This window comes from Variovorax terrae, from assembly GCF_022809125.1.
GTDB lineage: Bacteria > Pseudomonadota > Gammaproteobacteria > Burkholderiales > Burkholderiaceae_C > Variovorax_A > Variovorax_A terrae.
Genome location: NZ_JALGBI010000001.1, coordinates 1,908,189 through 1,962,033, shown reverse-complemented (window position 1 = coordinate 1,962,033; position 53,845 = coordinate 1,908,189). Strand labels below are relative to the sequence as shown.

The window sequence follows — 53,845 nt, the reverse complement described above, 5'->3', positions numbered from 1 at the left end:
CATGATGCCGGCGTCGCGCATGGACATGCCGCGCACCTTGAGCAGGTAGTCGGGCCTGCGCTGGAACAGGCTGCTTTCGACGTAGTAGGTCTGGTCCACATGCTCCTGCGCGAGAATGGGCGAGCCGGCGGCCACCCGCCCCACCAGGGGCAGGGCCAGCTGGGCCAGGCTGGGCAGCGGCAGGGAGAACTGCTTGATGCGCGACTCGTTGATGGAGCGCAGCGTGTCGCTCTTGAGGCGGATGCCGCGCGAGGTGCCGCTGACCAGCTCGATCACGCCCTTGCGCGCCAGCGCCTGCAGGTGCTCCTCGGCGGCGTTGGCAGACTTGAAGCCGAGCTCGGCGGCGATCTCGGCCCGCGTGGGCGGCGCGCCGGTGCGGGCGATGGCGCTCTGGATCAGGTCCAGAATCTGCTGCTGGCGGGCGGTGAGTTTGACGGGAAACTGCGGCAGGTCGATCATGGCGGCTCCTTGGGGGCACATCACTGTCTTAATATCCAGTAACTGTATTTTTAACCAGTTTTTGAAAGTTTGCAAGCGATGGCGCAAAAGATTGTGGTTCTGGGCACCGGCGGCACGATCGCCGGCACGGCCGCGACGGCGGGAGACAACATCGGCTACACCGCTGCGCAGGTTGGTGTGGAGCAGCTGGTGGCGGCCCTCCCGGCGCTGCGCGGCGTGCCGCTGCTGACCGAACAGGTGGCGCAGGTCGACAGCAAGGACATGGATTTCGGCATCTGGGCCGCGCTGGCCCGGCGCTGCGCCCATTGGCTGGCCCAGCCCGAGGTGCAGGGCATCGTCATCACGCATGGCACCGACACGCTGGAGGAGACCGCGTACTTCCTGCAATCGGTGCTGGCGGCCGCCAAGCCCGTGGTGCTGGCCTGCGCCATGCGCCCGGCCACGGCCCTCTCGCCGGATGGCCCGCAGAACCTGCTGGACGCCGTAGCCGTGGCGCGCACGGCGGGCGCGCATGGCGTGGTGGCCGTGTGCGCGGGCGTGGTGCACGGCGCGCTGGAGGTTCGCAAGGCCCACACCTACCGGCTCGATGCCTTCAGCTCGGGCGAGGGCGGGCCGCTCGGCTATGTCGAGGAAGGCGCTGTGCGTTTGACGCGAAATTGGCCAGAGGTCCAGGCGGGGTGGTCATTAGATGCTATCGAAAAGATAGCGAACGAGGCGACCTGGCCGCGCGTGGAAATCGTCATGAACTATGCCGGCGCCAGCGGCGCCGTGGTGCGGGCGCTGGTGCAGGACGGCGTGCAGGGCCTGGTGGCGGCGGGCACCGGCAACGGCAGCCTGCACCATGAACTCGAAACCGCTTTGCTCGACGCGCAGGCTGCCGGCGTGAAGGTGGTGCGCGCCACGCGCTGCGCCGACGGGCGCGTGCTGCCCAGGCCCGGTGACGCCATCGCCGATTCGCAGGGGCTGTCGCCCGTGAAGGCGCGCGTGGCGCTGCTGCTGGGGTTGCTGCGCTAAGGGGATTCGTTGCTGCCGGGCCGGCCCCGGAAAGAAAAACGCCCCGGCAGGCGGGGCGTGGATTTCATGGTGGGTCGCACGGCTCGCGGCCTAGTCCAGGGCCACCGCGGAACCGGCTCTGCCGGGCCGCTGGTGGCGCCCCCTTGGGGGGAGGCGCCGTAGGCGCTTCGAGGGGGCTCAGCCCGCCAGTGCCTGCAGTGCGCGCGCGGTGATCTCGTCCACCGTGCCCAGGCCGCTGATGGCGCGGTAGCGCGGCGCGGCGGCCGGTTCGGCTGCGGCCCAGGTGCTGTAGTAGTCCACCAGCGGGCGGGTCTGGGCGCTGTAAACCTCCAGGCGCTTCTTGACGGTGTCTTCCTTGTCGTCGTCGCGCTGGATCAGCGGCTCGCCGGTCACGTCGTCCAGGCCCTCGGCCTTGGGCGGGTTGAACTTGACGTGGTAGGTGCGGCCCGACGCCGGGTGCGAGCGGCGCCCGCTCATGCGCTCGATGATGGCGTCGAACGGCACGTCGATCTCCAGCACGTAGTCGAGCTTCACGCCGGCGGCCTTCATCGCGTCGGCCTGCGGGATGGTGCGCGGAAAGCCGTCGAACAGGAAGCCGTTGGCGCAGTCGGGCTGGGCGATGCGTTCCTTCACGAGGCCGATGATGATGTCGTCGCTGACCAGGGCACCGGAATCCATCACGGCCTTGGCCTGCAGGCCCAGCGGCGTGCCGGCCTTGACGGCGGCGCGCAGCATGTCGCCGGTGGAGATTTGGGGAATGCCGTACTTCTGGCAGATGAACGCGGCTTGCGTTCCCTTGCCGGCACCGGGGGCGCCCAACAAAATCAGTCTCATGAAAATCCTCGGATGGTTTGCAATCGGCCTGCGCTGTGGGCCGCCGGGGCTGGATCCCGTCATCAGGCCGTCACGCGTTATTGCCGCCGAGGATAGCATGCGTGAGCTTCACCTCCGCTGACAGCGCAGGCTGCGGCGGGGCCTCTCAAACCCGGGAAAGCGCTAGGCCCGTCCGGTCCTGCGAGCGCTCACAACAGGCGGCGCACGCGCTCCAGGTCTTCGGGCGTGTCCACCCCCGGGCCGGGCGCGTGGGGCGTGACATGCACCGCGATGCGGTGGCCGTGCCAGAGCGCCCGCAGCTGCTCCAGCGCCTCGGTGATTTCGAGGGGCGCTTGCGCCAGCCGCGGAAACTCGCGCAGAAAGCCCACGCGGTAGCCGTACAGGCCGATGTGGCGCAGCGGCGGCGGGCCCGGGGGCAGGGCGCCGAGGCCCTGCGCGAAGCCGTCGCGCCACCAGGGGATCGGGGCGCGGCTGAAGTACAGCGCCAGGCCGGTGGCGTCGAGCACCACCTTGACGACGTTCGGGTTGGCGAACTCGGCGGCGTCGCCGATGGCATGCGCGGCCGTGCTCATGCTGGCCTCGGGGCGCGCTTGCAGCAGGCGGGCCATCTCGCCGATGAGGCTGGGCTCGATCAGCGGCTCGTCGCCCTGCACGTTGACGACGATGGCGTCGTCGGACAAGCCCAGCCGCTCGCAGGCTTCGGCGAGGCGGTCGCTGCCCGAGGGATGGTCGGTGCGGGTCAGCACGGCGTCGATACCGTGCAGCCGGCAGGCTTCGAGGATGGCGGCGTCGTCGGCCGCCACCACCACGCGCAGCGCGCCGGACTGCTGCGCGCGCTGCGCCACGCGCACCACCATGGGCAGGCCGCCGAGGTCGGCCAGCGGCTTGTTCGGCAGGCGGCTGGAGGCCAGCCGGGCCGGGATCAGGACGGTGAAGGCGGCGGGCGCGCCGGCGCCGCTCACAGTCCGAGTTCCTCGTCGCTCAGGGTGCGGGCTTCGTTTTCGAGCAGGATCGGAATGCCGTCGCGCACCGGGTAGGCCAGGCGGGCGCTGCGCGAGACCAGCTCCTGCGCCTCGCGGCGGTATTCGAGCGGGCCCTTGGTCACGGGGCAGACCAGCAGTTCAAGGAGTTTGCTGTCCATTCAGGGGTTCTCGTGAAGATGCATCGGGCGATGATAGCCGCGCCCGTGGCGCCTCGGGCAGCAGTTGGTCGAGCGCCTGCAGGAACGCAGGCTCGGGCTCGAAGTAAAGGGGCACGGCCAGCGCCCCGGGCTCGGTGCGCCACAGCTTCACGGCATCTTTTTCGGTGCAGATCAGCGGAAGGTCCTCGTCGGGCGGTCGTTTCCAGCTATCAAAATCATAGTGATCGGGCAGCGCGAGGGTGCGCGCGAGCTGCAGGCCCTGCGCGCGCAGCATGTCGAAGAAGGCCTCGGGCCGGGCGACGGCGGCCAGCGCCAGCAGCGGCCGGCCGCGCAGCGCGGCCAGCGCCAGCCGGCTGCCGTCGGCGCGCACGGCCTCGGGCGCCAGCGCGCGGCGCGCCGTGAAGCCGGCAAAGGCCGGCCGGGCGCCCGAGTGCAGCACCAGGGCCGGAGCCGGCGCGGCGCGGCGCGGCCAGGGCTCGCGCAGCGGCCCGGCGGGCAGCAGCAAGCCGTTGCCGGTGCCGCGGTCGTCGAACATGCAGATCTCGATGTCGCGGTGCAGGGCCAGGTGCTGCAGGCCGTCGTCGCAGACGATCACATCGGTGGCCGGATGCGCCGCCAGCAGGGCGCGGGCGGCGTCCAGCCGCCGGCGCGCCACGAACACGGGCACGGCGCCGGCGCGCGCGATCAGCAGCGGCTCGTCGCCGGTTTCGGCCACCGGGCTGCTCGGCTGCACCTCGACGCAGTCCTGGCTGCGGCGGCCATAGCCGCGCGAGACCACGCCGGGCTGCCAGCCGCGCTCGTGCAGGTGCCGCACCAGCGCGATCACCAGGGGTGTCTTGCCGGCGCCGCCGGCCACCACGTTGCCGACCACGATCACCGGCACCGGCACCCGCCCGATCCGAAGCAGGCCGGCGCGGTAGAGGCCGCGCCGCAGCGCCGCCAGCGCACCAAACAAAAGGGACACCGGCCACAGCAGCCAGGCCAGCCCGCCGCGCCGCAGCCACGCCGCCTGCAGCGCGTCGCGCATGGGCTAGCGGCCGCCGGCCTGCGCCGACGACTGGCTGGCGAAGGTGATCTGGGTCAGGCCGGCGCGGCGCGCGGCCTCCATGACGGTGATCACCGCCTGGTGCGCGGCGCTGGCGTCGGCGCTGATGATGACGACGGTGTCCTTGCCGGCCCGGGCCGAGCCCGACAGCGCCTGCGACAGCGTCTCGACGCCGCGCCCGTTCACCGGGGCCTTGTTGATCATGTAGCGGCCGTCGCTGCTGACGGAGACGATCACCTCGCGCGCGTAGTCGCGCTGCGCGTCGGTGTCGGCTACCGGCAGCTTGAGCTGCATCTCGGTGAACTTGCTGTAGGTGGTGGACAGCATCAGGAAGATCAGCACCACCAGCAGCACGTCGATGAACGGGATCAGGTTGATCTCGGGTTCTTCCTTCTGGCGCGGGCGGAAGTTCATCGCGCCAGCCTCCGCCGGGCCGCCCCAAGGAGGCTGCGGCCCCCTCGGGGGGCAGCGATCCACACGAAGTGGGAGAGCGTGGGGGTGTTCATTTCCGCAGGCTGTTGAGGTGGCGCACGAAGCGCTCGGAGGCCAGCTCCAGCGCCAGCAGGTAGGCGTCGACGCGGGCGCGGAAGTAGCGCCAGAAGATCAGCGAGGGAATCGCCACGATCAGGCCGAACGCCGTGTTGTACAGCGCCACCGAGATGCCGTGCGCGAGCTGCGCCGGGTTGCCGCCCGTGGCGCCGCCGGCCGGCGACTGCGAGCCGAAGATCTCGATCATGCCGATCACCGTGCCCAGCAGGCCCAGCAGCGGCGCGGCCGAGGCGATGGTGGCCAGTGCCGTGAGGTAGCGCTCGAGCCGGTGCGCCACCGCGCGGCCCGTGCCTTCCATGGTGGCGCGCAGGTCGGCTTCGCTGCAGCGCGGGTTGGAGTTGAGGGCGCGAAAGCCGCTGGCCAGCACCTCGCCCAGCGCCGAGTTCTGTTCGAGCTGGGTCACCACGTCGGGCGTGGGCACGGCGGTGCGCGAGACCGTGAGCGCTTCATCGAGCAGCTTCGGAGGGGCGATCTTGTTGGTTTTCAGGCTCACGAAACGCTCGATGATGAGGGCCAGAGCCAGGATGGAGCAGGCGACGAGAGGCCAGATCGGCCAGCCTGCGGCTTGTATGATCGAAAGCAAGGGGGACTCTCCGCGCAGATGAATTGCGGTGTGATTATGGCCCAGCCACCGGGCCGTTCCGGATGAATCGGCCGCTGCCGCCCGGCACCTTCGGCGCTCCCCGCGCGACCCACAGTTCTTGTGGATAACTTTGTGGGCAAGTGGGGCTTGACAAGCCCGCGAGCCGCGCCGGCGCGTCGATGTGACAGATCGATGACATTTTGAGCAGAGAAAAACTGAATGAAATCAACAGCTTGCACCATGGAATCGGCTTTGGGCCCGGATCGCCCCGGCGCCATGGGCCCCGGACGGGCCTCTGTGGAGTATTACCCCACCAAAACCGACGGGAAAGCGCGGATTTGCTGATGGTGCAGGTGCCAACCCCAGCAATGACGCCACGAATCTGGCAAGTCGGCGCGCTGTGCCGCGCCGTGGCTGATGCGCTCGATGCGAGGTTCAATCCTGTCGCGGTGCGCGGCGAGATTTCGGGCTTCTCGCGCGCGTCCAGCGGGCATTGCTATTTTTCGCTGAAGGACGAAAACGGCCAGATCCGCTGCGCCATGTTCCGCCGCGCGGCCAGCCTGCTGGACTTCGCGCCGCGCGACGGCGAACTGGTGGAGGTGCGCGGCCGGCTCGGCGTGTACGAGCCGCGCGGCGACCTGCAGCTGATTGTGGAAAGCATGAGCCGGGCCGGGCAGGGGGCGCTGTTCGAGCAGTTCCTGCGCCTGAAGGCACGGCTCGAGGCCGAGGGCCTGTTCGACCCGGCCCGCAAGCGCCCGCTGCCGCTGATGCCGCGCGGCATCGGCCTGGTGACCTCGCCCGGCGCCGCGGCGCTGCACGACGTGGTGACCGCGCTGCGGCGGCGCGTGCCGCACATCCCGGTGGTGCTGGCGCCGGCGGCGGTGCAGGGCGCCGGCGCGCCGGCCGAGCTGGTGCGGGCGCTGTCGAGCTTGTACCCGCTCACGCCCGCCGGGCCCGGCCTGGCGCAGCAGGAGGCCCCGGTCATCGACCTGATCCTGCTGGTGCGCGGAGGCGGCTCGATCGAAGACCTGTGGGCCTTCAACGACGAGCAGCTGGCGCGCACCATCGTGCAAAGCCCGGTGCCCGTGATCAGCGGGGTCGGGCACGAGACCGACTTCACCATCGCCGACTTCTGCGCCGACCTGCGCGCGCCCACGCCCACGGCCGCGGCCGAGCTGGCGGCGCAGCCGCGCGAAGTGTGGCTGGGCGCGCTGGAGCTGCTCGGCGAGCGCCTGGGCGACGGCGCGCAGCGCCACCTCGACGGGCAGAGCCAGCGGCTGGACCTGGCCGCCTCGCGCCTGGGCCGGCCCTCGGGGCTGGTGGCGCGCCAGCAGCTTCGCCTGGGGCAGCAGGCGCAGCGCCTGCGCTACAGCGTGCTATCGAATCTGCAGCAGGAAAAGTCCACGCTGCAAGGACTTCAGGCCGATTTTCCTCAAAAAACGGGGCTGGCGCTGGCCCGCACCGGCGAACGGCTGGAGCGCGCCCGGCTGCGCCTCGGGCTGCTCGATCCGCGGCTCGTGCTGCAACGCGGCTACGCCTGGCTGGCCGATGCCCAGGGCGGCGCCATCACCAGCGTGCGCGGCGTGCGGCCGGGCGATGCCGTGCGGGCAACCCTTGCGGATGGCGAGGTTGATCTCACCGTGACACAGCAGCGCCTGATTTAATTCCTACAATCGCGCTTTCAGACAACAAACCACGAACGAGGAAACCATGGAACACACCCTGCCCGCCTTGCCCTACGCGATCGACGCACTGGCCCCGCACTACTCCAAGGAAACCCTGGAGTACCACCACGGCAAGCACCACAACGCCTACGTGGTGAACCTCAACAACCTGCAAAAGGGCACCGAGTTCGAGACCAAGACCCTGGAAGAGATCATCAAGACCTCCAGCGGCGGCATCTACAACAACTCGGCCCAGATCTGGAACCACACCTTCTTCTGGAACTGCATGGCGCCCGCCGGCGGCGGCGAGCCCTCGGGCGCGCTGGCCGCGGCCATCAATGCCAAGTGGGGCAGCTATGCCGCGTTCAAGGAAGCCTTCGTGAAGTCGGCCGTGGGCAACTTCGGCTCCGGCTGGACCTGGCTCGTGAAGAAGCCCGACGGCTCGGTCGACATCGTCAACACCGGCGCCGCCGGCACGCCGCTGACCACCGCCGACAAGGCGCTGCTGACGGTGGACGTATGGGAGCATGCCTACTACATCGACTACCGCAACCTGCGTCCCAAGTTCGTCGAGACCTTCCTGAGCAACCTCGTGAACTGGAAGTTCGCCGAAGCCAATTTCGCCTGATTTCCCCGGTACTGAACTAGGCCCCGCCCGCCGGCACGGCAGGTGGCGCGCCCCAGGGCCCGAAGAGCGATCTTCGGGCCCTTTTTGTTGGGCCGGCGCGCGGCCAGGACGCCAGTCTTGTAGAAGACCTGAAAAAAAGTGCGTTTCTCGGGGCCAAAATTTCGCATAACGGGATTCCATTGCGAAAATGCGGATATCAGGCCATCGCCTCAAGCACAATCCCATACATCACGCCCATGACTGTGCGTCGGGACGCAGGCCGGCGGCATGACCCTCCGTTTTTGTTACCAGAGAGACAAGATGAGCACCCAACAACCCACCATCATCTACACGCTGACCGATGAGGCGCCGCGCCTGGCCACGGCATCGTTCCTGCCCATCATCCGCGCCTTCGCGGCGCCGGCCGGCATCAACGTGGCCGAGAGCGACATCTCGGTGGCCGCCCGCATCCTGGGCGAGTTTCCCGACTTCCTGAGCGACGACCAGAAGGTGCCCAACAACCTGGCGGAGCTGGGCAAGAAGACACTGCAGCCCGACGCCAACATCATCAAGCTGCCCAACATCAGCGCTTCCGTCGCGCAGCTGATGGCCGCCATCAAGGAACTGCAGGCCAAGGGCTACAAGGTTCCCGACTTCCCCGAGGACCCCAAGACCGACGAGGACAAGGTCATCCGCGCGCGCTACGGCAAATGCATCGGCAGCGCCGTGAACCCCGTGCTGCGCGAGGGCAACTCGGACCGCCGCGCGCCTAAGGCCGTGAAGGAATACGCGCGCAAGAACCCGCACAGCATGGCCGAGTGGAGCCAGGCTTCGCGCTCGCATGTGTCGCACATGCATGCCGGCGACTTCTACCATGGCGAAAAGTCCATGACGCTGGACCGCGCGCGCGACGTGAAGATGGAGCTCATCACGAAGAGCGGCAAGACCATCGTGCTCAAGCCCAAGGTCGCGCTGCTGGACCGCGAGGTGGTTGACAGCATGTTCATGAGCAAGAAGGCCCTGGTGGCCTTCTACGAGAAGGAGATCGAGGACGCGCGCAAGACCGGCGTGATGTTCTCGCTGCACGTCAAGGCCACGATGATGAAGGTGTCCCACCCCATCGTGTTCGGCCACTGCGTGCGCATCTTCTACAAGGAAGCGTTCGAGAAACACGGCAAGCTGTTCGACGAGCTCGGCGTGAACGTGAACAACGGCATGGTGAACCTGTACGACAAGATCGCCACGCTGCCCACCGCGCAGCGCGAAGAGGTCATGCGCGACCTGCACGCCTGCCACGAGTACCGCCCCGAGCTGGCGATGGTCGATTCGGCCAAGGGCATCACCAACTTCCACTCGCCCAACGACATCATCGTGGACGCCTCCATGCCCGCGATGATCCGCAACGGCGGCAAGATGTGGGGCGCCGATGGCCGCCTGAAGGACGTGAAGGCCGTGATGCCCGAGTCGACCTTCGCCCGCATCTACCAGGAGATCATCAACTTCTGCAAATGGCACGGCGCGTTCGACCCCAAGACCATGGGCACGGTGCCCAACGTCGGCCTGATGGCCCAGCAGGCCGAGGAATACGGCTCGCACGACAAGACTTTCGAGATCACCGAGGACGGCGTGGCCAACATCACCGACCTGGCGACGGGCGAGGTGCTGATGAGCCAGGACGTGGAAGCCGGCGACATCTGGCGCATGTGCCAGGTCAAGGACGCCGCGATCCGCGACTGGGTCAAGCTGGCCGTCACGCGCGCGCGCAACTCGGGCATGCCCGTGGTGTTCTGGCTCGATGCCTACCGCCCGCACGAAGCGCAGCTCATCACCAAGGTCAAGATGTACCTGCACGAGCACGACACGACGGGCCTGGACATCCAGATCATGAGCCAGGTGCGCGCCATGCGCTATACGCTCGAGCGCGTGATCCGCGGGCAGGACACCATCAGCGCCACCGGCAACATCCTGCGCGACTACCTCACCGACCTGTTCCCCATCATGGAACTGGGCACCTCGGCCAAGATGCTGTCGATCGTGCCGCTGATGGCCGGCGGTGGCATGTACGAAACGGGCGCCGGCGGCTCGGCCCCCAAGCACGTGCAGCAGCTCGTGGAAGAGAACCACCTGCGCTGGGATTCGCTGGGCGAGTTCCTGGCCCTGGCCGTGTCGCTGGAGGATCTGGGCATCAAGAACCACAACGCCCGCGCCAAGCTGCTGGCCAGGACGCTGGATGCCGCCACGGGCAAGCTGCTCGACAACAACAAGAACCCCTCGCCCAAGACCGGCCAGCTCGACAACCGCGGCAGCCAGTTCTACCTGGCCCTGTACTGGGCCCAGGAACTCGCCGCGCAGACCGAGGACGCCGAGCTGGCGGCCAAGTTCGCGCCGCTGGCCAGGCAGCTTGCCGACAACGAGCAGAAGATCGTGGACGAGCTCAACGCCGTGCAAGGCAAGCCCACCGACATCGGCGGCTACTACATGCCCGAGCCGTCCAAGCTGGATGCCGTGATGCGCCCCAGCGCCGCGTTCAACGCCGTGCTCGCCACGATGACGGCCTGAGCCCGTTGCATACTGGCACTGCCTCGGCCACGGCCGAGGCCTGAAAGGCCGATTCGCCCCCGGGTGGATCGGCCTTTTGCCTTGTGGGCCGGATTACCGGCCCGCGAACGGCGTGCCGCCAAGCTTGAAGCCGGCCTTGATGCCTTTCTTGGCGAACCAGCCCTGGTTCATCTCCAGCACATAGCGCACCGGCTTCGTGGAGCAATGCGAATCGGTGGTCTGCGGCTTCATGTCGGCCAGGTTGACGATGGTGCCGTCGTCGGCCACGAAGGCGGCCGTGAGCGGCAGGATCGTGTTCTTCATCCAGAAGCATTGCGTGGACGGCTGCTCGAACGCGAACAGCATGCCTTCGTGCTGCGGCATCTCCTTGCGGAACATCAGGCCGATGGAGCGCTGGTCGGGCGTGAGCGCCACCTGGGCGTCGATCTGGTGCATGCCGGCCGACAGGGTGACGCGCGGCAGGTTCGTCTGGGGGGCGTCCTGGGCCTGGGCGGCGAGGAGGCTGGCGGCCAGCAGCAGGGAGACGGAATGCTTCATGGAAAGGCTCCGGGATGAAATGAAAATGCCCGTACGAGACGGGCATTTTCGCGGAAGTTGCAAACGAGGCGCGCGTTCTGGCAGAGGCGGCATTGAAAAAGGCGCCCGAAAGCGCCTTTTTCGATCTGCCAGGCAGACAGCTTACTGGGGCGTGCCGCCTTGGCCGGCCGGAGCCTTGTTCGGACGCTTGGCCTTGCGCTTGGCCTTCTTGGCGTCGGTTGCCTTCTCGGCCTTGGTTTCCTTGTGCTTGGCAGAGCCGCCAGCATCGGCAGCGCCGGGAGCGGGGGTTTCCTTGGGGGTCACGCCGGGCTTGGCCGCTTCACGGGCATCAACCTTGGCTTCCGCCTTGGCCTGGGGCTTCGTGGGAACCGCGCCGGGGGTGCCGGGGGTGCCGGGGTTGGCAGGGGTGCCAGCGGCTTGCTGGGCGAAAGCGCCCACGGAGAACAGGCCAGCGATCAGGACAGCGAGAAGTTTGTTCATTTGCGTGTTTCCTTGATGACGTTACTTGGAAAATTCCCTCCCTATGAGTGGAAGGCTCTACCGTAACGGGTCCGGTTTACGGGCGGTTGACAGGCTGGCCGCAATTTTTTCTAGCTAGAATCCCGAGAGACTTTGAGCAGGCTCTCAGGGTTTTGCCTAGCCCGCCGCCAGCGTGCCTTTCACCCCCACCGGAGACGTTTTCCCATGTACCAGCACATCAAGGTGCCCGCCGAAGGCCAGAAGATCACGGTCAATGCCGACATGTCGCTCAACGTGCCGGATCAGCCCGTCATCCCCTACATCGAGGGTGACGGCACGGGCCTCGACATCACCCCGGTGATGCTGAAGGTGGTGGATGCGGCCGTGGCCAAGGCCTACGGGGGCAAGAGGAAGATCCACTGGATGGAGGTCTTCGCTGGCGAGAAGTCGACCAAGGTCTATGGCCCGGACGTCTGGCTGCCCGAAGAAACCCTGCACGCCGTGCGCGACTACGTGGTCTCCATCAAGGGCCCGCTGACCACGCCCGTGGGCGGCGGCATCCGCTCCCTGAACGTGGCGCTGCGCCAGGAGCTGGACCTCTACGTCTGCCTGCGGCCGATCCAGTATTTCAAGGGCGTGCCTTCGCCGGTGAGGGAGCCCGAGAAGACCAACATGGTGATCTTCCGCGAGAACTCGGAAGACATCTACGCCGGCATCGAGTTCGAGGCCGAGAGCGACAAGGCCCGGAAGCTGATCAAGTTCCTGCAGGACGAGATGGGCGTCAAGAAGATCCGCTTTCCCAACACCTCGGGCATCGGCGTCAAGCCGGTCTCGCGCGAAGGCACCGAGCGCCTGGTGCGCAAGGCCATCCAGTACGCCATCGACAATGACAAGCCCAGCGTGACCATCGTGCACAAGGGCAACATCATGAAGTTCACCGAAGGCGGCTTCCGCGACTGGGCCTACGCGCTGGCGCAGAAGGAGTTCGGCGCCCAGCCGATCGACGGCGGCCCGTGGTGCAAGCTCAAGAACCCGAAGACCGGCAAGGACATCCTCGTCAAGGACAGCATTGCCGATGCCTTCCTGCAGCAGATCCTGCTGCGCCCGGCCGAATACAGCGTGATCGCCACCCTGAACCTCAACGGCGACTACGTGTCCGACGCGCTGGCCGCGCAGGTCGGCGGCATCGGCATTGCCCCGGGCGCCAACCTGAGCGACTCGGTCGCCATGTTCGAGGCCACGCACGGCACTGCGCCCAAGTACGCCGGCAAGGACTACGTGAACCCGGGCTCCGAGATCCTGTCGGCCGAGATGATGCTGCGCCACATGGGCTGGACCGAAGCGGCCGACCTGATCATCAGCTCGATGGAGCAATCCATCCTGAGCAAGAAGGTGACCTATGACTTCGCCCGCCTGATGGACGGCGCCACGCAGGTGAGCTGCTCGGGTTTCGGCCAGGTCATGATCGACCATATGTGATCGGCCGGCTGGCGGCCACGCCAGACAAGAACCGCCCGAAGGCTTGGCCCGGGCGGTTTTTTCATGGCGGCTTCAGCTTCCGCTGACGCTGGCGTGGAATTGCGGGGCCCGGACCCGCGAGCTGCGGGACTGGCGCGGGGGTGCGGGGGACGGCATGGCCGCAGGAGCGGCTGCGGGGTCGATGGTCTGCTGGATGTTCTGGGCCAGCAGGCCCTTGGGGCCTTCGGTGACGTCGAAGCTGACCTTGGAGCCTTGCTTCAGGGTTTTGAACCCCTCCATGGCAATGGCGGAAAAATGGGCAAAGACATCTGAGCCGCCGCCATCAGGCTCGATGAAACCGAATCCTTTTGCGTCGTTGAACCACTTGACAGTACCGGTCGCCATGGGAGCGGGCCTCCGTATTACCTCGATTTGAGTGTCGGAGAATTGAACGGGGGTGTCAATGCTCCTATGAACTAAAGTTCATGACACCAGGGGGCCTGGCTCGCGAGGTTTCGCCGCAGGCCCCTTGGCCCTTGGGCTGCCGCAGCGCTTGAAATGTGGCGAATGTGCCACCAATTCCCCCTCAGCCCGTGGCCCCGCAGCACGCTCGATAGAATGAAATTCATGGCAACCCAAAAACCTCCCGCCGCACCGGCGCCGCAAGTCCAGTCACCCGATGGGGACGACGGCGGCTCGGTCGTGCTGGAACGGCGCACACAGAAGGTCAAACCGCCGCAGATGTACCAGGTGGTGATGCTCAACGACGACTACACGCCGATGGAGTTCGTCGTGGTCGTGATCCAGGAGTTCTTCAGCAAGGACCGCGAAACCGCCACCCAGATCATGCTCAAGATCCACCTGGACGGCAAAGGCGTCTGCGGCGTCTATTCGAAGGACGTGGCGGCCACCAAGGTGGACCAGGTCCTGGAGGCGGCGAAGAAGGCCGGGCACCCGCTGCAATGTGTCAGCGAACCCGTTGAATAAATCAGGGTCGAACCCATCTAGATAGAGTTAAAGTCACTCAGCAAGGCAAAAGGAATTCACATGATTGCCCAGGAATTGGAAGTCAGTCTGCACATGGCCTTTGTCGAGGCCCGTCAGCAACGCCACGAGTTCATCACCGTGGAACACCTGCTGCTCGCTTTGCTGGACAACCCGAGCGCCGCCGAGGTGCTGCGCGCCTGCTCGGCCAACATCGACGACCTGCGCAAGTCGCTGGCCAACTTCATCAAGGACAACACGCCCCAGGTGGCCGGCACCGACGACGTGGACACCCAGCCCACGCTGGGCTTCCAGCGCGTGATCCAGCGCGCCATCATGCACGTGCAGTCCACCGGCAACGGCAAGAAGGAAGTCACCGGCGCCAACGTGCTCGTGGCGATCTTCGGCGAGAAGGATTCGCATGCCGTGTACTACCTGCACCAGCAGGGCGTGACGCGCCTGGACGTGGTCAACTTCATCGCGCACGGCATCAAGAAGAGCGACCCGCCCGAGCCCGCCAAGGCCGGCGAGAGCAATGCCGAGAGCGAAGAGGGCGGCGAAAAGAACGAGAAGTCCTCTCCGCTCGAGCAGTTCACCCAGAACCTCAACCAGCTCGCCAAGGACGGCAAGATCGACCCGCTGATCGGCCGTGAGTACGAGGTCGAGCGCGTGATCCAGATCCTGTGCCGCCGGCGCAAGAACAACCCGCTGCTGGTGGGCGAGGCCGGTGTCGGCAAGACCGCCATCGCCGAGGGCCTGGCCTGGCGCATCACGCAAAAGGACGTGCCGGAGATCCTGGCCGAATCCAACGTGTACTCGCTGGACATGGGCGCGCTGCTGGCCGGCACCAAGTACCGCGGCGACTTCGAGCAGCGCCTGAAGGGCGTGCTCAAGTCGCTCAAGGACAAGCCCAACGCGATCCTGTTCATCGACGAGATCCACACCTTGATCGGGGCCGGTGCGGCCTCGGGCGGCACCCTGGACGCTTCCAATCTGCTCAAGCCGGCGCTCTCCAGCGGCCAGCTCAAGTGCATCGGCGCGACCACCTTCACCGAGTACCGCGGCATCTTCGAGAAGGACGCGGCGCTGTCGCGGCGCTTCCAGAAGGTCGACGTGGTCGAGCCCACGGTGCAGGAGACCGTGGACATCCTCAAGGGCCTGAAGTCGCGCTTCGAGGAGCACCATGGCGTGAAGTACGCGGTGGCGGCCCTGCAGGCCGCGGCCGAACTGAGCGCCAAGTACATCAACGACCGGCACCTGCCCGACAAGGCGATCGACGTGATCGACGAGGCTGGCGCGGCGCAGCGCATCCTGGCGCCGAGCAAGCGCAAGAAGACCATCAGCAAGGCCGAGGTCGAGGAAATCGTGGCCAAGATCGCGCGCATTCCGCCTGCCAACGTCTCCAATGACGACCGCGGCAAGCTGCAGACGCTGGAGCGCGACCTGAAAAGCGTGGTGTTCGGCCAGGACAAGGCGCTCGAGGTGCTGTCCTCGGCCGTCAAGATGGCGCGCTCGGGCCTGGGCAAGGGCGACAAGCCGATCGGCTCGTTCCTGTTCTCCGGCCCCACGGGCGTCGGCAAGACCGAAGCCGCGAAGCAGCTCGCCTACATCATGGGCATCGAGCTGATCCGCTTCGACATGTCCGAGTACATGGAGCGCCATGCGGTGAGCCGCCTGATCGGCGCGCCTCCGGGCTACGTCGGTTTCGATCAGGGCGGCCTGCTGACCGAGGCCGTCACCAAGAAGCCGCACGCGGTGCTGCTGCTCGACGAGATCGAGAAGGCGCACCCGGACATCTTCAACGTGCTGCTGCAGGTGATGGACCACGGCACGCTGACGGACAACAACGGACGCAAGGCCGACTTCCGCAACGTCATCATCATCATGACGACGAACGCGGGCGCCGAGACCATGAACAAGGCCACGATCGGCTTCACCAACCCGCGCCAGGCGGGCGACGAGATGGCCGACATCAAGCGCCTGTTCACGCCCGAGTTCCGCAACCGCCTCGATGCGACGGTGAGCTTCAAGGCGCTCGATGAGAACATCATCCTGCGCGTGGTGGACAAGTTCCTGCTGCAGCTCGAAACGCAGCTGGCCGAGAAGAAGGTCGACGTCACCTTCACCGACAGGCTGCGCAAGCACCTGGCGAAGAAGGGCTTCGATCCGCTGATGGGCGCACGGCCGATGCAGCGCCTGATCCAGGACACGATCCGCCGCGCCCTGGCCGACGAGCTGCTGTTCGGGCGCCTGCAGGATGGCGGCCGCCTCACGGTGGACCTGGACGACAAGGACGAAGTCCAGCTCGACATCCAGCCGCTGCCCAAGAAGGAAGGCAAGGCCAAGCCCGAGCCCGAGGAAGCCACGACGGACTGAAGCCGGCATGGGCCGGGGCCCGCTCGCCATGGGCGGGCGTCAGTATGATGCACAGGCCGGTCGCGCGAAGCGACCGGCCTTTTTCTTCTTGACACGGATGTCCGATGTGGCCCCACCTGCCGGTTGACCGCCAAGCCCTGCTGGCCGCGCTGTCGATCGCGTGGGGCGCCTACATTGCCGTGTTGGCGGTCTGGATCGTGCTGCAGAAGCGCTCGCCGGCTTCCACCCTGAGCTGGATCGTCTCGATGGCCGCGCTGCCCTATGCCGGCTTCGCCATCTACTATTTCCTGGGGCCGCAGCGGCTGTCCAAGCAGCGGTTGCGCCGCCTGCGCAGCCAGGCCGCGCTGTTCGCGCAGGCCGACATCGACCGGCTGCGCCAGACAGGCATCCAGCCGCCGGTGGCGCTGCTGCAGATCGCCCGGCTGAGTTCGGCGGCGTGCGACATGCCGGTGGCCACGGCCCAGTCGGTCGAGCTGCTGGTGGGCGGTGCGCGTACCTACGACGCCATCTTCGACGCGATCCGCGCCGCGCGCCACCATGTGCACCTGGAGTACTACATCTACGAGCCCGACCACATCGGCACTGCGCTGCAGCAGCTGCTGATCGCCAGGGCGCGCGAGGGCGTCACCGTGCGCCTGCTGGTGGATGCGCTGGGCTCGCAGCGCCTCGGCCGGCGCTTCATGGCGCCGCTGCTGGCCGCGGGCGTGCAGGTGGCGCGCTTTCACGACACGCGCATCGGCCGGCGCCTGCGGCCCGTCATCAACTACCGCACGCACCGCAAGATCGTGGTCTGCGACGGCGCCGTGGGCTTCACCGGCGGCATCAACATCACCGACGAGGAAGACCCGCGCACCCGCGCCGATGCCTACCACGACGTGCACCTGCGCCTCGCGGGCAGCGTCGTGCATTGGCTGCAGATGACCTTCCTGGAGGATTGGGCCTACGCCACGGGCGAGCCGGCCAGCCAACTGGCCGACGACATGCCCGCGCTGCTGCCGGCGCTCGAACCCGGCCCGCACGCGGTGCAGATCGTCACCTCGGGCCCCGACAACGGGCTCGAAGCCATCCACCGCGCGCACCTCGCGGCGATCAACGCGGCCACCCGCCGCGCCTGGCTCACCACGCCGTACTTCGTGCCTGGCGAGGCCGCCCTGATGGCGCTCACCAGCGCCGCGCTGCGTGGCGTGGACGTGCGCGTGCTGGTGCCGCGGCGCAGCGACTCGCGGGTGGTCAGCGCGGCCGCCCGCTCGTACTACGACGAGCTGATGGCCGCCGGCGTGCGCATCTGGGAGTACAGGGCGCGCATGCTGCATTCCAAGACCCTGGTGGTCGATGACGCCTGCGCCTTCGTCGGCACGGCCAATTTCGACAACCGCAGCTTCCGCCTCAACTTCGAGGTCTGCGCCATCGCCTACGGCCCCGCGCTGGCGCAGGACCTGGCCCGGCAATTCGAGGCCGATCTGGCGTCCTCGGCGCCGGTCCAGGCCGACCGGCCCAGGCCCTTCGCGAGGCGCCTGGGCGAGGCGGTGGCGCGCCTGTTCTCGCCGCTGCTCTGAGGGTGCGCGGCGGGCGCGCCGCTGCGAGGCGCCGGGCTCAGCCTTCGTAGCGGCGGCGCATTTCGCGTGCGACCACGCGCTCGGGCCTCAGGCACGAGCCGCCGAGCCAGACCTCCTTGACCTGGCCCGCCGCGTCGCGCACCAGCCTCGCGCCTTCGCCATAGCTGGCGTAGCCGTTGGCCTGCGTCATCACGGCCCGGTCCCGGCCTTGCACCGTGAGTTCGGTGGCGTCGATGAATGGCGTGGTCATCGCTGGCGACACGGCGAACACCTTGTCGCGCATCGGCACCAGGTCGGTGGGTCCGAACAGGGACCACCAGCGGCCCGACCAGTCGCGCGTCGTCGCGCCCGGAGCGCCGTGCTCGGCAAAGGCCTGCAGGATCTGCAGCACGCCGTCCACCCAGGGCCAGGACAGCCCGTCGTTCGAGTTGGTCAGCACCGAGACCGACAGCTCCTGCCCGGGCACGGCGCAACTGCGCGAGACGAAGCCCTGCAGGCCGCCGGTGTGCCCGAACCAGTCCCAGCCCTGGTAGCTGCCCAGCATCAGTCCGAAGCCATACCAGCCCGGCGTGCTGCTGTGCGGCACCGGCCAGTGCCGGCGCTGCATCTCGCGCCGGCTCGGCACGCTCAGGACGCTGCGGGCGGCCGTGGGCATCAGCTGGGCGTAGAAGCGGGCCACGTCGGCCGCCGTGCTCACGAAGCCGCCGGCCGGGGCGATCGCGTTCGTGGCCTGGTCGCCGGGCACCACCACGCGCCGGCCCAGCAGCAACTGGCCCGAGTGCCCGCGGGCCAGCGGAAAGCGCGGGTTCGGCCCGGCATCGGGGTCGGTGTGGGCCAGGCCTGCGGCGTCGAGGATCTCGCGCTGCATCCAGTCGGCATAGCGCATGCCGGTGACCGCTTCGATGACTTGCCCGAGCAGGGCGAAGCCGTGGTTCGAATACTTGTGGCGGGTGTTGGCCTCGATCGCCGGCGGCTCGGCGAGCTGCTGCATCAGCGTGGCAGCGTCCAGGAACGGCCGCCGGTCCTGGAACTGGCCCGCGTCCGGCCCGTCGCGGGTCACGCCGGCGCTGTGCGAGAGCAGTTGCGCCAGCGTGGCGCGGGCCAGCACGGGGTGCAGGCCGCCGACATGCCGGCCCACGGCGTCGTCAAGCTGCAGCCGGCCCTGCTCGCGCAGCTTCAGGAGGCCGGCGGCGGTGAAGCTCTTGGAATGCGAGGCGATGCGAAAGCGGTGCCCCGTGGTCAGCGGCGTGCGGCGCAGCGCGTCCGCGTGCCCCAGCGCCAGGTCGAGCACGACGCGCTGCCGGTGGCAGATCGCCAGCGCGACCCCGGGGCGCTCGAAGGCCCGCAGCTGGAACTCGAGCCAGCGCGGGAGATAGTCGAGGGCGGCCTTCAGCCAGGACTCCATGGGGATTGCCTTTCTTTTGCCGGTTCTTGTTCCGAGGGCACGCGGCAGGGGCCGCGGGCGGGTATTCTCGCAGCTTGTGCGGTTGGCCGCGCTGGTTCTTCCTTTCAAGCAAACGTCCCCCGAATGCCTTCTCACACCTTTCTCTGGCACGACTACGAGACCTTCGGCGCCAACGTGCGCCGCGACCGGCCTGCGCAGTTCGCGGCCATCCGCACCGATGCCGAACTCAACGAGATCGGCGAGCCGATCATGCTGTACTGCCGGCCCGCCAACGATTTCCTGCCCGAGCCCGAGGCCTGCCTGATCACCGGCATCACGCCGCAGTTGTGCCTGGAGCGCGGCGTGCCCGAGCATGCATTCGCCGCGCGCATCGAGCAGGAACTGGCCGCGCCCGGCACCATCGGCGTGGGCTACAACACCATCCGCTTCGACGACGAGATCACGCGCTTCATGTTCTGGCGCAACCTGATCGATCCCTATGCGCGCGAATGGCAGAACGACTGCGGCCGCTGGGACCTGCTGGACGTGGTGCGCACGGCCTACGCACTGCGCCCCGAGGGCATCGAATGGCCGCGCCACCCCGACGGCAAGCCCAGCTTCAAGCTCGAGCACCTGAGCGCGGCCAACGGCCTGCTGCACGAGGCCGCGCACGACGCGCTCTCGGACGTGCGCGCCACCATCGCGCTGGCGCGGCTGATCCGCACGCGGCAGCCGCGCCTGTTCGACTTCTGCCTGGCGCTGCACAAGAAGGACCGCGTGGCGCAGGAGCTTGGCCTGCCGGCCACCGCGCTGACGGCGCGGCCGTTCCTGCACATCTCGGGCATGTTCCCGCCCGAGCGCGGCTGCCTGGCCGTGATGTGGCCGCTGGCCAGCCACCCCACCAACCGCAACGAGCTGATCGCCTGGGACCTGGCGCACGACCCGCGCGAACTGGCGCTGCTCGACACCGCGACCCTGCGCACCCGGCTGTTCAGCCGCGCCGACGAACTGCCCGAGGGCGTGACGCGCCTGCCCGTCAAGACCGTGCACCTCAACAAGTCGCCCATGGTCATCGGCAACCTGCGCACGCTGACGCCGGCCCTGGCCGGGCGCTGGGGCATCGACCTCGATCAGGCGATGGTGCATGCCGAGGCCGCCGCCGCGCTGCCCGACATGAGCGCGATCTGGCCCGAGGTGTTCCGCCGCCCCGAAGCGCCGGGCCGGCCCGATGTGGACGAGGACCTGTACGGCGGCTTCGTCGGCAACGGCGACCGCCGCCGCCTGAACCATCTGCGCAGCCTGGCGCCCGCGGCGCTGGCCGAGGCCCGCAGCAGCTTCGACGACGGCCGGCTGGAAGAGCTGGTATTCCGCTACCGCGCGCGCAACTTTCCCGACACGCTCACGCCCGACGAGCAGGCGCGCTGGGAGGCGCACCGCGCGGCGCGGCTGCTCGAAGGCGAGGGCGGCGCGCTCAGCTTCGATGCGCTGTTCGCCCGGCTGGACGAGCTGGGCGCGCAGGCCGACGAGCGTGGTGAGGCCTTGCTGGGAGCGCTGTACGACTATGCGGAGAGCATCGCCCCGGCGCAGTAAGCTCAAGACCCGATGCGCCGCCCAGGCGGCGGCCCGCGTGCCACGATGAACGACGATCCTTCCCTCGATGCCCTGGTGGGTTTTGCCACCCGCCACCCGCGCCTGTTCGTGCTGACCGGCGCCGGCTGCAGCACGGCCTCGGGTATTCCCGACTACCGGGACCGCAACGGCGACTGGAAGCGGCCGCCGCCCGTGACCTTCCAGGCCTTCATGGGCGACGAGGCCACGCGCCGGCGCTACTGGGCACGCAGCCTGATCGGCTGGCGCGTAATGGGGCAGGCCCGGCCCGGGCCGGCGCACCGCGCGCTGGCCCGGCTGGAGGCCGCTGGCCGCGTCGAGCTGCTGCTGACGCAGAACGTGGACGGCCTGCATGGCGCTGCCGGCAGCCGCCAGGTGGTCGATCTGCATGGCCGCGTGGACACGGTGCGCTGCATGGACTGCGGCGCCCGCCAGCCGCGCGCGCAGCTCCAGCAGGAGCTGCTGCACCGCAACCCGGCCTGGGCGGCGCTGCAGGCGCGCGCAGCGCCCGACGGCGACGCCGATCTCGACGGCCTCGATTTCTCGGCCTTCGAGGTGCCGGCTTGCCCCGATTGCGGCACCGGCCTGCTCAAGCCCGACGTGGTGTTCTTCGGCGAGAACGTGCCGCGCGAGCGGGTGGCGGCCGCGCTGGCGGCCTTGGCGCAGGCCGATGCGCTGCTGGTGGCCGGCTCCTCGCTCATGGTCTATTCGGGCCTGCGCTTCGTCCAGGCCGCGGCGGCGGCGGGCAAGCCCGCGGCCGTGGTCAACCTCGGGCGCACGCGGGCCGACGATCTGTTCGCGCTCAAGGTCGGGCACGACGTGGGCCAGACCCTGGAGGCCCTGGCCGGGCGGCTGCAGGCCTGACGGGTGCTCATCCTAAGTGCTATGAAATGAATAGCATGAAATGTCCTCGGGACAAGGACATGAAGCCGATTTCCCTTGAAAAACGGCGCTGGATGCCCGCGCCGGCCCGGTTGGGCCCACCGCGCCGGGCCTCGCGGCCTCAATCGCGTGCGTTGAACTTGACGGCAGCGTGGGTGCCGTCGCAGAACGGCTTGTTGTTCGACTGCCCGCAGCGGCACAGCGTGACCCGGTTGCGCACCTCGTAGGCAAAGCCGTCGGACGACACCACGGCGATGCCGCCGCGCAGCCACAGCGGCCCGCTGCACTGCTCGGCCGGGTCTTCCACGAGGCCGATGGACAGCGGCAGGACCGGTTCGATGAACTGCCCGGTGGCCTTGTCCCAGGCCGCCAGGCGGCCCGAGTGGCAGTGGCCGACCTGGCGGATGAACATCGTGCGCACCCGGGGATCGTGGGTCTGCGCCACCTGGCTCCAGACCTGCCCGTGCGGGTCGCAAAAGCGCCCGAAGGCGCAGAGCCCTTCGGCATCGGCCAACTGCATGGCGGGGCCGTCGAGCACCTTGGCCTGGCTCAGGAACGGTTCGCGGCTGGCCGTCTCGGTGCCGTCGAAGCCGACCCGGCTGTGGGAGCCGTCGCAATAGGGTTTGTGGCCCGACTGCCCGCAGCGGCACAGCGCGCAGTTCGCCTGCACCGGCAGCGGCTCGCTTTCCTCCCAGCGCTCGGACCCGCCCTGGGCGTCGGTGCCGATCGTCTGCGTGGAAATTGGAACGGCCCCCTTCACGAGGTAGGGCCCGTCCTTGGAAACGACCACCGTGATCTTTGCGCCATGAGTCGCCATGTCGACATCCTCCACTGTTGCATCGGGCCTGTCCGCGGTCGTTTTCAGGGAGCGTTGCGCCGGCCCGGCCTCCTGAAAAGACCCCGAACAGATGCGCGAAAAGAGGAGGGCGCGGCCGTACCGCGCAGTGTAGGCCGGTTCGCGCCGGAGGGGGCTTCTCCAAAGGTAAAGAGCTGTACGGCGGGAACCACCGCCAGGTGGAGGCGGCAGAATACGGCCCCATGAATGATGAAACCCAGTCCCGCCCCTCGCTGCCCGACCGCCTGTCGGTCGATCCGCGCAGCCCCCATCACGTCGCCGCCGTGTTCGAGCATGGCATCGGCATCCGCTTGAACGGCAAGGACCACACCAATGTCGAGGAGTACTGCATCAGCGAAGGCTGGGTCAAGGTGCCCGCCGGCAAGACGGTGGACCGCAAGGGCAATCCGCTGATGATCAAGCTCAAGGGCAAGGTCGAGGCGTTCTACCGCTGAAGGGCACGCCTCCGTGCGCCAATCCAGGCGCTATTGTTTCGATAGCATGAAACGTCCTGTGGACAAGGACCTTCGGGTGTTTTTGCTTGAAATCGGGGCGCCGGAGCCGCCGGACGCCCCATCCCGGTGATGCGGGAAGGGCATTGCCCCGCTGCTCAGTCCACCAGGCCCACGAACACGTTCTGCACGTCGTCGTTCGCGTCGATGGCCGCCAGGAAGGCCTGCACCTCCTCCAGTGCCATGGCATCCAGGCTGGCGGCGCTGACCGGGTTCTTGGGCCGGTAGCCCAGCTTGGCCGACAGCACCGTGAAGCCCTGGGCCGGCAGTGCGCGGCTCACGAGGTCGAGATCGGTCGGGTCGGTCAGGAACAGGGTGGTGCCGTCTTCCTCGCCCGGCTCGAAGTCCTGGGCGCCGGCTTCAATCGCGGCCAGCTCGGGGTCGGCACCGGCCGCCGCGGGTTCGGCCTCGATCAGGCCCACGTGGTCGAAATCCCAGGACACCGAGCCCGAGGTGCCGAGCTGGCCCTTGCGGAACAGCACGCGCATCTCGGGTGCGGTGCGGTTCACGTTGTCGGTCAGGCACTCGACCATCACCGGCACGCGGTGCGGCGCGAAGCCTTCGTACATCACATGCTCGAAATGCACCGCCTCGCCCGTGAGCCCGGCGCCTTTCTTGATGGCCCGCTCCAGCGTGTCCTTGGGCATGGACACCTTGCGTGCCTGCTCCACCACCAGCCGCAGGCGCGAATTCGAGGCCGGGTCGGCGCCGTTGCGCGCCGCCACCATGATGTCCTTGGCCAGCCGCCCGAACAGCCGGCCCCGGGCATCCGCGGCCTGTGCCTTGCCTTTTGCTTTCCACTGCGCGCCCATGTTCGATATTCCTTAAGTTGTCGTTTGACGGATTGAGCCTTGCAGTTTATGCCAGGGGGAGGGCGGCGCCTACAATCCTGCGCTCACTTCAACCCCACCCGCCATGCCCATGACCGATGCCGAAGACGGCGCAGACAGGATCCAGGAACCCCGCCTCTGGCGCGACAGCGGCTGGACGGCGCGCGTCATCAAGAACGAGGACGACGACGGCTGGGCCGTGGCCATGACCCCGGACGGCCAGGCGGAGCCCGCCCTGGTGGGCCCGTGGACCATGGGGCGCGACAAGAAGAACCCCAAGCCGCTGGACGTGCCGGCCTTCAACACCCTGGTCAAGACCGCCGCCGAATTCGTGCGGCGGCACGAGCAGCAGCTGCACGCGCTGCTGCACCAGCAGATCGACATTGCGCACGCGGGCGGCCGCATCGGCGTCTCGCTGGACATCGAGCCCGACGACGAGAATCCCTCGGCCCTGCTGCGCGCCCACGATGCCGCGGGCGAGCTGCTGGCCGAGGTGCGCGTGGCACCGTCCTTCAAGCTCAGCCGGGCCAGCGCCAGCGCCTGGGCCGAGGCCGGCTTCAGCGCAGAGGCCGTGCGCAGGGCGTAGCCGGTGCCGCAGCGGCCCTGAGGCCTTTGCCGCGGCCGGCCGGCAGGCTTTGCGGGGCGCTCCTAGAATTCCCCGTCGATCTCCACCGCAGGCACGCCGCATGACTTCTCCCGCCCCCGCTTCCCGAATGAAAGTCGCCGTCATGGGCGCCGGCGCCGTGGGCTGCTACTACGGCGGCATGCTGGCGCGCGCCGGGCATGAGGTGGTGCTGATCGCGCGGCCCCAGCATGTGGAGGCGATCCGGCGCGACGGCCTGCGCATGGAGACCCGCAGCTTCGACGAGCCGGTGCGCCTGGCCGCCAGCAGCGAGCCCGAGGCCGTGCAGGGCGCCGATCTGGTGCTGTTCTGCGTCAAGTCCACCGACACCGAATCCGCCGGCGCCCAGATCCGGCCGCTGCTATCGGCCGACGCGCTGGTGCTGTGCCTGCAGAACGGCGTGGACAACGCCGACCGCCTGCGCGCGGTGCTGCCCGGCACCGCGGTGGCCGCCGCCGTGGTCTATGTGGCCACCGAGATGGCCGGCCCCGGCCACGTCCGGCACCATGGCCGCGGCGAGCTGGTGATCGAGCCCGCCGGCCATGGCAACAACAGCAGCCAGGCCGTGGCCCAGGCCTTCATTGCCGCCGGCGTGCCCACCGAGCTGTCCGACAACGTGCGCGGCGCGCTGTGGGCCAAGCTGATCCTCAACTGCGCCTACAACGCGGTCTCGGCCATTGCCCAGCTGCCCTACGGCCAGACCGTGCAGGGCGTGGGCATTCAGGACGTGATGCGCGACGTGGTGGCCGAATGCCTGGCCGTGGCGAAGGCTGAGGGCGTGCAGGTGCAGGGCGATGCGCACGCGGCGGTGGAAAAGCTTGCCGCCAGCATGCCCAGCCAGTATTCATCCACTGCGCAGGACCTGGCGCGCGGCAAGCGCAGCGAGATCGACTACCTCAACGGCCTGATCGTGAAGCGCGGCGAGGCGCTGGGCGTGGCCACGCCGGCGAACCGCGTGCTGTGGGCGCTGGTGAAGCTGCTGGAGGGGAAGGCGCGCTAGGCTTTCGCCGCGCCGCTGCGCTGGTCCACCGCGGCGAGCAGGCTGTCGCGGCAGCGCTCCATCAGCCTGGAGAAATACGCCGAGCGGCGCCAGAACAGCCCCAGGTGCGTCGTCCAGGCGCCGGCCGGCGGCGCCAGCACCGCGAGGCCGCTTCCCATGGGCGTGTTGAGGGTGTCGATGCTCATCGCCGTCAACACGTCAGACGTCCGCACCAGGGTGGCCAACGCCGCGGGCGAGGCGTCCGCTTCGACGAACACCTTCGGCGGCGCGAGCCCGGCGGATGTGAACATGGAGTCCACCCAGGTGCGCAGGACGATGTTGGCCGGCGGCAGCAGCCAGGGCTGCTGTGACAGGTCTTCGAGCGTGAAAGGCCGCCGCTGGAGCCAGTGGCCCTTGCGGGAGACGACATGCGTCTGCTGCTGCCACAGCGGCAGAAAGCACAGCTCGTCGGGCACCTGCGCCGGAATGGACGCGATCGCGAAGTCCAGAAGGCCGGCCTGAAGGTCCTGCAGCAGGCGGCTGCTCAGCTGCACGGTGACGAAGAACCGGATGGGGTCGTGGGCCGTCAGCAGGTTCTTCAGCACCGGTGCGACAGCCGTGTCGACGGCGGTCGGAACGGCGCCGAGCCGCAACTGCCCCGAGCGGCCGGACTTCATGTCGCCGATCTCCGTCAGGGTGTCGTCGGCCACCTGCTGCAGCGTTTTGCTGCGCGCGTACAGCACGCGGCCGAACTCGGTGAGCGCCACCCCGCGCGCGGTGCGCTCCAGCAGGCGGACATCGAGCGAGGTTTCCAGCCGGCGGACCAGCTTGGTCAGCGCGGGCTGCGTGACGCCCAGCGCTGCGGCAGCCACGTGCAGGTTGCCGGCCTCTGCAATTTTCATGAACACCTGGAGATCTCTGGAATGCATGCCGCGCGGCCCTCGTGCCTGATTACTTGAAGTTATCACAATCGGCCGAACCGGGCCACGCGCTCCGGGACGCGGCTTCTACACTGCCTTTCACCGAAGACAAGCCACGACCCAGCGCCCATGACCACAGCCCCCCCACGACACAATTCCTCGGCCCATTCCGTGCGGATCGGCGGCGCCTGCGCCTTCGTGGGCGACAGCATTCTCGGGCCGCGCCAGCTCGTGGCGGTTCCCGGGATGCAGTACCTGGTGTTCGATTACCTGGCCGAGATGACACTGTCCGCGTTTGCCCATGCGCGCCAGCAGGATGCGCAGCTCGGCTACGCGACCGAGTTCGTGGAGCTGACCCTGCGGGATATCCTGCCTGCCTGTGCACGCCACGGCATCAGGATCGTGGCGAACGCGGGCGGCCTGAATCCCGCCGGTTGTGCGCAGGCGCTGTCGAAGCTGCAGAAGGAGCTCGGCACGCACCTCAAGGTCGCCTACGTGGAAGGCGACGACTGCAGGCCCCTGATGGACGGGCTGCGCGCCACCGGCACGCCCGATTTCTATACCGGCGCGGCCATGCCGGATGCGCTCGACAGCGCGAACATCTACCTCGGTGCGCTGCCGATTGCGCGGGCCCTGGCCATGGGCGCGGACATCGTGGTGACGGGCCGCGTGGTGGACAGCGCGACCACGCTGGGTGTGCTCATCCACGAGTTCGGCTGGTCTCCCGCCGACCACGATGCCCTGGCGCTGGGCGCGCTGGCCGGCCACATCCTGGAGTGCGGAACGCAGGCCACCGGCGGCGTGCACACCGACTGGCGCGACATTCCCGATTGGGAAAACATCGGCTATCCCTACATCGACTTCCGCGGCTGCGGCGACTTCACGGTGCGCAAGCCCGAGGGCACCGGCGGCCGCATCACCTGGGGCACGGTGTCGGAGCAGATCCTCTACGAGGTCGGCGACCCGGCGCGGTATGTGCTGCCGGACGTGACCTGCGATTTCACGCAGGTCACCGTCGCCGAAACCGGCCCGGATGAAGTGCTGGTGCGCGGCGCGCGCGGCAGTGCGCCGACCGACACCTACAAGCTCACGGCGAGCTATGCCGACGGCTACCGGTGCGTGGCGCAGGTGGCCGTGTTCGGGATCGATGCGCTGGCCAAGGCGCGGCGCAACGGAGAAGCCTTGCTCGGGCGCGCGCGCACGATGGTGGCCGCGCAGGACCTGGGTGATTTCGGGAAGGCCGCAGTCAGCGTGATCGGCGCCGAGGACAGCTACGGGCCCCGTGCCTCCGGTGCCAGCCTGCGCGAGGCGGTGGCGCGCGTGGCCGTGACGCACAAGAAGCGCGAAGCGCTCGAACTGTTCTCGCGCGAAGCCCGCGTGCCGGGCGTCTCGTTCGCCCCGGGCACCACCAGCGGCAGCGCCCTGAACCTCAATAGCCGGCCGGCCGTCGAGCCGCTGTACCGGCTCTACACCTGCCTCGTGCGCAAGTCGCAGGTGCCTTCGCCGCGCGTCGTGCTGGAAGGGTGCAGCGAGGCCGTGGCAGTGCCGGGCGGCGTGGCGGTGGATGCGCCGCCGCAACCCATGCCTTCCACGGACGCTTGCGCGCCGCGGCAGGGCGCGGGCGGGCCCAGGGTGCCGCTCGTGCGGCTGGCCTACGGCCGCTCGGGCGACAAGGGAAACATGTCGAACATCGCGATCATCGCCAGGCACCCGTCCTACCTCCCCCTGCTGGAGGCCGCGCTCACCCCGGCGGCGGTCAAGGCCTGGCTGGGCCATCTGGTCGAAGGCCCCGTCGTGCGCTACGCCGTGCCCGGCATGCATGCGCTCAATTTCCTGCTCGACGGCGCACTCGACGGCGGCGGGCCTTCCTCGCTGCGCATCGATCCGATGGGCAAGGGGATGGCGCAGCAGCTGCTTGAATTTGAAATCGAGGTCCCGCAAGGGCACCCACTACTTTGGAGCCATTGATGCTGGAGCTTTATTACGGCGCAGGAACCTGTTCGTTCGTCATTCATGCGGGGCTCGAGATCATCCGCTCGCTCACGGGCACGCAATACACCAGCCACCGGGTGAAGGTGCACCAGGGCGAGCAGCGCACGCCGCAGTACCTCGCCGTCAACCCGCAGGGGCAGGTGCCGGTCCTGGTGGCCGACGGCCAGCCGCTGACGCAGGTCGTGGCGATCTGCGACTACCTCGACCGCCGATTCCCCGAGGCGCAGATGCTGCCCACCGATCCGTGGGAGCGCGCTCAGGCGATGTCGCAGCTGGCCTTCATGAACAACACGGCGCATCCGACCTTTGCGCACGTGTTCATGTCGCACCATTTCGGCGAGGGCGAGGCCGTGCAGGCGGAGCTCAAGCGTTTCAACCGGCTGCGCTTTCGCGAGCACCTGGAGCGCATCCAGCAATGGGTGCCGGCCGGTGACCCGGATGGCTGGTTCGGCGGGCACCCGGTGTTTCACGATGTCTACGCGCTCACGCTGCTGCGCTGGGGCGGCCTCGCAGGGATCGATCCCGACTCGCTGCCGCGCCTCTGGGCGCATTCCCGGCGTGTTGCCGCCAGCGCACCGGTGGCGGCGACGCTGGTGGACGAGCGGCTGGAACTCAATGTCTACCGCCAACCCGGCTGAGATGGCACAAGACCCTTCACAGGCCGAGGCCGCGCTGCGTGCGCTGCAGGGCCTCACGGTCCCCGCGCTGATCGAACGCCGCGCGCGGGAGATGCCGTTTCGCATCGCCTTGTCGGCGTGCTCGGCGGCCGGCGGGCGCGACCGGCTGAGCTACGCCCAACTGGCCAGGGCGATGCGCCGCGTGGGCGCCGGCCTGACGCTACGCCAGGTGGGCCATGGCGACAGGGTGGCCGTGTACCTGGGCAACAATGCCGGGCGCGAAGCCGTGCTGACGGCGCTCGGCTGCATGGCGATCGGCGCCGTGGTCGTTCCCCTCAATACCCGCAGCGCGCCCGACGAACTGCGGCATGCGCTGGAACTGGTGCGGCCCGTCGCCGTGGTGACGACGGCGGAATCCGCCGAGCGCCTTCGCAGCGTCTGCGCCGTCCCGCTGATGCTGGTGGACGCGCACGCCGCCGGTGCCGCCGCATCGATGGCGTGGCCCGAGCCAACCATCAGGAGCGGGCCTGCCGAACACCGTGGCACGGTGGCGGCGCAAGATGCGGCCTGCCTGCTCTTCACATCGGGAACCACATCGCGCCCGAAAGCGGTGGTCCACACCCATCGCAGCATGCTGCATGCCGGGCTGGCCATGGGGTCCGCTCTGGGCCTGCATCAGGACGACCTGTACCAGGGCGCTTTTCCGTTCTTCACCAGTTCCTGCCTCAACTTGGCCTGCATGTCCACCTGGGTGCATGGCAGCGGGTTCGTCATGGAGGGAGAGCTTGGCAATGCGGACCGCCTGCGCCTGATCGAGAGCGAGTGCACCACCGTGTACCACGGCGTTCCGTCCGTGCTCCAGTTCATGCTGGACGAGGCAGAGCGCGGCGCCTACGACCTCGCGCGGGTGCGAAGAGTCGCCTATGGCGGCGCGGCGATGCCGGCGTCCGCCATCGAACGGATGGCGCGGCAATGGCCCGGGATGGAGCAGATCCATGTCTGGGGCATGACGGAAAGCGGCCCGGCGGGTGCGTGGCTGCCACCGCAATGGCTACCCGCCAAGGCGGGGCTGATGGGGCAGGCGATGCCGTATTGCGAATTGCAGGTCTGCGACGCCGCCGGACAGCCGGTGCCGCGCGGCGAGATCGGTGAGCTGTGTTTTCGCGGGCCGAGCCTGGCCGCGGGCTACTTCGAGGATGAGCCCGCCACGGCTCAGGCGTTTCGCGATGGCTGGCTGTGCAGCGGCGACCTCGTCGCCGAGGACGAGGACGGGCTGCTGCTGTTCATCGACCGCAAGAAGGACGTGATCAACCGGGGCGGCTTGAAGATCTCGTCTGCGGCCGTGGAGTCGGTGCTGCTGCGGCTGCCGGGCGTTGCCGAGGCGGCCGTGGTCGCGGTGCCACATCCCGTGCTGGGGGACGACGTCGCCGCCTGCCTGGTGCTGGCGCCCGGTGCCGTGCTCGACCCGCAGCAGCTCGCGGCCCACTGCGCGCAGCATCTCGCCGACTATGCAGTGCCGCGCCACTGGATCAGCCTCGCGGCGCTGCCGAAGAACCCGATGGGCAAGATCCTCAAGCGTGAATTGCGAGAGGCGGTGCTTGCCGGCACCGCCGCGACAACCCTTTTGGCTACAGCGCCCCAGGCAAATGACAAGGTGAACCCCCAGGAGACAACATGAATATCTACCGCAGACAACTGATCTCGATGCTGCCCGGCGCCGCCGCGGCGGCGTGCCTCGGCCCCGCGCTTTCCACCCTGGCGTGCGCGGACGAGCCCGTCCGGCTGGTCATTCCTTTCCCGGCGGGCGGCGTGACGGACGCGGTCGGGCGCAAGGTGGCCGACGGGTTGCGCGAGCTCTGGGGCACGATGGTCCTGGTCGAGAATCGCGGCGGCGGCTCCGGCATCGTGGCCGCCAACGCGGTCAAGGGTGTGCCCGCGGACGGGCGCACGCTCTTCTTCGGGTATGCCGGCACGCACGCGGCCAACGCCAGCCTGTTCAAGAACCTGCCGTACAACCCGGTCGCGGATTTCACGCCGATCGGCATGATCGCGGACACGGCGCTGCTGATCCTGGCGAGCGCTTCCGCCCCCTACAAGGACCTGGCCGGCCTCATCGCCTATGCAAAGGCGAACCCGGGAAAACTGAGCTTTGCCACGACGGGCATTGGCAGCCCCTCGCACCTGGCGCTGGAGTGGCTGAAGGCGCGCGAGGGCCTCTCGATCACGAGCGTGCCCTACACCAGCAGCCTGGCCCAGCTGGTGCCGGACCTGATCTCCGGAAGAACCGATGGCTACTTCGCCGCCCCGCTCGGCGTGACGCAGCACATGAAGACCGGCAAGCTGCGTGCACTCGCGCTCACGGCGGATGCCCGCCTGCCGGGGCTGGAGGAGGTTCCCACCACGGCGGAGGCGGGGCTGCCCGGTTTTCTCTATTCGTCCTGGTTCGGCCTGCTGGCGGCTGGCAAGATCCCCGCGGCGAAGGCGAAGGCGGAGGCGATGAGCAAGGACCTGCAGACGGTGATCCGGTCCGCGGCGTTCCGGCAATGGTGCCAGGAGCGGTTCATGCGGCCTCTGCCCACGACCGGAGCCGAGTTCGCCAGCTTCATGGCCAAGGAGACCGAATTCCTGCGCCAGATCATCGTGACCGCGAAGGTCACGCTCGACTGATTTCCCTTCACAGCCTTTCTTTCTCATGAACCACTCTTCCTACGAGACCCTGGCCTTCAGCCAGGATGGCGCCGTCCTGACGGTCAAGCTGAATCGCCCGCAAACGCTCAATGCCGTCAGCAGCCAGCTGCACACGGAGCTGTCGCGCGTGTTCGCGGATATCGCCGCTGACAGCACCGTCGATGCGGTGGTGCTGACGGGCGAAGGCCGCGCCTTCTCCGCCGGCGGCGACCTGGAGTGGTTCCGCACCATCACCGGGCCGCAGCTCGACACGCTGTTCGTCGAGGCCCGCAAGATCATCGTGGACCTGGTCGATCTGCCGCAGCCCATCATCGCGGCCGTGAACGGCGCCGCTGCCGGCCTGGGGGCCACGCTGGCGCTGTTCTGCGACGTGGTCTACGTGGCCGAGGGCGCCAAGATCGCCGACCCGCACGTGCGCGTCGGCATCACCGCCGGTGACGGCGGCGCGGCCATCTGGCCGCTGCTGGTGGGGCCGGCTCGCGCCAAGGAGTACCTCATGACGGGCGACAGCCTCACGGCCACCGAGGCCGAGCGCATCGGCCTGGTCAACAAGGTGCTGCCCGCCAGCGAGGTGCTGCCCGCGGCCCAGGCGCTGGCGAAACGGCTGGCACAGGGCTCCCGCCCCGCCGTCCGATCGACCAAGCTGTCGGTGAACAAGCTGGTGCGCGATGCCGTGAGCCTGGTGCTGGATACCTCGCTGGCGTTGGAGAAAGAGTGCTTCGGCACGCCGTTCCACAAGCAGGCCATCGAGGCCTTCAGCAAGAAGCCGTAGCCCGGCGTTGGCGGCGGACGGCATCGGCTTCCGACTGGCCTCGGCCTCTGGGTGGGGCGGCCGGGCTTACCCGGCGCACACGGCTGTCCAGAATTCCTCACCCGCCTGGCCCAGCGGCGCGCGGTCGCGGAACAGGCGCAGTTCCACGGCGATGCGTCCGTCCGGCGCCGCCTCGACCAGGCGGCCGCTGGCCAAGTCGTCGGCAATCAATGTCTGCGGCAGCCAGGCGATGCCGCGCCCGTCCAGCGCCATGGTTCGCAGCACCGAAGCCAGATGCGCGGTGAAGACGTTGTGCGTTGCGGAGTGCGCCAGTGCCGGGCCCCGCACCTCGCGCAGGATCTGCCCGATGCCCGACTCCGGGCTGTAGCTCAGGATCGGCACCGGCGCCGACGCGCTGGCCGGTGACAGCGAATGGCGGGCGGCGCCATCAGCGCCCGGTGCCGACACCGGCACGAGGACGTCGTTGCCGACGCAGACGGAAGGGTAGTCCTGGGCCTGCAGTTCGCCGGGGGCCTGGGGGTGCGCGTGGCACAGCACGAACTGGACCTGGCTGTGCAGCAGCATCGCCTCGCAGCGCTGCAGCACGTCGGACACCAGGCTGACCGGCCCCACGCGGGTGCGCTGCTCGAGCGCCCGCAGCCAGCCCGGCATGAAGGTGAAGGACAGCGCGTGCGTGGCGGCAAAGCGCAGGGTCGTCGAGTGTGCCTCGGCCACGGCGCGCGCCTCGCCCGGTACCCGCGCCACGCGCGCCAGCAGGTCGTGCGCGCTGGTGCGAAACCATTCACCGGCGGGCGTCAAGGTGGCGGGTTGGCTGGTGCGGTCGAACAGCTCGGTGCCCACCCATTCCTCCAGCGCGCGCACGCGCCGGCTGAAGGCCGGCTGCGTCATGTGCCGTTCCTCCGCGGCGCGCGAGAAGTTTCCGCTCGCCGCCAGCGCCAGAAAGTCCTCAAGCCAGGAGAAATTCATCGGGGTCATACGGCGGTGCTTTCAGGGCATGGAAAACAAGAAAAAGAGCATTGGCGCTGGAGAGCGCCTTTGAAGATCATACGAACTCACCGCTCCAAGCTCCCAAGGAAACCCCTCCATGAAGATCGTCGACATCCGCGAGAAAACCATCCCCATCAGCTCCCCCATCCGCAATGCCTACATCGACTTCAGCAAGATGACGCTGAGCCTGGTGGCCGTCATCACCGACGTCGTGCGCGATGGCAAGCCGGTGGTCGGCTACGGCTTCAATTCCAACGGCCGCTATGGCCAGGGCAAGCTGATGCGCGAGCGCTTCATTCCCCGCGTGATGGAGGCGAAGCCCGAGTCGCTGCTGGACGATAGCGGCAACAACCTCGATCCGCACAGGATCTGGGCCGCGATGTTCACCAACGAGAAGCCCGGCGGCCACGGCGAGCGCTCCGTGGCCATCGGCACCATCGACATGGCGGTGTGGGATGCCGTGGCCAAGATCGAGGGCAAGCCCTTGTTCCAGCTGCTGGCGGACCGCTACGGCAACGGCCAGCCCGACCGCAGGATTTTTGTCTATGCCGCTGGCGGCTACTACTACCCGGGCCAGGACCACGGCAAGCTCAAGGACGAGATGCGCAGCTACATCGACCGCGGCTACACCGTGGTCAAGAAGAAGATCGGCGGCGCCTCGCTGGACGAAGACCTGCGCCGCATCGATTCGATCCTGAGCGTACTGCAGGACGGGCAGAAGCTGTGCGTGGACGCCAACGGCCGCTTCGACCTGGACACGGCCATCGCCTATGCCAAGGCGCTCTCGCAGTACGACCTGTTCTGGTACGAGGAGGCGGGCGACCCGCTGGACTTCGAGCTGCAGGCCACGCTGCGCAACTACTACAAGAACCCCATGGCAACGGGCGAGAACCTGTTCTCCATGCAGGACGCGCGCAACCTGATCCGCTACGGCGGCATGCGTGCGGACCGGGACTGGTTGCAGTTCGACTGCGCTTTGAGCTACGGCCTGGTGGAATACCTGCGCACGCTGGACATGCTCAAGGAACACGGCTGGTCGGCCAGCCGCTGCATTCCCCACGGCGGCCACCAGATGTCGCTCAACATCGCGGCGGGCCTGGGCCTGGGCGGCAACGAAAGCTACCCCGACCTGTTCCAGCCGTTCGGCGGCTTCCCCGACGGCGTGAAGGTGGAGAACGGCCACGTCACCTTGCCGGATCTGCCGGGCATCGGCTTCGAAGACAAGGCCGACCTGTACCGGGAGATGCAGGCGCTTTCAGCTTGAAGTGATCCCCCCGAAGCGCCTGCGGCGCCTCCCCCCAGGGGGCGCCACCAGCGGCCCGGCAAAGCCGGTTCCGCGGTGGCCCTTGCCTGGGCGGTGTCTGTTTTCATGCGTTGCGGGTGGTGACCACACCTCTAACGGCGTTCCGGACTGAAGAAGGAAACTGCGGCGGGCCGTCCAGGCACCCGCAACTGTGCGGCCGTCTCCGGCGTCTCCGCCACGAGTTTTCCCTTCTTCCAAACCTTCAAGCGGTTCGCCCGGAGCCGGATCGCCTCGACGGTGTCGCGCGCCTGCAGCAGCACGAAGCTGGCTTCGCAGCCCGGCGCCAGCCCGTAGCCCTGCAGGTGCATCACCTTCGCGGCCTGGGTGGTCACCGCGTCAAAGCAGGCGCGCATGCCGGCCTGGCTGGTCATCTGCGCCACGTGCAAGCCCATGTGGGCCACGTCGAGCATGTCGGCGCTGCCCAGGCTGTACCAGGGGTCCATCACGCAGTCGTGGCCGAAGGCCACCGTCACGCCGGCGGCCATGAGTTCGGGCACGCGGGTCATGCCGCGGCGTTTAGGGTAGCTGTCGTGCCGGCCCTGCAGGGTGATGTTGATGAGCGGGTTGGCGATGACGCTGACGCGGCTCTCGGCGATCAACGGAATCAACTTGCTCACGTAGTAGTTGTCCATGCTGTGCATGGAGGTGCAGTGGCTGCCCGTCACGCGGCCCTGCAGGCCCAGGCGCTGGGCCTCAGAGGCCAGGGTCTCGATGTGGCGCGAGAGCGGGTCGTCGCTCTCGTCGCAGTGCATGTCGACCAGCAGGCCGTGCTCGGCGGCCAGCTCGCAGAGTAGCCTGACGCTGGCGGCGCCGTCGGCCATGGTGCGTTCAAAGTGCGGGATGCCGCCGACCACGTCCAGGCCCTTGGCTAGCGCGCGCTTGAGGTTGTCCATGCCGCCTTGGGTTCTCAGCACGCCGTCCTGCGGGAAGGCCACCAGTTGCAGGTCGATGTAGGGCGCGACCTGCCTCTTCACTTCCAGCAAGGCGTCCACCGCCAGCAGGCTGGCGTCACTCGTGTCCACATGGCTGCGAATGGCCAGCAGGCCCTGGGCCACGGCCCAGTCGCAGTAGGCGAGGGCGCGTTCGATGAGGGCGTCGGCCGTGAGCAGTGGTTTCAGCTCACCCCACAGCGCAATGCCTTCGAGCAGCGTGCCGCTTTCGTTGACGCGCGGCAGGCCGTAGCTGAGGGTGGCGTCCATGTGGAAATGCGGGTCGACAAAGGGCGGCGCCAGCAGCCGGCCCTGCGCGTCCAGCGTGTCGTGGGCCGGGGCCTGCAGGCCTTCGCGCAGCTCGGCGATGCGGCCGTCCTGCACGGCCACGGACATGTTGCGGCGCCCATCGGGCAGGCTGGCGTTGGTGATGAGCAGGTCGAGCATGGTCGGAGCCTCGGGTGGGATTGTGCGGGGGCAGCGTGGTCCATCCAGTGTAGGGGGCGAGGCATGAGCCTGGCCAGTGCCGCTGTCGGCTTTGTTCAAGACCGGGCGGGCCGTCCGGCTTATGCTTCGGGCCGGTCATCATCTTTTTCCAGCGGAGTTTTTTTCATGCAATTCGGCTACACCATCATCTACGTCGAGGACGTGGCGCAGACCATCACTTTTTATGAGGCCGCTTTTGGCCTGCAACGCCGCTTCCTGCATGAGGGAGGCGACTATGGCGAACTGGAAACCGGTAGCACCGCGCTGGCCTTTTCCTCGCTGAAGCTGATGGCGCAGCTGGGCAAGAACCCGCAGCGCGCCAGCGCCGGTGCGCCGTGCTTCGAGATCGCCTTCACCACTCCCGACGTGGCTGCCGCGGTGGCCCGCGCGGTGTCTGCCGGCGCGCGGCTGGTGCAGGCACCGGAACAGATGTCCTGGGGCCAGACCGTGGCCTATGTGGCCGATCGCAACGAAGTGCTGGTGGAGCTGTGCACGCCGATGGTGCCACCGGCTCAGGCGTAGCCGCTGGCGGCCACAGTGGCACTGGCCTCCCGGCTGTGGTGCTGCCAGCGGGCCAGCACCGGGGCGGGCAGGGCGCCGGGCGAGGGCATGGTGGCGCTCGTGCTGCCGGGTTTACTTCCAGGCGGCCAGGAAGGCCAGCAGCACCTTGGCCGAGTTGTCGGCCGCCACCTTGAGGAAGGTGCCCATCTCGTTCTCGCCGGGGCCGCCGCCGGCCAGGTCGCTGAGTGAGCGGAAGGCGATAAAGGGCACGCCATTGCTGTAGGCCACCATGGCGGTGGCGGCGGTTTCCATGTCGAGCACGTTGGCCTCGAAGGTCTGGAAGGCGTAGTCGCGCAGGGCTGCGTTGTCCACGAAGGCCTGGCCCGAGACGCCGTTGCCGCCCACCACCACGCGCGGCTTGTTCGCCAGGCATTTCTGCGCGGCGTCGCAGTCGGCCAGCGCCGTGTCCTGGATGCTGCGGGCCAGGGCCAGCAACTGCGGGTCGGCGTCGAACCAGAATTTCTTTTCTTCTCCCGTGCGGCCGGCCGAGCGCACGCCCACCGGGCGCGGGAACATCATGCCGAAGTGGGGCCGTGTCAGCTCGCCGGCCATCCAGGGTGGCGGCGCATAGCGGCCGGGTGCGGTTTCGCGTGCCATCAGCACTTCGAGGTACTGGCCCCAGCGCTGGGCCACGGTCACGTCGCCGATGTGCAGCGCGGGGTTCACGCCGCCGGCGATGCCGCTGAACACCAGGTGCGTGACCTTGAAGCGGTCCAGCGCGAGCTGCGTGTTCATCGCGGCATTGGTCATGCTGATGCCGCTCAGGAACAGCACCACGGGCTTGCCCTGCAGCGTGCCGGTGGTGAAGTCCACGCCGTTGACGCTCTGGGTGCGCGGCTGCTCGAGCCGGGACAGCAGCAGCGCCAGCTCGGGCTGGAAGGCCGAGATCACCGCGACGCGCGGCGTTTCGTCGAGCCAGGGCGCGGCCTGGGCGGGCAGCAGGGCGGTGGCGGCCAGGCAGCACGCGGCCAGCAGTCGGGCGAACGGTTTCATGCGGCCTCCTTCAGGCGCGGGGGAGTGGTGGTTGCTATCGAAAATGTAGCTACAAATGACCAGCCGACAAGGACATCGGGCCTATTTCGTTCCAAAAATGCGGTCGCCGGCATCGCCGAGGCCCGGCAGGATGTAGCCGTGGTCGTTGAGCTGGCGGTCGATCGCCGCGGTGTAGATCGGCACGTCGGGATGGGCTTTCTGCAGGGCGGCAACGCCTTCGGGGCAGGTCAGCAGGCAGACGAACTTGATCGACTTGGGGTTGAGTTCCTTGAGCCGCTCCACGGCGGCGATGGCCGAGTTGCCGGTGGCCAGCATCGGGTCGACCACGATGATGTCGCGCTCGTGCATGTCCTGCGGCATCTTGAAGTAGTACTCCACGGCCACCAGCGTTTTCGGGTCGCGGTACAGGCCGATGTGGCCCACGCGGGCGCCGGGCACCACGTTGAGCATGCCTTCCAGGATGCCGTTGCCGGCGCGCAGGATGGAGACGAACACCAGCTTCTTGCCGTCGATGACCTTGGCGGTCATGGTTTCCATCGGGGTCTCGATCACCAGGTCCTGCATCGGCATGTCGCGCGTGACCTCGTAGGCCATCAGGCTGCTGAGTTCGTTGAGCAGGCGGCGAAAGCTGTTGGTGCTGGCTTCCTTCTTGCGCATCAGCGTCAGCTTGTGCTGCACCAGCGGGTGGTCGATCACGTGAATATTGCTCATGGCGGTTCTTGTGCCTTTTCTTCTCTTGACTTTAAAAAACGGTTCCGTCGCTGTCGATCTGCAGGGGCGGCAGCCCGCCCCGCAGGCGCTGTGCCAGCACCCGGCCGGCGGCCCAGGTGCCGCCTTCGAGCACGCAGGCCAGCGGCATCTGCGAAGCGGCCAATCCTAACTGCTGGCGCACCCGGGGGGCGAGCTCGTCGAGCAGGGCCACCGTGAGGGCCCGCCATTCGACGATGAATTCGTCGCCGGCCGCGTGCGGGCGGGCGGCCTGGGCCGCGTCGCGCAGGCGCAGCACGCCGGCATCGAGCATCAGCCCGCCGTTGCGGTACTCGGGCAGGCCGGTCAGCGCGTCCAGCCCGCGCACCTGGACGCCGCCCCACTGGAACGGCTCGATCAGCGAATAGGTGAGCCATTGCGACAGCTTGTGAAAGGGCATCCAGCCGTCGGTCAGGCCGTCGCCGCGCACGGCCGCATGCCGCCAGCAGTCGCCCAGCGGCAACCCGCCGATGGCGTTGTGCGCGGGCCAGATCGGCGACAGCGACATCAGCAGCTGCGACAGGATGTCATGCGCGGCCACGTCGGCCGTGGGCGGCGTGTCGGGGCCGTAGGGCTTGATCAGCATGTCGAACAGGCCGCCCGGCCGCGCCGCGTCGGCGCCGAACACCTCGGGCTGCTCGTGCAGCACCTCGCCGAGCCGGCGCAGCAGCAGCACGCGGCCCTCCAGCCCGACCAGCGGGTTGGCCGCGCCGGCCTGGAATGCCTCGGCGAGCCGGTCGGCCGTCAGCGCGCGCAGCCCGACCGAGTCGGCGCGCAGCGGATGGTTCATGTCGCTGGAGAACATGCCGGCCATGAAGGCGTGGAAGCTCGCCACGCCCAGGCCTTCGGAGCGCGTGAAGCTCTGGCCGCTGGCCGGCTCGGCGTAGCGCCACTGCGGCCCGGCGCCGGCGTCGAGCAGCACGCTGACCACGGCGAGGTCGATGTAGGCTCGGGCGCGCTCGGACGGATGCGCGTCGCCCAGCTGGCGGTCGAGCTCGGCCCGGCGGTCGATGCCGCCGGCCTCGAAGTGGCGCCAGCGGCTGTGGTACGGAATCCGCAGGTGCGGGTAGCGGGCCCGCGTGACCGCCGCCACCTGCGCCGCGGCGCCGTCGAGGGCGGCATCGTCCACGGCGAACCAGGCCGACTGGCCGGCGCGCGCGCGGGCCAGCAGCGCCTGGGCGCGTTCGCGGATCGTCTGCGTGGTGCGCAGCAGGGCGGCCGCGCCTTCGGGGCGCTGCGGGTCGCTGGTGGCTTCGGTGCCCCTCATGGGTCGAGCTCCCGGCCCTTGGCTTTGCGCAGTTCTTCGGCATCGGGCACCGGGCCCGGGGTGAAGTAGCCGGCGGCCATCTTGGCGTCCATCTCCACGCGCGCGTCGGCCGGGATCAATGCGTCGGGGATATTGACGCGCTCGCCGACCTCGATGCCCGAGCCGGTGATGGCGTCGTATTTCATGTTGCTCATCGAGACCAGGCGGTGGATCTTGCGCACGCCCAGCCAGTGCAGCACGTCGGGCATCAGCTCCTGGAAGCGCATGTCCTGCACGCCGGCCACGCATTCGGTGCGGGCGAAGTACTGGTCGGCCGTGTCGCCGCCGACCTGGCGCTTGCGCGCGTTGTAGACCAGGAACTTGGTGACCTCGCCCAGCGCCCGGCCTTCCTTGCGCGAGTAGGCGATCAGCCCGACGCCGCCGCGCTGCGCGCCCTGGATGCATTCCTCGATGGCGTGCGTGAGGTAGGGCCGGCAGGTGCAGATGTCGGAGCCGAACACGTCCGAGCCATTGCATTCGTCGTGCACGCGCGCCGTCAGCTCCACGGCCGGGTTGGCCAGGTCGCGCGGGTTGCCGAAGATGTAGACGGTCTGCCCGCCGATCGGTGGCAGGAACACCTCGAGGTCGGAGCGCGTGACGAGCTCGGGGTACATGCCACCGGTTTCCTCGAACAGCACGCGCCGCAGGTCGGCCTCGGTGCAGCCGAAGCGCCGGGCCACGCCGGGCAGGTACCAGACCGGCTCGATCGCCGCCTTGGTCACCAGGGCCGCGCCGCCGGGGGTCAGGAACTTGCCGTCGGCCTGCAGGCGGCCGGTCTGCAGCGCCTCGATCACCTCGGGCAGGATCACGTGGGCCTTGGTCACCGCGATGGTGGGGCGGATGTCGTAGCCGGCGGCCAGCTCGCCGGCAAAGACGTCCGCCACCGTGGCGCCCCAGGGGTCGAGCGAGACGATCTTGCCGGGCTCGCTCCACTGCGGGTAGGGGCCGAGCGCGTCGGTCGGCGCGGTGTTGGTGAGGTCGGCCTTGTGCTTGGGATTGAGCGCGCCCGCCGCCACGGCCAGCGCGCGGTACACGCTGTAGGAGCCGCTGTGGGTGCCGATCACGTTGCGGTGGGCGCGCCGCGTGGTGGTGCCGACCACCGGGCCGCGCTCGGCGGCGGTGGCCGTGCCCCAATGGATCGGCAGCGCGCCGAAGCCGCCGGAATGGGAGGTCAGCCGGATATGGCTGGCGGGGGAGGCAGGGCCCGTGGCCTTGGAGGCAGCTTCAGCAGACATGGCATATCCTCAAAAAATGCAATGTACCGATCTGCCCGGGGGCTGACAAGCCCCGCGCCCAAAGCCCCGCGGTCAATGGGCCAGAAGCTCGCCGTAGCGCGGCAAGTCCACGTTGCCGCCGCTGATGATCACGCCGACGCGGGCGCCGCGCAGGTCCACGCCGCCATGCCGGGCGCCGGCCAGCGACAGGCAGCCCGTGGGCTCGACCACCATCTTCATGCGCTCGGCATAGAACTGCAGGCTCTCCACCAGCTGCGCGTCGCTCACGGTGAGGATGTCGTCCACGTCGCGGCGGATGATGCCGAAGGTGTACTCGCCCAGGTGCTGGGTCTGCGCGCCGTCGGCGAGGGTGCGGGGCGTGGGGATGTGCACGATCCTGCCGGCGCGCAGCGACTGCTGGCCGTCGTTGCCGGCCTCGGGCTCGACGCCATAGACCTTGCAGTGCGGCGACAGTGCCCGCGCGGCCAGCGCGCAGCCCGACAGCAGGCCGCCGCCGCCCAGGCACACGAACAGGTGATCGAGTTCGCCGGCCTCGTCGAACAGCTCCTGGGCCGCCGTGCCCTGGCCCGCCAGCACATGGGGGTGGTCGAACGGCGGGATCAGCGTCATGCCGCGCTCGGCGGCCAGCCGCTCGCTGAGCGCCTGGCGGTCTTCGGTGAAGCGGTCGTAGGTCACGACCTCGGCGCCGTAGCCGCGGGTGGCCGCGAGCTTGGCCGCGGGCGCGTCCTGCGGCATCACGATGACGGCCGGCATGCCCAGCAGGCGGGCCGACAGCGCAATGGCCTGGGCATGGTTGCCCGAGGAGAACGCCAGCACGCCGCCGCGGCGCTGCCCGGGCGTGAACTGGGCCAGCGCGTTGAAGGCGCCGCGGAACTTGAAGGCGCCCATGCGCTGGAAATTCTCGCACTTGAAGAACAGCCGGGCGCCGAGCAGGGCATCGGCCGTGCTGGAGCGCAGCACCGGCGTGCGATGCGCGTGGCCTTCGAGCCGCCGGGCCGCGGCGGCCACGTCGTCGTAGGTGGGCAGTTGCAGGGCCATCAGCGCTTCTTTCCAAAAATGCTACCGAGCACGCCGCGGATGATTTCGCGGCCCACGGTGGTGCCCATGGTGCGCACGGCCGATTTGGCCATGGCCTGCGCCAGGCCGTCGCGCTTGCCGCCGCGCGGCCCAGTGGAGCCGAACAACACGTCGCCCAGGCCGCCCAGCAGGCCGCCGCCGTCCTGCGCTGCCTGTCCGCCGGCGCCCGCCGGGCCCGGGGCTGGCGCGTTCTCGGCCCGGCCCTTGAGTTTTTCGTAGGCCGATTCGCGGTCCACCATCGTTTCGTAGACGCCGGCCACCAGGGAGCCCTGCATCAGCGCCTGGCGCTGCTCTGGGGTGACCGGGCCGATCTGGCTGCCCGGCGGCAGCACGAACACGCGCTCGGTGACGCCGGGCCGGCCCTTGGCATCGAGCAGGCTCACCAGCGCCTCGCCCACGGCGAGTTCGGTGATGGCGGTCTCGATGTCCAGGCCCGGGTTCTGGCGCATGGTCTGGGCCGTGGCCTTGACGGCCTTCTGGTCGCGCGGGGTGAAGGCGCGCAGGGCATGCTGCACCCGGTTGCCGAGCTGGGCCAGCACGGTGTCGGGCACGTCTAGCGGGTTCTGCGTCACGAAATACACGCCCACGCCCTTGGAGCGCACCAGGCGCACCACCAGCTCGATGCGCTCGAGCAGCGCCTTGGGCGCGTCGTTGAACAGCAGGTGCGCCTCGTCGAAGAAGAACACCAGCTTCGGCGCCTCCGGGTCGCCGATCTCGGGCAGGTGCTCGAACAGCTCCGACAGCAGCCACAGCAGGAAGGTGGCGTACAGGCGCGGCGCGTTCATCAGCTTGTCGGCCGCCAGGATGTTGATGACGCCCTTGCCGTCGACCGTCTGCATCAGGTCGCCGATGTTGAGCATGGGCTCGCCGAAGAACTTGTCGCCGCCCTGGGTTTCAATTTGCAGCAGCCCGCGCTGGATCGCGCCGATGCTGGCCGGGCTGATGTTGCCGTACTCGGTGGTGAACTGGCTGGCGTGGTCGCCCACGTGCTGCAGCATGGCGCGCAGGTCCTTCAGGTCGAGCAGCAGCAGGCCGTTGTCGTCGGCGATCTTGAACACCAGGTTCAGCACGCCGGCCTGGGTGTCGTTGAGGTTGAGCATGCGGCCCAGCAGCAGCGGGCCCATGTCGGAAATGGTGGCGCGCACCGGGTGGCCCTGCTCGCCGAACACGTCCCACAGCGTGGCGGGGCAGGCCTGCGGCTGCGGCGGCTCGATGCCGCGCTCCTTGAGCGTAGCGGCCAGCTTGTCGCCGATGCGGCCGGCCTGGCTGATGCCGGCCAGGTCGCCCTTGACGTCGGCCATGAACACCGGCACGCCGATGTTCGAGAAGTTCTCGGCCAGCGTCTGCAGGGTGACGGTCTTGCCGGTGCCGGTGGCGCCGGTGATCAGGCCGTGGCGGTTGGCGAGGCCCGGCAGCAGCAGGCACTCGGTGGTGGCGTTCTTGGCAATCAGCAGCGGCTCGGCCATATCGGGGTTCCTCGGGCTTCCTGGAGGTGGAAAAGTAAAATCGGAGTCTGTAGATTAAATCAATACCAGAGGATTCCTATGGCTGGCCACAGCAAATGGGCGAATATTCAGCACCGCAAGGGGCGCCAGGATGAGAAGCGGGGGAAGGTCTGGACGCGCGTGATCCGCGAAATCATGGTGGCGGCGCGCCAGGGCGGCGGCGACCTGTCCGCCAACCCGCGCCTGCGGCTGGCCGTTGAGAAGGCCAAGGCCGCCAACATGCCGGCCGACACCGTCAAGCGCAACATCGACAAGGCCACCGGCAACCTCGAAGGCGTGCACTATGAGGAAATCCGCTACGAGGGCTATGGCATCGGCGGCGCCGCGATCATCGTGGACACCATGACGGACAACAAGGTCCGCACCGTGGCCGAGGTGCGCCATGCGTTCAGCAAGCATGGCGGCAACATGGGCACCGAGGGCTCGGTGGCGTTCCAGTTCAAGCACTGCGGGCAACTGGTGTTCGCGCCCGGCACCAGCGAAGACAAGGTGATGGACGCGGCTCTGGAGGCCGGTGCCGAGGACGTGGTGGCGGACGAGGACGGCGCCATCGAGGTGCTGACCAGCCCCGGCGACTTCGAAGCCGTGAAGAACGCGCTGGAGGCCGCCGGCTTCACCCCCGAGGTGGCCGAAGTCACGATGCGCCCCGAAAACACCATCGAACTGGCCGGCGAGGACGCCGCCCGGATGCAGAAGCTGCTCGACATTCTGGAAGACCTGGACGACGTCCAGAACGTCTTCCACAACGCAAATATTTGAACCACCCCCGAGGCACCTGCGGCGCCTTCCCCTCCAGGGGGCGCCGCCAGCGGCCCGGCAAAGCCGGTTCCGCGGTGGCCTGAGAAAGAAGAGCGATGAAAGTATTGGTTATTGGCGGCGGCGGCCGCGAACATGCGCTGGCCTGGAAGCTCAGCGCCTCTCCCAAAGTGCAGGCGGTCTACGTGGCGCCGGGCAACGGCGGCACCGCGCTCAATTCCCGGCTTGAGAACATCAATATCACGGATGTCCAGGCCCTGCGGTCATGGGCTGCTACAGAAAAGATAGCGCTGACGGTGGTGGGCCCGGAAGCGCCGCTGGCCGCCGGCGTGGTGGACGAGTTCCGCCGCCACGGCCTGCGGATCTTCGGCCCGACGCAGGCCGCGGCCCAGCTCGAAAGCTCCAAGGCCTTCTCCAAGGCCTTCATGAAGCGCCACGGCATTCCGACGGCGGCCTACGAAACCTTTTCCGACGCCCAGGCCGCGCATGCCTACGTGGACGCGCAGGGCGCGCCCATCGTGGTCAAGGCCGACGGGCTGGCCGCCGGCAAGGGCGTGGTGGTGGCGATGACCGCCGCCGAGGCCCATGAGGCGATCGACTTCATGCTGCTGGACAACACGCTGGGCGTGACGCACAACGAGGGCGGGGCGCGCGTCGTCATCGAGGAGTTCCTTACCGGCGAGGAAGCCAGCTTCATCGTGCTGTGCGACGGCAGGAACGTCACGCCGCTCGCCACCAGCCAGGACCACAAGCGCCTGCTCGACGCCGACCAGGGCCCCAACACCGGCGGCATGGGGGCCTACTCGCCGGCGCCCGTCGTCACGCCCGACATCCATGCGCGCGCCATGCGCGAAGTCATCCTGCCGACGCTCAAGGGCATGGAAAAAGACGGCATTCCGTACACCGGTTTCCTCTACGCCGGGCTCATGATCAGCCCGTCGGGTCAGGTCAAGACGCTGGAGTTCAACTGCCGCCTGGGCGACCCGGAGACCCAGCCCATCATGATGCGGCTCAAGTCCGACCTGTTCGACGTGCTGATGGCGGCCACCGCGCAGGGGCTCGACCAGCTCGAGCTGCAATGGGACCGCCGCCCCGCCTTGGGCGTGGTGATGGCCGCGCACGGCTATCCGCTGGCGCCGCGCAAGGGCGACGTCATCGGCGGCCTGCCGGGCGACGAGGACGATGCGGTGGTGTTCCACGCCGGCACCGCGGCCCGCGATGGCGCCACGGTCACGTCCGGCGGCCGCGTGCTGTGCGTCACGGCGCTGGGCGACTCGGTCAAGGCGGCCCAGCAGCGCGCCTACGAGGTGGTGCAGCGCATCCACTTCGACGGCGCGCAATACCGCCGCGACATCGGTTTTCGCGCCGTCAAGCCGCAGGCCGGATCCTGAGCGCCGTTCCGCTGCCCGGCGAGCTGGCGCCGCCGTTCGCCCTCCAGTTCCGCGGCAGCCGGATGGCACGCGCGCTGCTGCGCCTGCTCGGCTGGCGTGTGGACTTCAGGGGCCTGCCCGCGCCGCGCGGCGTGCTGCTGGTCTACCCGCACACCTCGAACTGGGATTTCTGCATCGGCATCCTGGCGAAATGGGCGATCGGCCTGCCGGTGCGCTTCTGGGGCAAGGACAGCCTGTTTCGCGTGCCGCTGTTCGGGCGCTGGCTGCGCTGGGTCGGCGGCGTGCCGGTGGACCGCACCAGTTCCCGGGGTGCGGTGGCCGGCATGGCGCAGCAGATGCTGGCGCACCAGCATTTCTGGCTGGCGCTGTCGCCCGAGGGCACGCGCCGCCTGCTGCCGGGCTGGCGCAGCGGCTTCTACCGGCTGGCCCTGCAGGCCGGCGTGCCGCTGGGCATGGCCTACCTCGACTACGCGCACAAGCGGGTCGGGGTGACCGAATTCTTTCTGCCCGGTGGCGACGAAAGCGCCGACCTGCAGCGCATCGCGCGGGCCTATGCCGGGCGCGAGGGCCTCAGGCCGGCGCTGGCGGCCCCGATCCGGCTGCTGGACGCGGCCGTTCCCCGAACCGATACCATAGTGAAATGAGCGTCATCACCGTTCGCGACTACCTGCTCGACCTGCAGGACCGCATCACCTCCACCATTGCCGCCGTGGACCACGGCACGGCGGGCTTCACCTCCGACCCCTGGAAGAAGAGCCGGAGCGAGCCGCTGCAGGGCAGCGGCATCACCCGGATCCTGGAAGGCGGCCAGGTGTTCGAGCGCGCCGGCTGCGGCTTTTCGCACGTGCGCGGCGCGCAGCTCCCGCCGTCGGCGACGCAGCACCGGCCGGAGCTGGCCGGCGCGCCGTTCGAGGCCATGGGCGTTTCGCTGGTGTTCCATCCGCGCAACCCCTATGTGCCCACCGTGCACATGAACGTGCGCATGCTGGCGGCCACCCCGCCGGGCGGCGAGCCGGTGTGCTGGTTCGGCGGCGGCATGGACCTCACGCCGTTCTACGGCTTCGACGAGGACGCCATCCACTTCCACAGCGTGTGCCGCAACGCGCTGCTGCCGTTCGGCGCCGACAAGTACCCGCGCTTCAAGAAATGGTGCGACGAGTATTTCTACCTCAAGCACCGCGACGAGCAGCGCGGCATCGGCGGCGTGTTCTTCGATGACTTCTCCGAACTCGGCTTCGACCTGAGCTTCGCCATGATGAGCTCGGTGGGGGATTCGTTCCTCGACGCCTACCTGCCGATCGTGGACCGCCGCAAGGACATGCCTTACGGCGAGCGCGAACGCAGCTTCCAGCTCTACCGGCGCGGCCGCTATGTCGAGTTCAACTTGGTGTGGGACCGCGGCACGCATTTCGGGCTGCAGTCGGGCGGGCGCACCGAGTCGATCCTGATGTCCATGCCGCCGCTGGCAAGCTGGGCCTACAACCGCAAGACCCGCAAGGGCTCGCCCGAGGATGCGCTGTACAGCCGCTTCCTGGTGCGCCGGGAATGGGTGTGACCGTGCCCGCCAGGCGGCTGGGCGTCTTCGGCGGCGCCTTCGATCCGCCGCACAACGCCCATGTGGCGCTGGTGCGCGCCGCCGTGGAGCAACTGGCGCTGGACGAACTGCGCGTGTTTCCCACCGGCCAGGCCTGGCACAAACCGCACCGGCTCAGCCCGCCGCAACACCGGCTGGCCATGGCGCGGCTCGCTTTCGAGGGCCTGCCGCGGGTGGTGGTGGACGACCGGGAAATCCAGCGGGCCGGGCCGACCTACACCTTCGACACATTGCAGGAGCTGCAGGCCGCAGAGCCGCAGGCCCAGCTCTTCCTCATCATGGGAGCCGACCAGGCGGCCGCGCTGCCGAACTGGCACCGGTTTCAGGAGATTTTGCAGCTTGCTATAATTTCCATAGCTGGACGCGTCCATGTAGCGGGGACCTCAGGCCAGTTTGACCCTCAAAACCTGGCCGGCGCACGCTGGCAGGCGCTGCAGCTCCCGGCCTTGTCCGTGAGCGCCACCGAAGTCCGCCACCGCGCCGCCGCCGCTCAAGGGATAGCCCATCTGGTTCCGGAATCCGTTGCGCGCTATATTGAACAACATCACCTCTACCAAACCGCTTGATGACAACAGAAACCGCCGCCAAAAAAGACATCCAGAAACTCCAGCGCGCCATCGTCGATGGCATGGAGGACGTGAAGGCGCAGGACATCCAGGTGTTCAACACCGAGCATCTGTCCCCCCTGTTCGAGCGGGTCATCGTGGCCTCGGGCACCTCCAACCGCCAGACCAAGGCGCTGGCGGCCAGCGTGCGCGACGCGGTGCGCGAGGCGGGCTTTCCCAAGCCGCGCATCGAGGGTGAGGAAAACGGCGAATGGATCATCGTGGACTGCGGGGCCGCCGTGGCCCACATCATGCAGCCCGCTATCCGCACCTACTACCATCTCGAGGAAATCTGGGGCGACAAGCCGGTGCGCCTGAAGTTCGGCGCGGTCAAGCCCGTGCTGACCTCGCCCTCCAAGGAGCCTGCCGCCAAGCAGCCCGCGGCCAAGACCTCGATCCGCCGCAGCAGCGCCGCCAAGACCGCGATCAAGGCGGCCGAGCAGGCTGCCAAGAAGACGGCGCCGCCCAAGCGCAAGCCGGCGGCCAAGAAGGCGGCCGCCCCCGGCAAGACGCCCGCCCGGAAAACAGCGGCCGCGAAGGCGCCGGCCCGCAAAACCCCCGCCAGCAAGACCGCCGCCCGCAAGGCATGAAGCTGCTGGTGGTGGCCGTCGGCCAGCGCGTGCCCGACTGGGCGCAGACGGCCTGGGACGACTACGCCAAGCGCTTTCCGCCCGAGCTGCGGGTGGAGCTCAAGGCCGTCAAGACCGAGCCGCGCGGCTCCAAGACCCTCGAAACCCTCTATGCGGCCGAGCGCGAGCGCATCGAGGCGGCCATTCCGAAGGGTTGCCGCGTGGTGGCGCTGGACGAGCGCGGCACCTCGCTCAGCACCGTGGCGCTGGCGGCCAAGCTCAAGACCTGGCAACTGGAAGCCGATGACGTGGCGCTGGTGATCGGCGGGCCCGACGGGCTGGACCCCGCCTTCCGGCAGGCCGCGCATGAGCGCATCCGCCTGTCGGACCTGACCTTGCCTCATGCCATGGTGCGGGTGCTGCTGGTCGAGCAGCTCTACCGCGCCTGGTCGATCAACGCCAACCATCCCTACCACCGGGAATAGACACCTCGTCCGGCGCGCCCGCCATCGGGCGTGCCGGGCCTCCACCATGGCCGACTTCATCTACCTCGCCTCGCAGAGCCCGCGCCGCCGCCAGTTGCTGGAGCAGATGGGCATTCGCCACGAATTGCTGCTCCCGGGCGCCGACGAGGACGCCGAAGCCATCGAGGCCGTGCTGCCGAACGAAGCCCCGGCCACTTACGTGAAGCGCGTCACGCGGCTCAAGCTGGACGCGGCCCTGCAGCGGCTGCGTCGGCGCGGCCTGCCGCCGGCACCCGTTCTGTGCTCGGACACCACGGTGGCCCTGGGCCGCACGATCTACGGCAAGCCGGCCGATGCGCGCGACGCCGCTCGCATGCTGCGCGAACTGTCGGGCTCCACCCACCGCGTGCTCACGGCCGTGGCCGTGCAGCACGGGCGCCAGCGGCTGGAGGCGCTGAGCGACTCGCGCGTGACCTTCGCGGCGCTGACGCCCGCGCAGGTGCGGGCCTATGTCGCCAGCGGCGAGCCCCTGGGCAAGGCCGGTGCCTATGCGGTGCAGGGCAGGGCGGCAGCCTTCATTGCGCACATCAGCGGCAGCTACTCTGGCATCATGGGCCTGCCGATGTTCGAGACGGCACAATTGCTCCAGGCTCTCGGCTTCAGGCGCTGACCCATGCAACAAGACATTCTGATCAACTGGTCGCCCCAGGAAACGCGCGTGGCCGTGGTGGAGAACGGCGCCGTGCAGGAATTGCACGTGGAACGCGCGCTCGAGCGCGGCCTCGTGGGCAACGTGTACCTGGGCAAGGTGGCGCGCGTGCTGCCTGGCATGCAGTCGGCCTTCATCGACATCGGGCTGGAGCGCGCCGCCTTCCTGCACGTGGCCGACGTCTGGCACCGCCAGCCCGATGGCGAGCCCCCCAGCATGGCGCGCAACACCCAGCCGCAGGTGCCCATCGAGAAGCAGGTGTTCGAGGGCCAGTCGCTGATGGTGCAGGTCATCAAGGACCCCATCGGCACCAAAGGGGCGCGGCTGTCCACCCAGATCAGCATTGCGGGCCGGCTGCTGGTGTTCCTGCCGCAGGACGACCATGTGGGCGTGTCCCAGAAGATTCCACCGGCCCAGCGCGACGAGTTGCGCCGGCGGCTGCAGACCCTGGTGGGCGGGGACGGCGGCGGCTTCATCCTGCGCACCAATGGCGAAGACGCCTCCGATGCCGAGCTGGCGGAAGACATCGCCTACCTGCGCAAGACCTGGGCGCGCATCAAGGAGGCCTCGCTGCGCCTGCCTTCCACCTCGCTGCTGCACCAGGACCTGAACCTGCTGCAGCGCGTGCTGCGCGACTTGGTGGGCGATGAAACCCAGACCATCCGGCTCGATTCGCGCGAGCAGTTCGACATGCTGCAGGCCTTCGGCCGCGAGTTCATGCCGGCCGCCGCCACCAAGCTGCAGCTCTACAAGGGCGAGCGGCCGATCTTCGACCTGTTTTCGATCGACGAAGAGATCGCCAAGGCGCTGGGCCGCCGGGTCGAACTCAAGTCTGGCGGCTACCTGATCGTGGACCAGACCGAGGCGCTGACCACAGTGGACGTGAACACCGGCGGCTTCGTCGGCGCGCGCAACTTCGACGACACCATCTTCAAGACCAACCTGGAAGCCGCCGGCGCCATCGCGCGCCAGCTGCGGCTGCGCAACCTGGGCGGCATCGTCATCGTGGATTTCATCGACATGATGCGCGAGGACCACCGCGAAGCCGTGCTGGCTGAGTTCCGCAAACAGCTCGCGCGCGACCGCGTCAAGACCATGTCGGGCGGCTTCTCGCAGCTCGGCCTGGTGGAAATGACACGCAAGCGCACCCGCGAGTCGCTGGCCCACATGCTGTGCGAGCCCTGCGAAGCCTGCCAGGGCAAGGGCATCGTCAAGACCGCGCGCAGCGTCTGCTACGACATCCTGCGCGAGATCCTGCGCGAGGCGCGCCAGTTCAACCCGCGCGAATTCCGCGTGGTGGCCTCGCCGCGCGTGGTCGAGCTGTTTTTGGACGAGGAAAGCCAGCACCTGGCGGGCCTGTCGGACTTCATCGGCAAGCCGATCTCGCTGCAGAGCGAGAGCGCGATGGGGCAGGAGCAGTACGACATCGTTTTAATGTGAGGTTTCAGGGCACCCCAAGTAGTCCCAAACGCCACGCGTAAGTGGTTGTCGTAGCAGGGAATTTCGTCAGGAGAGCATCGCCGCGTGTCTTGAAGTCCCATCCGTGTGCTGCAGGATTGGGTAGCTACCTGGGTAGCTAGCTCAACAAGGAGAAACACATGGCGATCAAGAACGGTTTGCTCTCAGACCTGCAACTGAGGCATTGGACGAAGGAGGCGCAGCCTCTGGCAAAGAGCGATGGCGGCGGCCTGACTTTTACCGTCTCGGCCAATGGATACGCGACTTGGATCCTTCGATACCGCCACGGTGGGCGCCGCTACGAACTGACGCTGGGACGCTATCCTGACATCGGCCTGTCGGAGGCGCGGACGACTGCCGCGATCAAGCGAGCCGATGTGCTCAAGGGGGCCAACCCCGCGGCGGAAAAGGTCAAGGCAAAGGCCACGGCCGTCAAGGACATGACCGTCCGTACCTTGATCCAAGACTACAAGCAGAAGAAGCTCGTGACGCTCGCCAAGAGCACGCAGGTCTGCTACACGCGGCATCTCAAGCGGGTCGAGCACAGGCTGGGTTCGCTCGGAGTGCGCGAGGTCGAGCCGGGGGACGTCGTTTCCTTGATTGAAGACGCTGCGCTGACATGGGGAGAGTCAAACCTGCTGCTCGTCACGACCAAGTGCCTGTTTACGCATGCTTGTGGCAAGCGGCTGATCAACGTGAACCCCTGCGTCGGGATCATGCTTTCGGCCCTGTTGGGACCGAGGCCGCCGATCCGCAAGCGTTTGATGCTCACCCGTGGGGAACTGCATCTGTTGTTGAACGCCGAGATGCGCCGTCCCAACGCGCTGGCCATTCGGGTCCTGTTGGGCACCGGCGTGCGAGGGGGCGAACTGTACATGGCCAAGTGGCAGGACGTGCACCTTGACGACGCCCGTTGGCACATTCCGGCGAGCAAGACCGGCGCCGCCATGGACATCCCACTGGCACCGATCGTCGTTCGGTGGTTCAAAGAGCTGCGTGCCTATGCTTATCGATCCGCCTATGTCTTGCCCGCGAGGATACGCAGCCGTGCTCAGCGAAACGGGGGAGACATGCACGTCGGCGAGGACACCATCCACGAATCGATCGACTACTGGATCAACCAGTACCACCCGCCAACTCGCCGCTTCACGCCCCACGACCTGCGCAGCACGATGAAGTCCCACATGCGCACGCTGGGTGTGCCAAGGGATACTTCCGAGATGTGCTTGAACCACAAGCTGACGGGCGTTGAAGGCATCTACGACCAGCACAACTACTTTGCGGAACGTCGGCAGGCGTTGCTGACCTGGGCGACCTTCCTGGAGGCGTGTGAAGCTGGAGCCAAGAGCGCCCCGAGCGTGGAGCCTGAGGTGGTTTCATAGACAAGGGGCACAACGACTGCCAGTGGCGACCGCGCTGAGAAAATCTCCGGATGTCTCAACTCCCTTCTCTCAATTCCATCGATGCCACTGGCATCGTGGCCCCTGACGGATCTTTGACCGGCTTTTTTGCGCATGCCGCAAGTCCTGGCCTTGGTTCCCGTCTCGAAGTCGACACTGTGGCGTCATGTCGCGTCCGGGGCCTTCCCTGCGCCGGTCAAACTGTTTTTTGGCGTGACCGCTTGGCGGGTCGATGATGTTCGCCACTGGATTGAGGCCCAGGGTGGTGCGAGCTCGGCGTCGCAGAGCGGCGGGTCGTACAAGCGTGTGCGTGCGACGCCGCGCACACAGGCTGCCAGTGATACGAGAAATGCTGATGAGCTCCAGCGCAATCACGCGCGTAGACCTGCACGTGCGCGTGTGGCCCACTCTGCGCAGCCGCCTGGCGTCTCTGCCCGGCCTGCCAGGCAACGGCCTTCGTAAACTCTATCGGGGCCGCGATGTCTCGGTCTCAGCTTGCGACCCACGAGGGGGCTTATTTGCGTTGTTTCGGAATGACGGAATAATTGGCATTCCTCCATGGATTCTCTAATAGTTCCGTGATTTCGGAATAATCTCGACAAATCCCTGGTTATTAACTATAGTTTCGTCATTCCGGAATTATGGTTGAACATGGCACGGCGTCTTCCCTCTACACATCACGCCAGCGATCCCCGGGTTGAAAGCCTTGAAGGGCTGGGTGCGGCCGTACGCAACGCGCGGGCGCAGGCCCGCATGCGCATCGACGATGCAGCCGCGTTCTGCGGCGTCTCGGCCGATGTGCTGTCGCGCTTGGAAAACGGGAAGTCGATCACCACCGATCGCCTGTTCAAGGTCCTGGACGGACTTGGGCTGGAGGTGTTGGTCGTTTCCAGGGAACAGGCCCTGAAGCTCAAGGACTTGGCGCAGCAGCAGGAGTCCGAATGAGCAGTGCGTTCCCTGCCCAGGGCCTGGATCTCGCACTGGACGTGTTCTTCGGCACCGACTTGGTCGGGCGGCTCGCGTTCGATCCAGAACTGGATCAATTCAGCTTCGTGTACAGCGCACCTTGGCGCCAGCGTGCACACCGATTCCAACTGTCGCCACATATTCCTCTCGACGGCGAAGTATCTGCGGTGGCCGTGCGGCGCTTCATCGACAACCTGTTGCCCGAAGGGCGGGCGCTGGACGTGGTCTCCAGTTTCACCCACGTTCAGAAAAGCAACCTCTTCGGCCTGATCCGGGTGCTGGGCCGCGAGACGGCGGGCGCCCTGAGTTTGTTGCCCGCAGGGCAGCAGCCCCGGGCG

55 protein-coding genes (2 of these 55 only partly in view) are annotated in these 53,845 nt (G+C 68.2%); 33 read left to right on the top strand and 22 right to left on the bottom strand.

Going from position 1 to position 53,845, the window contains the following annotated elements:
* A protein-coding gene (gene lexA / locus MMF98_RS09260; RefSeq protein WP_243305989.1) for a transcriptional repressor LexA crosses the window boundary here: on the bottom strand, positions 1-459 show its 5' portion. Its footprint begins 228 nt before the window's first position; 459 of the gene's 687 nt are visible here — the first part of the coding sequence; the start codon lies at positions 457-459; its stop codon lies off the left edge, out of view.
* Positions 460-537: 78 nt separating this feature from the next.
* On the opposite strand from lexA, the gene MMF98_RS09255 reads away from it, so the two are divergent.
* Entirely contained in the window at positions 538-1,473 is a 936-nt protein-coding gene (locus tag MMF98_RS09255) for an asparaginase (protein ID WP_243305988.1), read from the top strand.
* A 177-nt stretch (positions 1,474-1,650) separates the two neighbouring features.
* Here MMF98_RS09255 and adk read toward each other — a convergent pair whose 3' ends face one another.
* The 6 genes from adk to MMF98_RS09225 form a co-directional block, all read right to left on the bottom strand.
* Positions 1,651-2,307, bottom strand: coding sequence for an adenylate kinase (adk, locus tag MMF98_RS09250; protein WP_243305987.1), 657 nt, complete (start codon positions 2,305-2,307; stop codon positions 1,651-1,653).
* Between the two features lie 188 nt (positions 2,308-2,495).
* On the bottom strand, positions 2,496-3,269 hold the full coding sequence (kdsB, locus tag MMF98_RS09245) for a 3-deoxy-manno-octulosonate cytidylyltransferase (RefSeq protein WP_243305986.1): 774 nt from the start codon (positions 3,267-3,269) through the stop codon (positions 2,496-2,498).
* Positions 3,266-3,448: a Trm112 family protein gene (locus MMF98_RS09240; RefSeq protein WP_243305985.1), complete on the bottom strand. Its 183-nt coding sequence runs from the start codon at positions 3,446-3,448 to the stop codon at positions 3,266-3,268. The genes kdsB and MMF98_RS09240 overlap by 4 nt, the downstream gene beginning before the upstream one ends.
* Entirely contained in the window at positions 3,429-4,475 is a 1,047-nt protein-coding gene (gene lpxK / locus MMF98_RS09235) for a tetraacyldisaccharide 4'-kinase (RefSeq protein ID WP_243305984.1), read from the bottom strand. The genes MMF98_RS09240 and lpxK overlap by 20 nt, the downstream gene beginning before the upstream one ends.
* Before the next feature lie 3 nt (positions 4,476-4,478).
* Positions 4,479-4,907: an ExbD/TolR family protein gene (locus MMF98_RS09230; protein WP_243305983.1), complete on the bottom strand. Its 429-nt coding sequence runs from the start codon at positions 4,905-4,907 to the stop codon at positions 4,479-4,481.
* A gap of 88 nt (positions 4,908-4,995) precedes the next feature.
* Positions 4,996-5,625, bottom strand: coding sequence for a MotA/TolQ/ExbB proton channel family protein (locus MMF98_RS09225; protein WP_243305982.1), 630 nt, complete (start codon positions 5,623-5,625; stop codon positions 4,996-4,998).
* A gap of 344 nt (positions 5,626-5,969) precedes the next feature.
* Here MMF98_RS09225 and xseA point away from each other — a divergent pair, with 344 nt between their 5' ends.
* From xseA to MMF98_RS09210, 3 genes are all read left to right on the top strand, one after another.
* Positions 5,970-7,289 (top strand): exodeoxyribonuclease VII large subunit, encoded by a 1,320-nt coding sequence (xseA, locus tag MMF98_RS09220; RefSeq protein ID WP_243305981.1) that lies wholly within the window; start codon positions 5,970-5,972, stop codon positions 7,287-7,289.
* A 46-nt stretch (positions 7,290-7,335) separates the two neighbouring features.
* Positions 7,336-7,917 carry a Fe-Mn family superoxide dismutase gene (locus tag MMF98_RS09215; RefSeq protein ID WP_243305980.1) on the top strand — a complete coding sequence of 194 codons (582 nt, stop codon included), beginning with the start codon at positions 7,336-7,338 and terminating at the stop codon, positions 7,915-7,917.
* 300 nt (positions 7,918-8,217) lie between these two features.
* On the top strand, positions 8,218-10,455 hold the full coding sequence (locus MMF98_RS09210) for an NADP-dependent isocitrate dehydrogenase (RefSeq protein ID WP_243305979.1): 2,238 nt from the start codon (positions 8,218-8,220) through the stop codon (positions 10,453-10,455).
* A gap of 93 nt (positions 10,456-10,548) precedes the next feature.
* On the opposite strand, the gene MMF98_RS09205 is transcribed toward MMF98_RS09210, so the two are convergent.
* Both MMF98_RS09205 and MMF98_RS09200 read right to left on the bottom strand, forming a co-directional pair.
* Positions 10,549-10,992 carry a DUF192 domain-containing protein gene (locus MMF98_RS09205; RefSeq protein ID WP_243305978.1) on the bottom strand — a complete coding sequence of 148 codons (444 nt, stop codon included), beginning with the start codon at positions 10,990-10,992 and terminating at the stop codon, positions 10,549-10,551.
* Positions 10,993-11,133: 141 nt separating this feature from the next.
* On the bottom strand, positions 11,134-11,472 hold the full coding sequence (locus MMF98_RS09200; RefSeq protein WP_243305977.1) for a cell envelope biogenesis protein TolA: 339 nt from the start codon (positions 11,470-11,472) through the stop codon (positions 11,134-11,136).
* A gap of 204 nt (positions 11,473-11,676) precedes the next feature.
* Between MMF98_RS09200 and icd the strand changes: the two genes are divergently transcribed.
* On the top strand, positions 11,677-12,930 hold the full coding sequence (icd, locus tag MMF98_RS09195; protein ID WP_243305976.1) for an NADP-dependent isocitrate dehydrogenase: 1,254 nt from the start codon (positions 11,677-11,679) through the stop codon (positions 12,928-12,930).
* A 72-nt stretch (positions 12,931-13,002) separates the two neighbouring features.
* Here the strand turns inward: icd and MMF98_RS23800 are convergent, their stop codons facing one another.
* Positions 13,003-13,314, bottom strand: coding sequence for a cold-shock protein (locus tag MMF98_RS23800; RefSeq protein WP_279343550.1), 312 nt, complete (start codon positions 13,312-13,314; stop codon positions 13,003-13,005).
* Positions 13,315-13,527: 213 nt separating this feature from the next.
* Between MMF98_RS23800 and clpS the strand changes: the two genes are divergently transcribed.
* From clpS to cls, 3 genes are all read left to right on the top strand, one after another.
* On the top strand, positions 13,528-13,896 hold the full coding sequence (clpS, locus tag MMF98_RS09185; RefSeq protein ID WP_243305975.1) for an ATP-dependent Clp protease adapter ClpS: 369 nt from the start codon (positions 13,528-13,530) through the stop codon (positions 13,894-13,896).
* A gap of 60 nt (positions 13,897-13,956) precedes the next feature.
* On the top strand, positions 13,957-16,269 hold the full coding sequence (clpA, locus tag MMF98_RS09180) for an ATP-dependent Clp protease ATP-binding subunit ClpA (RefSeq protein WP_243305974.1): 2,313 nt from the start codon (positions 13,957-13,959) through the stop codon (positions 16,267-16,269).
* 104 nt (positions 16,270-16,373) lie between these two features.
* Entirely contained in the window at positions 16,374-17,825 is a 1,452-nt protein-coding gene (gene cls, locus MMF98_RS09175; RefSeq protein WP_243305973.1) for a cardiolipin synthase, read from the top strand.
* Between the two features lie 37 nt (positions 17,826-17,862).
* Here cls and MMF98_RS09170 read toward each other — a convergent pair whose 3' ends face one another.
* Entirely contained in the window at positions 17,863-19,230 is a 1,368-nt protein-coding gene (locus MMF98_RS09170) for a serine hydrolase domain-containing protein (RefSeq protein WP_243305972.1), read from the bottom strand.
* Between the two features lie 123 nt (positions 19,231-19,353).
* Between MMF98_RS09170 and sbcB the strand changes: the two genes are divergently transcribed.
* Both sbcB and MMF98_RS09160 read left to right on the top strand, forming a co-directional pair.
* Complete coding sequence (sbcB, locus tag MMF98_RS09165; RefSeq protein ID WP_243305971.1) at positions 19,354-20,799, top strand: exodeoxyribonuclease I; 1,446 nt, start codon at positions 19,354-19,356, stop codon at positions 20,797-20,799.
* A gap of 45 nt (positions 20,800-20,844) precedes the next feature.
* Positions 20,845-21,681 (top strand): NAD-dependent protein deacetylase, encoded by an 837-nt coding sequence (locus tag MMF98_RS09160; RefSeq protein ID WP_243305970.1) that lies wholly within the window; start codon positions 20,845-20,847, stop codon positions 21,679-21,681.
* A gap of 139 nt (positions 21,682-21,820) precedes the next feature.
* Here the strand turns inward: MMF98_RS09160 and MMF98_RS09155 are convergent, their stop codons facing one another.
* Entirely contained in the window at positions 21,821-22,516 is a 696-nt protein-coding gene (locus MMF98_RS09155; protein WP_243305969.1) for a CDGSH iron-sulfur domain-containing protein, read from the bottom strand.
* Between the two features lie 221 nt (positions 22,517-22,737).
* On the opposite strand from MMF98_RS09155, the gene MMF98_RS09150 reads away from it, so the two are divergent.
* A complete protein-coding gene (locus MMF98_RS09150; protein ID WP_243305968.1) occupies positions 22,738-22,989 on the top strand; it encodes a DUF3297 family protein in 252 nt (83 codons plus the stop codon).
* Positions 22,990-23,144: 155 nt separating this feature from the next.
* Here the strand turns inward: MMF98_RS09150 and MMF98_RS09145 are convergent, their stop codons facing one another.
* The gene (locus tag MMF98_RS09145) at positions 23,145-23,858 is read right to left on the bottom strand and encodes a YebC/PmpR family DNA-binding transcriptional regulator (RefSeq protein WP_243305967.1); all 714 of its coding nucleotides are present in this window, start codon (positions 23,856-23,858) and stop codon (positions 23,145-23,147) included.
* 109 nt (positions 23,859-23,967) lie between these two features.
* Between MMF98_RS09145 and MMF98_RS09140 the strand changes: the two genes are divergently transcribed.
* Positions 23,968-24,462, top strand: a complete 495-nt coding sequence (locus MMF98_RS09140; protein WP_243305966.1) for a hypothetical protein — start codon at positions 23,968-23,970, stop codon at positions 24,460-24,462.
* A gap of 127 nt (positions 24,463-24,589) precedes the next feature.
* Positions 24,590-25,498, top strand: a complete 909-nt coding sequence (locus MMF98_RS09135) for a ketopantoate reductase family protein (RefSeq protein ID WP_243305965.1) — start codon at positions 24,590-24,592, stop codon at positions 25,496-25,498.
* Here the strand turns inward: MMF98_RS09135 and MMF98_RS09130 are convergent.
* Positions 25,495-26,406 carry a LysR family transcriptional regulator gene (locus tag MMF98_RS09130; RefSeq protein ID WP_279343549.1) on the bottom strand — a complete coding sequence of 304 codons (912 nt, stop codon included), beginning with the start codon at positions 26,404-26,406 and terminating at the stop codon, positions 25,495-25,497. The genes MMF98_RS09135 and MMF98_RS09130 overlap by 4 nt on opposite strands.
* Before the next feature lie 120 nt (positions 26,407-26,526).
* Between MMF98_RS09130 and MMF98_RS09125 the strand changes: the two genes are divergently transcribed.
* From MMF98_RS09125 to MMF98_RS09105, 5 genes are read left to right on the top strand one after another with little or no spacing between them, the layout of a single operon-like run.
* Positions 26,527-28,365, top strand: coding sequence for an acyclic terpene utilization AtuA family protein (locus MMF98_RS09125; protein ID WP_243305963.1), 1,839 nt, complete (start codon positions 26,527-26,529; stop codon positions 28,363-28,365).
* A complete protein-coding gene (locus MMF98_RS09120) occupies positions 28,365-29,027 on the top strand; it encodes a glutathione S-transferase family protein (protein WP_243305962.1) in 663 nt (220 codons plus the stop codon). Before MMF98_RS09125 ends, MMF98_RS09120 begins: the two co-directional genes overlap by 1 nt.
* Complete coding sequence (locus MMF98_RS09115) at positions 29,005-30,684, top strand: class I adenylate-forming enzyme family protein (RefSeq protein WP_243305961.1); 1,680 nt, start codon at positions 29,005-29,007, stop codon at positions 30,682-30,684. The genes MMF98_RS09120 and MMF98_RS09115 overlap by 23 nt, the downstream gene beginning before the upstream one ends.
* Complete coding sequence (locus MMF98_RS09110; RefSeq protein WP_243305960.1) at positions 30,681-31,673, top strand: Bug family tripartite tricarboxylate transporter substrate binding protein; 993 nt, start codon at positions 30,681-30,683, stop codon at positions 31,671-31,673. Before MMF98_RS09115 ends, MMF98_RS09110 begins: the two co-directional genes overlap by 4 nt.
* 25 nt (positions 31,674-31,698) lie before the next feature.
* Positions 31,699-32,466, top strand: coding sequence for an enoyl-CoA hydratase-related protein (locus MMF98_RS09105; protein ID WP_243305959.1), 768 nt, complete (start codon positions 31,699-31,701; stop codon positions 32,464-32,466).
* 66 nt (positions 32,467-32,532) lie between these two features.
* Here the strand turns inward: MMF98_RS09105 and MMF98_RS09100 are convergent, their stop codons facing one another.
* Positions 32,533-33,441, bottom strand: coding sequence for a LysR family transcriptional regulator (locus MMF98_RS09100; protein WP_341481292.1), 909 nt, complete (start codon positions 33,439-33,441; stop codon positions 32,533-32,535).
* A gap of 109 nt (positions 33,442-33,550) precedes the next feature.
* On the opposite strand from MMF98_RS09100, the gene MMF98_RS09095 reads away from it, so the two are divergent.
* Positions 33,551-34,717, top strand: coding sequence for a mandelate racemase/muconate lactonizing enzyme family protein (locus MMF98_RS09095; RefSeq protein WP_243305958.1), 1,167 nt, complete (start codon positions 33,551-33,553; stop codon positions 34,715-34,717).
* A gap of 131 nt (positions 34,718-34,848) precedes the next feature.
* Here the strand turns inward: MMF98_RS09095 and MMF98_RS09090 are convergent, their stop codons facing one another.
* Positions 34,849-36,132 (bottom strand): amidohydrolase family protein, encoded by a 1,284-nt coding sequence (locus MMF98_RS09090; protein ID WP_243305957.1) that lies wholly within the window; start codon positions 36,130-36,132, stop codon positions 34,849-34,851.
* A 165-nt stretch (positions 36,133-36,297) separates the two neighbouring features.
* Between MMF98_RS09090 and MMF98_RS09085 the strand changes: the two genes are divergently transcribed.
* Positions 36,298-36,693 (top strand): VOC family protein, encoded by a 396-nt coding sequence (locus MMF98_RS09085; RefSeq protein ID WP_243305956.1) that lies wholly within the window; start codon positions 36,298-36,300, stop codon positions 36,691-36,693.
* Between the two features lie 111 nt (positions 36,694-36,804).
* Here MMF98_RS09085 and MMF98_RS09080 read toward each other — a convergent pair whose 3' ends face one another.
* The 6 genes from MMF98_RS09080 to MMF98_RS09055 form a co-directional block, all read right to left on the bottom strand.
* Positions 36,805-37,725 (bottom strand): 5'-methylthioadenosine/S-adenosylhomocysteine nucleosidase, encoded by a 921-nt coding sequence (locus MMF98_RS09080; protein WP_243305955.1) that lies wholly within the window; start codon positions 37,723-37,725, stop codon positions 36,805-36,807.
* A gap of 81 nt (positions 37,726-37,806) precedes the next feature.
* Positions 37,807-38,436: a uracil phosphoribosyltransferase gene (gene upp, locus MMF98_RS09075; protein ID WP_243305954.1), complete on the bottom strand. Its 630-nt coding sequence runs from the start codon at positions 38,434-38,436 to the stop codon at positions 37,807-37,809.
* 31 nt (positions 38,437-38,467) lie between these two features.
* Positions 38,468-39,739: a URC4/urg3 family protein gene (locus tag MMF98_RS09070; RefSeq protein ID WP_243305953.1), complete on the bottom strand. Its 1,272-nt coding sequence runs from the start codon at positions 39,737-39,739 to the stop codon at positions 38,468-38,470.
* Positions 39,736-41,013 carry a GTP cyclohydrolase II gene (locus MMF98_RS09065; RefSeq protein WP_243305952.1) on the bottom strand — a complete coding sequence of 426 codons (1,278 nt, stop codon included), beginning with the start codon at positions 41,011-41,013 and terminating at the stop codon, positions 39,736-39,738. The genes MMF98_RS09070 and MMF98_RS09065 overlap by 4 nt, the downstream gene beginning before the upstream one ends.
* A gap of 72 nt (positions 41,014-41,085) precedes the next feature.
* The gene (locus MMF98_RS09060; RefSeq protein WP_243305951.1) at positions 41,086-42,051 is read right to left on the bottom strand and encodes a threo-3-hydroxy-L-aspartate ammonia-lyase; all 966 of its coding nucleotides are present in this window, start codon (positions 42,049-42,051) and stop codon (positions 41,086-41,088) included.
* Positions 42,051-43,556, bottom strand: coding sequence for a helicase HerA-like domain-containing protein (locus MMF98_RS09055; protein WP_243305950.1), 1,506 nt, complete (start codon positions 43,554-43,556; stop codon positions 42,051-42,053). The genes MMF98_RS09060 and MMF98_RS09055 overlap by 1 nt, the downstream gene beginning before the upstream one ends.
* Positions 43,557-43,634: 78 nt before the next feature.
* Between MMF98_RS09055 and MMF98_RS09050 the strand changes: the two genes are divergently transcribed.
* The 13 genes from MMF98_RS09050 to MMF98_RS08990 all read left to right on the top strand — a co-directional run.
* The gene (locus MMF98_RS09050; RefSeq protein ID WP_243305949.1) at positions 43,635-44,354 is read left to right on the top strand and encodes a YebC/PmpR family DNA-binding transcriptional regulator; all 720 of its coding nucleotides are present in this window, start codon (positions 43,635-43,637) and stop codon (positions 44,352-44,354) included.
* A gap of 95 nt (positions 44,355-44,449) precedes the next feature.
* Complete coding sequence (purD, locus tag MMF98_RS09045; RefSeq protein ID WP_243305948.1) at positions 44,450-45,742, top strand: phosphoribosylamine--glycine ligase; 1,293 nt, start codon at positions 44,450-44,452, stop codon at positions 45,740-45,742.
* A 62-nt stretch (positions 45,743-45,804) separates the two neighbouring features.
* Positions 45,805-46,386, top strand: coding sequence for a 1-acyl-sn-glycerol-3-phosphate acyltransferase (locus MMF98_RS09040; RefSeq protein ID WP_243305947.1), 582 nt, complete (start codon positions 45,805-45,807; stop codon positions 46,384-46,386).
* Positions 46,383-47,297, top strand: a complete 915-nt coding sequence (gene hemF, locus MMF98_RS09035; protein ID WP_243305946.1) for an oxygen-dependent coproporphyrinogen oxidase — start codon at positions 46,383-46,385, stop codon at positions 47,295-47,297. The genes MMF98_RS09040 and hemF overlap by 4 nt, the downstream gene beginning before the upstream one ends.
* On the top strand, positions 47,288-47,902 hold the full coding sequence (gene nadD, locus MMF98_RS09030; protein ID WP_243305945.1) for a nicotinate (nicotinamide) nucleotide adenylyltransferase: 615 nt from the start codon (positions 47,288-47,290) through the stop codon (positions 47,900-47,902). Before hemF ends, nadD begins: the two co-directional genes overlap by 10 nt.
* Positions 47,902-48,531 (top strand): ribosome silencing factor, encoded by a 630-nt coding sequence (rsfS, locus tag MMF98_RS09025; protein ID WP_243305944.1) that lies wholly within the window; start codon positions 47,902-47,904, stop codon positions 48,529-48,531. Before nadD ends, rsfS begins: the two co-directional genes overlap by 1 nt.
* Complete coding sequence (gene rlmH / locus MMF98_RS09020) at positions 48,528-48,995, top strand: 23S rRNA (pseudouridine(1915)-N(3))-methyltransferase RlmH (RefSeq protein WP_243305943.1); 468 nt, start codon at positions 48,528-48,530, stop codon at positions 48,993-48,995. The genes rsfS and rlmH overlap by 4 nt, the downstream gene beginning before the upstream one ends.
* Positions 48,996-49,041: 46 nt before the next feature.
* Positions 49,042-49,644 (top strand): Maf family protein, encoded by a 603-nt coding sequence (locus MMF98_RS09015; RefSeq protein ID WP_243305942.1) that lies wholly within the window; start codon positions 49,042-49,044, stop codon positions 49,642-49,644.
* Between the two features lie 3 nt (positions 49,645-49,647).
* A complete protein-coding gene (gene rng / locus MMF98_RS09010) occupies positions 49,648-51,123 on the top strand; it encodes a ribonuclease G (RefSeq protein WP_243305941.1) in 1,476 nt (491 codons plus the stop codon).
* 158 nt (positions 51,124-51,281) lie between these two features.
* Positions 51,282-52,523 (top strand): tyrosine-type recombinase/integrase, encoded by a 1,242-nt coding sequence (locus MMF98_RS09005; protein WP_243305940.1) that lies wholly within the window; start codon positions 51,282-51,284, stop codon positions 52,521-52,523.
* Between the two features lie 132 nt (positions 52,524-52,655).
* On the top strand, positions 52,656-53,003 hold the full coding sequence (locus MMF98_RS09000; protein WP_243305939.1) for a helix-turn-helix transcriptional regulator: 348 nt from the start codon (positions 52,656-52,658) through the stop codon (positions 53,001-53,003).
* Between the two features lie 189 nt (positions 53,004-53,192).
* Entirely contained in the window at positions 53,193-53,486 is a 294-nt protein-coding gene (locus MMF98_RS08995; protein ID WP_243305938.1) for a helix-turn-helix domain-containing protein, read from the top strand.
* Positions 53,483-53,845: the start of a HipA domain-containing protein gene (locus tag MMF98_RS08990; protein ID WP_243305937.1), read on the top strand. It continues 999 nt past the right edge of the window; the window shows 363 of its 1,362 coding nt (coding positions 1-363); the start codon lies at positions 53,483-53,485; its stop codon lies off the right edge, out of view. The genes MMF98_RS08995 and MMF98_RS08990 overlap by 4 nt, the downstream gene beginning before the upstream one ends.

What these genes read in the sequence shown, in the direction of transcription:
- MMF98_RS09205 (WP_243305978.1), bottom strand. Translation starts at nt 10,992, where the DNA reads ATGAAGCATTCCGTCTCCCTGCTGCTGGCCGCCAGCCTCCTCGCCGCC.
- MMF98_RS09100 (WP_341481292.1), bottom strand. Translation starts at nt 33,441, where the DNA reads ATGACCCCGATGAATTTCTCCTGGCTTGAGGACTTTCTGGCGCTGGCG.
- hemF (WP_243305946.1), top strand. Translation starts at nt 46,383, where the DNA reads ATGAGCGTCATCACCGTTCGCGACTACCTGCTCGACCTGCAGGACCGC.
- icd (WP_243305976.1), top strand. Translation starts at nt 11,677, where the DNA reads ATGTACCAGCACATCAAGGTGCCCGCCGAAGGCCAGAAGATCACGGTC.
- MMF98_RS09120 (WP_243305962.1), top strand. Translation starts at nt 28,365, where the DNA reads ATGCTGGAGCTTTATTACGGCGCAGGAACCTGTTCGTTCGTCATTCAT.
- MMF98_RS09090 (WP_243305957.1), bottom strand. Translation starts at nt 36,132, where the DNA reads ATGCTCGACCTGCTCATCACCAACGCCAGCCTGCCCGATGGGCGCCGC.
- MMF98_RS09085 (WP_243305956.1), top strand. Translation starts at nt 36,298, where the DNA reads ATGCAATTCGGCTACACCATCATCTACGTCGAGGACGTGGCGCAGACC.
- MMF98_RS09200 (WP_243305977.1), bottom strand. Translation starts at nt 11,472, where the DNA reads ATGAACAAACTTCTCGCTGTCCTGATCGCTGGCCTGTTCTCCGTGGGC.
- MMF98_RS09000 (WP_243305939.1), top strand. Translation starts at nt 52,656, where the DNA reads ATGCCGCAAGTCCTGGCCTTGGTTCCCGTCTCGAAGTCGACACTGTGG.
- xseA (WP_243305981.1), top strand. Translation starts at nt 5,970, where the DNA reads ATGGTGCAGGTGCCAACCCCAGCAATGACGCCACGAATCTGGCAAGTC.
- MMF98_RS09255 (WP_243305988.1), top strand. Translation starts at nt 538, where the DNA reads ATGGCGCAAAAGATTGTGGTTCTGGGCACCGGCGGCACGATCGCCGGC.
- cls (WP_243305973.1), top strand. Translation starts at nt 16,374, where the DNA reads ATGTGGCCCCACCTGCCGGTTGACCGCCAAGCCCTGCTGGCCGCGCTG.
- MMF98_RS09105 (WP_243305959.1), top strand. Translation starts at nt 31,699, where the DNA reads ATGAACCACTCTTCCTACGAGACCCTGGCCTTCAGCCAGGATGGCGCC.
- MMF98_RS09135 (WP_243305965.1), top strand. Translation starts at nt 24,590, where the DNA reads ATGAAAGTCGCCGTCATGGGCGCCGGCGCCGTGGGCTGCTACTACGGC.
- MMF98_RS09005 (WP_243305940.1), top strand. Translation starts at nt 51,282, where the DNA reads ATGGCGATCAAGAACGGTTTGCTCTCAGACCTGCAACTGAGGCATTGG.
- rng (WP_243305941.1), top strand. Translation starts at nt 49,648, where the DNA reads ATGCAACAAGACATTCTGATCAACTGGTCGCCCCAGGAAACGCGCGTG.
- MMF98_RS09115 (WP_243305961.1), top strand. Translation starts at nt 29,005, where the DNA reads ATGTCTACCGCCAACCCGGCTGAGATGGCACAAGACCCTTCACAGGCC.
- MMF98_RS09170 (WP_243305972.1), bottom strand. Translation starts at nt 19,230, where the DNA reads ATGGAGTCCTGGCTGAAGGCCGCCCTCGACTATCTCCCGCGCTGGCTC.
- MMF98_RS09080 (WP_243305955.1), bottom strand. Translation starts at nt 37,725, where the DNA reads ATGAAACCGTTCGCCCGACTGCTGGCCGCGTGCTGCCTGGCCGCCACC.
- MMF98_RS09050 (WP_243305949.1), top strand. Translation starts at nt 43,635, where the DNA reads ATGGCTGGCCACAGCAAATGGGCGAATATTCAGCACCGCAAGGGGCGC.
- MMF98_RS09160 (WP_243305970.1), top strand. Translation starts at nt 20,845, where the DNA reads ATGAACGACGATCCTTCCCTCGATGCCCTGGTGGGTTTTGCCACCCGC.
- MMF98_RS09055 (WP_243305950.1), bottom strand. Translation starts at nt 43,556, where the DNA reads ATGGCCGAGCCGCTGCTGATTGCCAAGAACGCCACCACCGAGTGCCTG.
- MMF98_RS09145 (WP_243305967.1), bottom strand. Translation starts at nt 23,858, where the DNA reads ATGGGCGCGCAGTGGAAAGCAAAAGGCAAGGCACAGGCCGCGGATGCC.
- MMF98_RS09130 (WP_279343549.1), bottom strand. Translation starts at nt 26,406, where the DNA reads ATGCATTCCAGAGATCTCCAGGTGTTCATGAAAATTGCAGAGGCCGGC.
- MMF98_RS09065 (WP_243305952.1), bottom strand. Translation starts at nt 41,013, where the DNA reads ATGTCTGCTGAAGCTGCCTCCAAGGCCACGGGCCCTGCCTCCCCCGCC.
- MMF98_RS09125 (WP_243305963.1), top strand. Translation starts at nt 26,527, where the DNA reads ATGACCACAGCCCCCCCACGACACAATTCCTCGGCCCATTCCGTGCGG.
- MMF98_RS09240 (WP_243305985.1), bottom strand. Translation starts at nt 3,448, where the DNA reads ATGGACAGCAAACTCCTTGAACTGCTGGTCTGCCCCGTGACCAAGGGC.
- clpA (WP_243305974.1), top strand. Translation starts at nt 13,957, where the DNA reads ATGATTGCCCAGGAATTGGAAGTCAGTCTGCACATGGCCTTTGTCGAG.
- MMF98_RS09210 (WP_243305979.1), top strand. Translation starts at nt 8,218, where the DNA reads ATGAGCACCCAACAACCCACCATCATCTACACGCTGACCGATGAGGCG.
- MMF98_RS09215 (WP_243305980.1), top strand. Translation starts at nt 7,336, where the DNA reads ATGGAACACACCCTGCCCGCCTTGCCCTACGCGATCGACGCACTGGCC.
- MMF98_RS09040 (WP_243305947.1), top strand. Translation starts at nt 45,805, where the DNA reads ATGGCACGCGCGCTGCTGCGCCTGCTCGGCTGGCGTGTGGACTTCAGG.
- MMF98_RS09150 (WP_243305968.1), top strand. Translation starts at nt 22,738, where the DNA reads ATGAATGATGAAACCCAGTCCCGCCCCTCGCTGCCCGACCGCCTGTCG.
- adk (WP_243305987.1), bottom strand. Translation starts at nt 2,307, where the DNA reads ATGAGACTGATTTTGTTGGGCGCCCCCGGTGCCGGCAAGGGAACGCAA.
- rlmH (WP_243305943.1), top strand. Translation starts at nt 48,528, where the DNA reads ATGAAGCTGCTGGTGGTGGCCGTCGGCCAGCGCGTGCCCGACTGGGCG.
- nadD (WP_243305945.1), top strand. Translation starts at nt 47,288, where the DNA reads ATGGGTGTGACCGTGCCCGCCAGGCGGCTGGGCGTCTTCGGCGGCGCC.
- MMF98_RS09110 (WP_243305960.1), top strand. Translation starts at nt 30,681, where the DNA reads ATGAATATCTACCGCAGACAACTGATCTCGATGCTGCCCGGCGCCGCC.
- MMF98_RS08995 (WP_243305938.1), top strand. Translation starts at nt 53,193, where the DNA reads ATGGCACGGCGTCTTCCCTCTACACATCACGCCAGCGATCCCCGGGTT.
- MMF98_RS23800 (WP_279343550.1), bottom strand. Translation starts at nt 13,314, where the DNA reads ATGGCGACCGGTACTGTCAAGTGGTTCAACGACGCAAAAGGATTCGGT.
- MMF98_RS09155 (WP_243305969.1), bottom strand. Translation starts at nt 22,516, where the DNA reads ATGGCGACTCATGGCGCAAAGATCACGGTGGTCGTTTCCAAGGACGGG.
- purD (WP_243305948.1), top strand. Translation starts at nt 44,450, where the DNA reads ATGAAAGTATTGGTTATTGGCGGCGGCGGCCGCGAACATGCGCTGGCC.
- MMF98_RS09140 (WP_243305966.1), top strand. Translation starts at nt 23,968, where the DNA reads ATGACCGATGCCGAAGACGGCGCAGACAGGATCCAGGAACCCCGCCTC.
- MMF98_RS09015 (WP_243305942.1), top strand. Translation starts at nt 49,042, where the DNA reads ATGGCCGACTTCATCTACCTCGCCTCGCAGAGCCCGCGCCGCCGCCAG.
- upp (WP_243305954.1), bottom strand. Translation starts at nt 38,436, where the DNA reads ATGAGCAATATTCACGTGATCGACCACCCGCTGGTGCAGCACAAGCTG.
- clpS (WP_243305975.1), top strand. Translation starts at nt 13,528, where the DNA reads ATGAAATTCATGGCAACCCAAAAACCTCCCGCCGCACCGGCGCCGCAA.
- MMF98_RS09060 (WP_243305951.1), bottom strand. Translation starts at nt 42,051, where the DNA reads ATGGCCCTGCAACTGCCCACCTACGACGACGTGGCCGCCGCGGCCCGG.
- MMF98_RS09070 (WP_243305953.1), bottom strand. Translation starts at nt 39,739, where the DNA reads ATGAGGGGCACCGAAGCCACCAGCGACCCGCAGCGCCCCGAAGGCGCG.
- MMF98_RS09095 (WP_243305958.1), top strand. Translation starts at nt 33,551, where the DNA reads ATGAAGATCGTCGACATCCGCGAGAAAACCATCCCCATCAGCTCCCCC.
- MMF98_RS09230 (WP_243305983.1), bottom strand. Translation starts at nt 4,907, where the DNA reads ATGAACTTCCGCCCGCGCCAGAAGGAAGAACCCGAGATCAACCTGATC.
- rsfS (WP_243305944.1), top strand. Translation starts at nt 47,902, where the DNA reads ATGACAACAGAAACCGCCGCCAAAAAAGACATCCAGAAACTCCAGCGC.
- lpxK (WP_243305984.1), bottom strand. Translation starts at nt 4,475, where the DNA reads ATGCGCGACGCGCTGCAGGCGGCGTGGCTGCGGCGCGGCGGGCTGGCC.
- sbcB (WP_243305971.1), top strand. Translation starts at nt 19,354, where the DNA reads ATGCCTTCTCACACCTTTCTCTGGCACGACTACGAGACCTTCGGCGCC.